The organism is Limisphaera sp. VF-2, assembly GCF_049537125.1.
Taxonomy (GTDB): Bacteria; Verrucomicrobiota; Verrucomicrobiia; order Limisphaerales; family Limisphaeraceae; genus Limisphaera.
In genome coordinates this window covers 1-57,671 of the sequence record NZ_JBMVQY010000005.1, presented here as the reverse complement: position 1 = coordinate 57,671, position 57,671 = coordinate 1, and the positions used below count along the sequence as shown (strand labels likewise).

Genomic DNA, 57,671 nt, shown 5'->3' with positions numbered 1-57,671 from the left:
TCTAGGATCGCCTCGACCGCCTCCTCCACCTTGTCGGTCACCAGGTACAAATTCAAATCCTCCCGGTCGATGAATCCCCGATCCAGCATCTGATGCCGCATCCAGTCCAGCAGCCCGCGCCAGAAGGTCTTGCCGAACAGAATCAATGGAAACCGCGGAATCCTCTGGGTCTGGACCAGGGTAGACACCTCGGCGAACTCGTCCAGAGTCCCGTATCCCCCCGGCATAAAGACGAACCCACAGCTGTATTTCACAAAACACACCTTGCGGGCAAAGAAGTAATGAAAATGCAGCGGGATGTTGGTGTAGCGGTTCCCCTTCTGTTCGTTGGGCAGCTCGATGTTCAGTCCCACCGACTTTCCCCCCGCCATCGCAGCCCCTTTGTTGGCGGCCTCCATGATCCCCGGCCCCCCGCCGGTGATCACCGCAAACCCGCGCCGGGCCAGTTCCCGCCCCAGAGTGACCGCCGAATGATAGTACGGGTCCGTGCGCTTCATGCGGGCGGAGCCAAACACTGTCACCGCCGGTCCCACCCGGGACATCACCTCGAACGAATCCACAAACTCGGCCATGATCCGGAAAATGCGCCACGGATCCTCCTTGATGAAATGCTGCGCCTGATTGTTCATGGCCGGCAGGGTAGCGACGCCGCTCCCGGACGCAACCCTCGGGCCCTGCCCCCCAGCGATTCCGACGAAGCCCTCCTCCCTCCAGAGCCCACCGAGCCTTCGAACCTGCCTTTCAACCTTCTTCCCGTCCCCCGCGCCGCAATCCCGGGACGGCAGCGGCCAGGCGATCCGCCATACGGCTCAACGGCAGTGACTGCAACCAAACCCGACCGGGTCCACGAAGCACGGCAAAAAACAACCCCTCCCCTCCGAACAGCGCCGACTTGATCCCGCCCGCGAACTGAATGTCGAACTCCACCGTTGGCTGAAACGCCGCCACACAACCGGTATCGATCCGCAAGCTTTCCCCTGCATTCAGCGACCGCTCCGCCAGGCTGCCCCCGGCGTGCAAAAACACCCAGCCGTCCCCCTGCAACCGTTGCATGATGAATCCTTCTCCTCCAAACAGACCTGCGCCGATCCGACGGTTGAACGCAATCCCGATGCTGACCCCCTTGGCGGCACACAAAAACGCGTCCCTCTGCGCCCACAGTTCACCCCCCACTTCCGCCAGGTGCACAGGAACAATGGTGCCCGGATAGGGCGCGCCGAAAGCCACCCGACGCCGCTGTCGGGCCTGGTTGTAGAACACCGTCGTAAAAAGCGATTCACCCGCCAATAGCCGTTTACCCGCGCTCATCAACGCCCCAAGGAATCCCTTGTTGCTCTCCGACCCGTCGCCGAACACGGTCTCCATGGCAATCCCATCCTCCATGTACATCATGCCACCCGGCTCGCCCACAACCGCCTCGCCGGGATCCAGCTCCACTTCCACGTACTGCATTGCCTGGCCGTGAATCTGGTAGTCGATTTCGTGCATCCGGTTCATGGATCCTTGTTCCACAGCATTTGTCCGCTGCTTTGCCAGCCCCGTGCCACACGCATTCAAGCCGCACCGGGCTGTTGCGGGTTCGTCGCGCGGGAGTCTGGATGACTTGCCCCCGGCTCACAAGCCTTCGCATCGACCTTTCCTCAGACCCCTCTGCCGTCTCGAGCTTTTCCAGCCACGGCCGGTCAGGCGGGACAGGAACGCAGCGATTGGAGCGGACTCTTTTTGCGGAAAACCCCGCCGTCGCCGTGGACAGACGCGATTGCTCCCGGCATGAATGTCCCTCGCACCCTGAGGGCCGAATCCGGGTCGAGTCCCGGAGCTTCACGGCTCACACAGGGGCAGTGAACAGGGTAACCGGCCGGAGATTCCGTCATCAGATCCCCGCTACACAATGCCTCTGGACCGGCTGCATCCTGGGTATGAATCTCCCGACGCGCCCGCTTCGGGACCCGGAGCGACGTCGATTCCGTCCCATCTCGGGAACGGCAGTGGCTTCAGACGCCAGCTGGCGGGCCACAGGTGCCCCATGCCGGGCAGCAAGCCGGCCGGCCCGGGCGTTCACGGTGACTCCAGAATCTCACGGCAATACGCGGTTGGCCCTGGCCGAATTCCGCAAAACAGGTCCGACTCTCTGCCCCACGCCGCGTGGTTTGACGCAATCCCATGAGATCCGAGGCTTCCGCGGGACGGCTGCGCCGTTGACGGCCCAGGGAACGTCCGGCAGCTTGAACCCTGTGAACCTCAACCCTTGGTCCTCTCGGCGAAAGGAACCGGTGTTGCAAGCCGCAACCTGGCTCAACCCGAAGCCGCCCCGCCAAAACGTCGTCCTTTCCTGCGCCCGGTACGCCGGGCTGTCTGGGATACTGCGGTGGAGCTTCTCGGCCATGTTTGTGTTGTTGCTGGCACTGCCCTCGCACGCTCAAGGGCCATCCGACGTGCTGATCTTCTATGAAGACGATCCAACGGGCAGTGACTATTACGACGCTTCGATTGCCTGGCAGACAAACGGGAGCACGCTGGTCCTTCGTGGCGAGCCGGCTCAGAAGCTGCCGGTGCAGAATGTTTCCAGTTACACCGGGCAATGGGCCGCATGGATCGAGTGGTACTCGGCGCCCGGAGGATTCTGGCAGATCCGGATTGCGGGTGTCGGTCGGCCGGTGCGCAGCATCGTGGGGCAGTCGAACCTGGTTCTTTACGTGAACGGGCCCTCGTCCATCCCGGCCGTCCGACTCCCCGGGGTTCGGCTGGTGGATGCGACCGGAAGACAAACCACGCTGCTGGCGCTGGGGGATTATCTGCCCGCGGGGCTGGACGACGACTCCAACACCTGGCAGCGGATTGCCATCCCGCTCCGGCAATTCGGTTCCGGAGAGGGTTTCGACCCCGGCCAGTTCCAGTGGGTGAGCCTGGAATCCGACTCCCCGGACGACCGGGCCCGGACGCTCTGGGTGGACAATGTCCGTTTCACGACCCGCGTCGAGCTGCCCGGGGCCCCGGTTCGCCTGGTCGCCTACGGTGGTGATGAGTCCGTCGTAGTTCATTGGGACCCGCCCCCGGAAAGCGGCGCATTCGCCTACCGGGTCCTCGGTGCAGACACACTCGAGGGTCCGTGGGTCCGTCTGGGTCGCGATCGCACCTTCTGGCGCGCGTTTGCCGACGTCCACGCACCGAACGGTCGGCTCCGGTACTATCGCGTGGTGGCGTTGGATCCCAGCGAACAGGAGGGTGCCCCCTCTGAGCCCGTGTCGGCCATGGCCACGCCTTTTCGAGATGACGAGGCATTCCTCGATTACCTGCAACGTGCCTCCTTCGCGTTTTTCTGGTACGAAAGCAACCCCACCAACGGCCTGGTCAAGGACCGCAGCACTCCCACCTCGCCCTGCAGCATCGCGGCCGTGGGATTCGGACTGACGGCGTGGTGCATTGGAGCCGACCGGGGCTGGATCACACGCGAGCAGGCCCGGGCTCGCGCACTGGCGGCGCTGCGCACCTTCGCAGAAGCCCCCCAGGGAACCAACCGCATCGGCACCATCGGCTATCGGGGCTGGTTTTATCACTTCCTGGATATGACCAATGCCGTCCGGTTCTCGAACAGCGAGCTTTCTTCCATTGATACAGCCCTGTTGTTGGCCGGTGTGTTGTACGCACGCGAGTACTTTGACGGAGAGGAACCGGAAGAAACAGAAATCCGCCAGCGGGCTGATGCACTGCTCGACCGCGTGGACTGGACCTGGATGCTGGCCGGACGCGATTCCCTGTCCATGGGATGGCGCCCGGAAACCGGATTCTTGACGAGCCGATGGATCGGCTACAACGAGGCAATGATCCTGTATCTCCTCGGCCTGGGCGCCCGTTCCAATGCCCTGCCCGAGGGCGTGTGGGGGCACTGGGTTTCCGGATACCGATGGCGCACCAACTACGGGTACGCATATGTAGAGTTCGCACCGCTGTTCGGCCATCAATACAGCCACTGCTGGGTGGATTTCCGTTACCGGGCTGATGCATTCATGGCCGCGCGCGGCCTCACCTACTTCGAGAATTCCCGACGTGCCACTCTGGCGCAACAGGCCTACGCCATGGCCAATCCGCGTCGTCACCCCGGCTACGGTGCCACCCTTTGGGGGTTCACCGCCTGCGATGGTCCCGGGTTCGGCTCTTTCCTGGGCTACGCCGCCCGCGGAGCTCCACCGCCGGAAAACGACGACGGGACCATTGCCCCCACGGCTCCCGGAGGCAGCCTGCCGTTCGCGCCGGAGGCCTGTCTACCCACCCTGCGGCACCTCTATGACCGCTACAGACGCGAACTGTGGACCGGGTACGGCTTTCGGGACGCCTTCAACCTCGCGGCGAATTGGTGGGGTCCCGACGTGCTCGGGATTGACCAGGGTCCCATCGTGCTGATGATCGAAAACTACCGCACCGGGAATGTGTGGCGCCGGTTCATGAAATCGGAGGTCATCCGCCGCGGCCTGGACCGCGCGGGCTTCCGCGACGTACCATCCCCTCGAACCCGCATCCAAATTGAATCGGATCGCTCCCGCGTTCTGCTCCGCTGGAATGCGCTACCCGGGTTCGCCTACCAGGTGCTCTACTCTCCGGACCTTGGGCAATGGAGGCAGGTTCCAACGGGGCCCACCCTTGCCACGGAACCGGAAGCGGCCTGGGAAGACAGCGGCCCGCCCGGCACCGAGGTACCGCCAGCGTCAGTCCCGGCGCGGTTCTATCTCGTCCGAACGCTGGGCGTTCCTTAGCGAGCTGTTGAAAGGGTGCCTTTTCGCAACCGAGCAGCCACCGGCTTCCCTTGAGGAATCGAAGTCCGTTTTCCGCCCACCGACTCTTCCCGCCGCCTGTCAGGCGCAGCAGCCGATCTTGCGGGCCGGGGGCCGTTCCATCCCGACGCACTTCTCGAGTCCGGCCCCGGAGTCTGCCAAGCCTTGCGCGCCGTTTCCAGCGGCGCGCCCTCAGCGCTTGCGCCTGGCCACGTTGGCCCCTTCGCCCACGGACCAAACGAGCTCCTGCACCTGACCGTCCGGACCCGGCCGGAATTCGATTTGTACGTCGGTGGACTTGGCAAAAAAGCGGGTTTCGGACTCTGCGTACAGTCGGAGGGTCTTGCCTCCCAGGCGGGCCGTCAAATGATCCCCCTCTCGCGCAATGGTGATTTGATCGTACGTCCCCACGTAACGGTCCAGCAAACTGGCGGGCAGCAAATACTCGGGCTTGGAAGGCGGCCCCAGTTCACGCACCCAAATGTTGCGGAAGCGTACCGGGTTCCCATGGTCCTGCAAACTGATGGGGAGTTTCTCCGGGTGAGCCCGATAGGGATCGCGGTTGATCCAGTCCGTTGGGCCGGTCAACGGCACGTGATATTGTACCAGCACGCCGTTATGGAACACCGTCAACCGCGCCGGGCTCACAAGGTTGCCCTGCTCATCGAATCGGGGCGCCAGATAAACGACATCGTAGGTTTGCCATTCGCCGGGGGGACGCGAGGCGTTGACCAGGGGAGGATACTGTCCGTAGATGGCCGCCGCCTGACCGTCCGCATAGGTCTCGTTCTCATAGGAGTCGAGGATCTGGACCTCGTAGCGGTTCAAACCGAAGAACAGGCCGCTGTTGCCGCGACCCTGACCCGACCCACTTGGTTTTGCCGGCGCAGCCCACTCGATGTGGAGTTGACAGTCCCCAAAACTCCGTCGCGTCCGGATGTACCCGCTGCCCGGCGTGCACTCCATGTACCCGTCCCGAACCACCCACCTGGAGGGCGAACCGTCCATGGCGCACCAGGCCGACAGGTCCTTGCCATCAAAAAGCACGATGGCATCCGAAGGCGGCCGTCCCGCCTCGGCTTGGGTACTGGGCGTCGGCGGAACAATCACCGGCGGACGCGGCCGGTTCCGATCGTGGGGAATCCACCGTGGATCCGGGCCGGTCGGAGCCAACTCCGTTTGGGCCGGCAGTCCGCAACAAAACACACTCCAAGCCATCGCCGCCACCGATTGCAAAAGCAGGGCTCGTTTCATAGGCGCTCGGTTGAGTCTCGTTCTTCTCCGGTGTCGCACGGAAAATGACGCGCCCACCGTACGGGGCTTCCAGGTCCCAGACAAGACTCCACTTTTTCGGGCTTCCTTTTCACCCGGGGCCGACGGACAGAGAGTCCACCCCGTCTCCCACGGCAGGTCCCCGAGCACCAGGTCCCGGAGCACGGCCCAACAGCAGCCCGATGCCGGCCCCGTGCGGACGCAGGTCACCCGAGGCTCTCTCGTCAATTCCAGCCATTAGGGCTTGCTTCGGAAAATCAAGGCGTTTTTTGGCCGCCTGATGAACAACTTTTGACTTGCGCTGCCGCGGCCCTCGCGAACAATTAGCGCAAATTGTAGGGCAAGGGTTGAAGGGATTTGGGATCGATGGGGTGGATCGGGGACAGGGTCGGGGTTGCCCTCCGAAAGTCCTCCCTGCCCACGGAACCGGACACGCCGGCTCCGTCGGACCAGGGCAGGGACGGCGGCACTTCGGTCTGCCGTCATTGCGGGACACCGTGCGGAGTGGCCGCGGTGCGGAACGGCGCGCATGTCTTCTGCTGTCACGGCTGCAAAACCGTCTTCGATCTGCTGCAGCAGCATGGCCTGGGCCGCTTTTACGATCTTTCCCCCACTCCGGGACTGCGCGTAACGCAGCCGGCCGACCCCCGGCTGTTTGCGCACCTGGACGATCCGGCCGTACGGGATCGACTGGTGGAATTCAGCGACGGCCGGTTCCATCGCGTCACCCTTTCCATTCCGACCATCCACTGCGTGGCCTGTGTGTGGTTGTTGGAGAATCTCTTTCAGCTCCGGGAGGGAATCGGACGGTCGGAGGTCAATTTTGGCCGGCGCGAGCTGCATGTGACGTACGATGCGCAACGGCTCCGGCTCAGCGAGCTCGTGGCCCTGCTGGCATCCCTGGGCTACGAGCCGGTGTTCCGGCTGGGGGATACGGCCCAGCGGTCTTCTCCCGCCCAATCTGTGCGGTTATGGCTCCAGTTGGGCGTGGCCGGGTTTGCGTTCGGCAACGTCATGATGCTCAGCTTCCCGAGCTATCTCGGGTTGGAACCCCGGGACAGTCCCGGGATCCGGTGGTTCCTCGGCCTGGTCTCTCTGGGTTTGAGTCTGCCGGTGCTTTTGTACAGTGCCGCGGACTATTGGCGGGCAGCCTGGCAGGCGTTGCGTCACCGGACAGTAACCCTGGATCTGCCGATCGCCGCCGGTTTGCTCGCCCTTTTCGGTCAAAGCCTCTGGGAAATCGGCACGCAAACCGGCGAGGGTTATCTGGATTCGCTCACCGGTCTGGTATTCTTCCTCCTCTGCGGGCGTTGGTTTCAAAACAAAAGCTACGAACGGCTTTCCTTTGACGCCGATTATCAGGCGTTTTTCCCGTTGTCCGTGACCCGATGCACGGAGCAGGGCGAGGAAGTGGTGCCGGTGGCGCGCCTGCGCGTGGGAGATCGCCTTCGACTTCGCCATGGGGAGCTGCTGCCCGCGGATGCGCGGCTGGTCGAGGGCAGGGCCGAGATGGACTACAGCTTCGTCACCGGAGAAAGCGAGCCGGTGCGGCGCCGTCCCGGGGACCTGCTCTACGCAGGGGGCCAGCAAATCGGGGGCTCCATCGTGGTGGAGGTGGTCAAGCCCGTGTCGCAGAGTTATCTGAGTTCCCTTTGGGCGCGACTGGCCAGGCCCGCCGAGGAGCACCGGAGCTTTCAGACACTGACCAATCGCCTCAGCCGGTGGTTTGTCGCAGGCGTCGCGCTCGTGGCTCTTGGCAGCGCGTGGGCATGGGGGGTGACCAGCGGTCCGTCCATGGCGCTGAAAACCTTCACCGCAGTGCTCATCGTGGCTTGTCCGTGTGCCCTGGCCCTGTCAGCACCGTTTGCGCTGGGGACCGTGCAACGCTGGCTGGCCCGGAATCAGATTTTCCTCAAAAACAGCCAGGTGCTGGAGCGGCTGGCGCGAGTGACCACGATCGTCTTCGACAAAACCGGCACGCTCACCACCGCCGGCACGGATCGACTTCGGTGGGTGGGACCCGCACTGAGCCCCTCCGAACAAACGGCCGTCCGGGTGCTTGCGGAGCAATCCACGCATCCATTGGCGCGCCAACTGGCCAACTCCCTCCACGCCCTGGCGGACGAGGCCCGTGGATCCACCGCCGCGGGCTGGCCCGGTTCCCCGGGGGCCGGGCTGGAGTGGTTTCGGGAGCACCCCGGCCGCGGGATGGAGGGCCGGGTCCAGGGCCGCGAAGTCTGGCTGGGATCGGCCTATTGGTTGCGGGCGCGTGGCGTCTCCATCCCGGAAGCGTGCATGCGCACGGCTCACGCGGTTCACGTGGCCCTCGACGGCGTGTACCGCGGAAGCTTTCAACTGCAACGCGCGTTGCGCCGGGGCGCGGAGGCCCTGACACGCAGGCTCGCCGGACGATTCGAGCTGGCCCTGCTCAGCGGAGATCAGCCGCGGGAACGGGCCCTCTTTCAGCGTCTGCTGGGCCCCGGAGCGTGGATGGCTTTCCGGCAAAGCCCGGAGGACAAGCAGGAGTTCGTGCGCCGACTTCAGCAAGGGGGCCGCGTGGTCATGATGGTGGGGGATGGCCTCAATGATGCGGGCGCCCTCCGACAGAGCGACGTGGGGGTCGCCGTGGTCGAGGACATCGGCGCGTTTTCTCCCGCCAGCGACGTGATCCTGGAAGCACGACGGGTGGCCGAGCTGCCGGAGTTGCTGGCCCTGGCTCGAAACGCCGTCGGCGTCGTGTATGTGTGTTTCGGGTTGTCCCTGCTTTACAACGCGGTGGGGTTGACGCTGGCCGTCCAGGGCCGGCTGTCCCCTTTGGTGGCGGCCATTCTGATGCCACTCAGCTCGGTGACGGTGGTATCGACCGCTTGTGCGCTGGGGCTCTGGGTGGGGAAGCGATCCGGGCTTGCGTCTGCCCACGGACCGGAGGGCTGGAAACCATGAGCGTCATCTTCCTGCTGATCGGACTGAGCCTGCTGGTGGCGGGGGGCTTCCTGGCGGCTTTCGTCTGGGCCGTGCGCTCCGGCCAGTACGAGGACACGGGAACTCCCGCCTTGCGGGTGCTGGCCGAGGAGCCGTCAGCCCCGCGGTCCCGCACCGCGCCGGCATGCCCTCCGCAGCCAAACGACCGGAATCGACCATGAACACGATCGAAACCTTCAAATACGACAATCGCATCGTTCGGGCCTTCGCCTGGGCCACGGTGTTTTGGGGTTTGGTGGGGATGAGTGTCGGCCTGCTGGCGGCCTGCCAGTTGTTCTGGCCCGCGCTCAACCTCGACCTGCCCTTCACGACCTTTGGCCGCATCCGGCCCCTCCACACCAATGCGGTGATCTTTGCCTTCGTGGGCAACGGCATGTTCAGCGGCATCTATTACTCGGTGCAGCGCCTGCTCAAAACCCGCATGTACAGCGACACGCTGAGCTGGCTGAACTTCTGGGGCTGGAACCTGATCATTGTGGCCGCGGCGGTGACACTGCCCCTCGGACTGACGACCAGCAAGGAATATGCAGAACTCGAATGGCCCGTCGACATTGCGATCGCGGTCGTCTGGATCGCGTTCACGGTGAATTTGCTGGGAACCATCCTGCGGCGCCGTGAACGTCACATGTATGTGGCCATCTGGTTCTACATCGCCACGGCGGTGACGGTGGCCCTCCTGCACGTGGTGAACTCGTTGGCACTGCCCGCCGGATGGTTCAAGAGTTACTCCGTATTTGCCGGAGTGCAGGATGCGCTGGTCCAGTGGTGGTACGGCCACAACGCGGTGGCATTCTTTCTGACCACCCCTTATCTGGGCCTGATGTACTATTTCCTGCCCAAGGCCGCCGAACGCCCCGTGTTCAGTTATCGCCTCTCCATCATTCACTTCTGGGCCCTGATCTTCATCTACATCTGGGCCGGTCCCCATCATTTGCTGTACACGGCCCTGCCCGACTGGGTTCAGTCCCTCGGCATGGTGTTCAGTATCATGCTGGTCGCGCCGAGCTGGGGCGGGATGCTGAACGGGTTGCTGACGCTGCGGGGTGCGTGGGACAAAGTGCGGCAGGACCCCGTCCTCAAGTTTCTCGTCGTGGCGGTGACCGCCTACGGGATGGCGACCCTGGAGGGCCCCACGCTGGCCATCAAGAGCGTCAATGCGCTGTCCCATTACACGGATTGGACCATCGCCCATGTGCACACCGGGGCCCTGGGTTGGAACGGTTTTCTGACCTTCGGCATGCTTTACTGGTTGTTCCCGCGGCTCTATCGCACCACCCTGTGGTCCACCCGGCTGGCCAACTACCATTTCTGGATCGGATTGCTGGGCATGATGTTTTACGTCGTGCCGATGTATGTGAGCGGCGTCACGGCGGGACTAATGTGGAAGCAGTTCACCAGTGACGGGTTTCTGCAGTACGGAAACTTTCTGGAGACCACGCTGCGGCTGCTGCCGATGTATCAATTGCGGGCCCTGGGCGGCGCACTGTACGTCACCGGCGTGATTCTCATGATCGTGAACCTGTATCGAACCGCCCGTCAGGGCCAGTTCGAACCCGAGACCGAGGCGCAAGCCCCGGCGCTGCGGCCCGCCCCGGCCCCCGCCACCGTCAAGTGGAATCATCGCTGGTTGGAGGGCGTGCCGGTGACCTTCACCGTGCTGGCCACGCTGGCCGTGCTGGTGGGCGGGCTGGTGGAAATTGTGCCGATGCTGCTGATCTCGTCCAACGTGCCCAGAATCGCCGGGGTCCAACCATACACCCCCCTGGAGCTCCTCGGTCGGGACCTCTACATCCGGGAGGGATGCGTGGGCTGCCATTCGCAGATGGTGAGGCCCTTCCGATCCGAAACGGAGCGTTACGGTGAATACTCCAAGAGCGGCGAATTCGTTTTCGATCATCCTTTCCTCTGGGGCTCGAAGCGGACGGGGCCGGACTTGCACCGGGTGGGCGGCAAATACCCGGATGCCTGGCATTACAACCACATGAACGACCCCCGGAGCACATCGCCGGGCTCGATCATGCCCCGGTATCCCTGGTTGCTGACCCAGAAACTGGATCTCACCCCGCTGCCCGCCCGCATCCGCACATTGCGCCGGCTCGGCGTCCCCTACCCGCCCGGTGCGGAGGACACGGCCATTCAGGAGGCCTGCGCACAGGCCGAGCACATCGTGGCCAATCTCAAGGCGGGCTCCGTGGAAGCCGAACCGGACCGCGAAATCATCGCGCTCATTGCCTATCTCCAGCGCCTGGGGCGCGACATCAAACAACCCGCGCCGGTCCCGGCCACCGCGGCGACCCTGTCCGGACCCGGCGCACAGCCCTGAACAGGAGGCGCGCCATGATCAAGGATGTGATCGAACACGTCGGAGGCATCCGCCTGTACGGCATCGTGTCGCTCCTCCTGTTTTTCGCCGTATTTGTAGGCGTGCTGGTCTGGGCGTTCCGGCTGGACCGGGCCCGTTTGGACAGCGCTGCTCGACTGCCGTTGGAAACCGATTCCGTGAACTCCCGAAAGGAGGACCCCCATGAATGAAACTCGCGATCCGTTGTTACTGGACCACGACTATGACGGCATTCAGGAGTTGGACAACCAGTTACCGCGCTGGTGGGTCTGGCTTTTTTATGGAACCATCCTTTTCTCTGCTCTGTACCTCACGCACTACCATGTGTTGGGAAAGGGCAAGTTGATGATCGCCGAATATGAGGAGGAGATGCGCATCGGAGAACAAATCAAACAGGCAGCCATGGCGCGGTTCGAACAGGAGATGGAAACCCTGAAACCCTCGCAGGACCCCGCCATTCTCGCTCAGGGCAGAGAACTGTTTGCTAAGCTTTGCGCGCCCTGTCATCGGGCGGACGGCGGCGGATTGGTGGGGCCCAACCTCTGCGACGATTACTGGATTCACGGAGCGGAGTTCCGGGACAACCTGCGGACCATCTATCACGGTGTGCCGGAGAAGGGGATGGTCGCCTGGAAGACCGTGCTGAAACCGCGGGAGATTCACGCGGTGGGCAGTTACATCTACACGCTGCGGGGGAGCAACCCGCCCAATCCCAAGCCCCGCGAGGATCAGGCGCCCCAGCCCACCGGGCCCAGCATTTACGAGTGAGCGGCCCCTTGAAAGCAGCCCGCTCCACAGACTCCGGTTCTGCCGGTCCCTCCGGGACCGCACGGATTCCTCCCGGGCGCGGCGCCCGGGCGGAGTCGGCCGCGGACTTCCGCAGCCATTTGGCCACGGCGGATGTGCGGGGACGACGCATCTGGCTGTATCCCCGGAAGCCCCGGGGTCGCTATACCCGCGCACGCCGTTGGGTCAGCGCAGTTCTGCTGCTCGTGCTGGCGGTGGGGCCCTTCGTCACCATTGAGGGCCATCCGCTTCTGATGCTGAATGTCGTCGAGCGGCGTTTTTCCATCCTGGGCAGGGTCTTTTGGCCGCAGGATGCGGCCGTGTTCGCCCTGGGCCTGCTGCTGTTCTTCACGGCGATCGCCGTTTTCACCATGGCGTTTGGCCGACTGTGGTGCGGGTGGACCTGCCCGCAGACGGTATTCATGGAAATGGTCTTCCGCCCGATCGAATACTGGATCGAAGGGGATGCTCCGGAGCAGCGGGCGCTGAATGCGTCCCCCTGGACGGCGCGCAAGGCCGCCAAAAAACTGACCAAGCACGCCATTTTCCTGGTGCTCTCGTTTGTCATTGGGAATCTGTTTCTCGCGTACATCCTGGGGGGCCGGGCTTGGTGGGCCCTGGTCACCGATGACCCGCGGCGACACACCACCGGCCTGGGCTTCATGCTGCTGTTCACACTGGTCTTTTACGGTGTGTTTGCGCGGTTTCGGGAGCAGGCCTGCACCTTCATATGTCCGTATGGACGGTTTCAGTCGGTCTTGCTCGACGAGCACTCCCTGGTGGTGGCCTACGACTACAAGAGGGGCGAGCGACGCGGCCGCTGGCGCCGCGACCAGACTCCGGCAGAGCGGGCGGCCGCCGGGTTGGGTGACTGCATCGACTGCCGCCGGTGCGTCGAGGTCTGCCCCACCGGAGTGGACATCCGGAACGGGACCCAAATGGAATGTGTGCATTGCACGGCGTGCATGGATGCCTGCGATGCGGTGATGGACCGAATCGGGCGCCCCCGCGGCTTGATCCGCTACGCTTCGCTGAACGGCATCGAGCGGGGCGAACGACTCCGGCTCACGCCGCGCATGCTCCTCTACAGTGCCGTGCTCCTGGCGTTGCTCTGCGCCCTGGGAGCGATTCTGGCCACCCGCTCCCCCGTGGATGTCACTCTCTTGCGCGCCCCCGGAAGCCTTTTCCAGCGAACGCCGGAGGGTCGGATCAGCAATCTTTACCAGCTGAAAATCGTCAACAAGACCTCCGCACCAATGCCGGTGGAACTGCGCCTGGAAGAACCCGCCGGACGCTTGACGGTTTTCGGAGCCCCTTTGCAGGTTCCGGCGGCCGATCTGCTGCAAACCTCGGTCTTGGTGGAACTGGAGCCGGAACAAATCGTCTCCAGCTCTTTGTCGGTGCGAATCGGCGTTTACCAGGAAGGAAAGCGGGTGAGCACGGTTCGAACCGCCTTCCTCGGTCCCTCATCCCAGGCGCATCCCTGACATGCTCCCCCAAACTCCACGCGCTGCAGGCTCACACTGGCCCTTGGGCTTGACCCTGGCGTTCGGCCTCTTTCTGGCCGGCACCCTCACGCTGATCTGGGTAAGTCGCCGGGCAAATCTGGATCTGGTACGGCCGGATTATTACGAGGCTGAGTCCGGGCTCGACGAGGAACTGGCGCGGCGGCGTCGGGCCGCCGAGCTGCCCCATCGGTTGCAGGTGAGTGTCAACCCCGCCGCTCGACTTCTGCGACTGCAGTTGCCGCCGGGGCATCTTTCCGCCCGGGGCCGGTTGCAGCTCTATCGACCCTCGGCTGCAGCGCAGGATCAGGAATACCCGTTGGAATGCGACGCTTCCGGAGGCCAGACCATCTCGTTGCAAGACTTGGCGCCGGGACTCTGGCGTCTGCGCGTAACCTGGCGGGTGGCAGAAACAGAATACGCGGAGGTCTCCGAGTTCGTCTTGCCCCCGGATCCGCGTGACACCCCGGCGGACCCGCCTGCCAACACGGAGAAACGCTGACGAGGAGCGTTGAATCCTGACCGCAGAGATCCCAGCAGCGGGGCTGATTGCTCCCCGGCTTCGGACGCACGACTTTGAAGGCCGTGCCTCGTGGCCGGGAACGGTCCGACCGTACGTGGCTCCCAACCAGCCTCGGGCGGACTCCTGCGAGTCGGCTGCGATGGGCCACCGCGGGGCGCAAACGCATGGCACATCCATCCATCCGCGGTGGTTTTGGGCGCAATGACCCTCACAAGGCGCTCGGTGGCGCGTGTGCAGCCAACCGGATGGGACAGGCAAACCGATGGCCTTCCCGGCTTTGTCTCGAACGCGATTTGCAGGTCGTGGGAGAAGCCTTGTTTTGGTGGAAACCCTTCGCTCGAAGTTTCGAGGAAACCTGCGTGCGTTTTCTCGGCACAACGACTTTCTCGACAAGTTCCGGAGAAATATGCGGGGCCAGCAGCCGCACCGCGACGGGTTGTGACCCAGATTCGAGCTCACCCCTTGGCTAGACGCGGCCGCCCCCCATGGCCTTGCGGGGATGGAGCGCGCATGCCTTCACGACCAAGATCCCTCAGACAAACGGGGCCAACTGAGTGTCTCAACGTCTGCGCGCGTTTCAGGGGAGGAACCGCGGGCCGTAACTCGGCAAAAACCAACGTTGGAACGTACACCCGCCGGGCACGAAGGCGGGGCCCTCCCCCTTCCCCGAGGCCGGTGCCGGAAAATGGGAACCGCCTGCCCGGGAATCCCGGGCCTCCAAATCCGCCCGTCGGGGCCGATTCAGCCCCGGAGGCTCTTCAGGGCCTTCAGGGCCTTGGCGGCGTCTTCGTCCGTGTCGAACGCGAGGTGGCAAACAAACTTCCGGCCGATCGCCGCGCCCGAGAAACCGCGCAGGTTCAATCCTTGATCGGCCAGGGTCTGGGTGATCCGTGCACCTTGTCCGGGTTTGTCCGCACCCTCCAAACGCAAGGCATGCAGGCTGTCGGCTTTCTTGAAGCCGGCAGCTTCCGCGGCGCGGACTCGCTTGGGGCCTTTGATGGGGGTCACGAACACCACACCTGTCCCGGGCTTGTCCGGCTGACGCCTTGCGAGGACGAACTCCAAGTTACAACCAGCAGCGGCAAGCGCCTGCAATTTTGCCGCCAGCGCACCTGGTTTGTCTTCGATCTCTGCTGCCCACACGTCTGCACGTTGAACTTTCATAGGCTGCTCACGGTTGGAACGCTGTCGGGTTGAATCGGGTTACGCAGAGTAGAATATCCTGCACGGGTGCCCGTTCTGTCAAACGCCCGGGCCTGCCATGTGGGGATTCGAAAGCCGACTTGCTCGAAAGGGCAAAAGAACGTAAGAAACGCCGCCCCCGGCAGAGCCTCTCGGGGCCCGAAAAACAGCCTCCGCGAGCCTCGAAATGACCCAAACCGGGACCGCGACGAAAGTGTTCACCTGTGCCGGGGCCACTTGGATCAGGGCGGCGTGAGTCCGGACCGGAGGAACCGGACTTCGTTACGCGGCCCGCTCCTGGCGAACCACCCCGGAGTGCTCGTGCACTTTTGTGACTTTGTAAATCTTGCCCCCACCGAAGACACGGCGAGTTTCTGAAATGTTCACGCCGCACGGACCTGTCGGACTGTGGGGTCCAAATGCCGCGCGCCTTGCGACTGGGTACTCGCCCAAGGTACCTCTGCCCAACCAGAAACCTGGCCGTGCGAATCGGTCAAAAGGCCACGTCCCAAGCCACGTCTGAATCACCGCGCCGGCACGTGCCAACCATTTCGCCCGCAAATGGTTGTGCAATTCCCCTGCGCGACTTCGTCTGCCAAAAATCAGCGAGTTGAATGACCGGGCCCTCGCGGATTCTCCGAGTTACGCGCCCGTTTGTGTCGCCCTTGTCTGCGGCCCTTGCGGGGTTCGGCCGGGCCCCTGGGGGTGCACAACCCGCGGCCGGGTCGGCATCGAACAGTTGACTGGTCCCAACGGATCTGCAGGCAAGCGAATCGGCCCCACACTTCTGCGTTCTTTTGAAAGCGAAACTGGAGGTGCGCCTTTTCATTGGTCGGCGCATTCTTGTCTGCGGACATGCCCAGAAAGCTCCGCTGGATTCATGGGGGTCGGCGAAGGAAAGCCGAGGCCAGAAGGTACTCCCTCCGTATCCTTAATCCGGGGTTCAAAAACGGAAATGCCTCCTCCGCCGTCCATGAGCTGCACGGGCGGCTTCAGGTTCTCGCGGGCCTTTTTCCTTCGCCGGCCCAAGGCAACGCTCCCGGCGCTTCCTAGTCCGGACCGGCCTCGTTCTCGAAGAGCGCAGCCCGAGCCCCCTATCGCCCGGTCCATGGGTGCTCTATGAAATTGCCGCCGACTCACAGCGGGATTGTGCAGAATCCCGTGACCAGGGCGTTGCCCCGGGCTGGCAGATTCCCGCCCCGTTGGGTCGGACCCAGGCCGCACCAAAGACGCAGAACCTTTCCGACCCTTGACGGGATGGGTAGGCATGCATTTGCGGCGAGGGTTTTGGGCGATCGTCGCCCGCACTGTTCGCAGGGGCAGGGTCCGGCGCTGCAGAGCCGTGTCCCGCGCGGTTCCGGTTTGGGACACCCCTGAAGAGCTCAGGAGCATTTCGGGTTTCTGTGGCAGGAGAAAGCCGAAGGAAAATGCCGTTTACTTGGGATTCCCGAATCCGGGACTCAAAAGCGGAAACGGGCCCTTTGCTGGGAGGCCCCCTGTTGGGGGGCTTGCTTTTCACCTTTCGCAGTGTATCCTATGCGGTCCCGCCTGGAGCAGGCGCGGGAAGGCAAGGTATCAGAAGCATCATTTATGGCTATTGCAGCGAACGATCTTCGCCGCGGGATGGCGATCGATTACAACGGTGACATTTGTGTGGTCCTGGATGTGCAGCATCGGACGCCGGGCAACCTGCGCGCCTTCGTCCAGGCCACGCTGCGCAGCATTCGGACGGGCAAATCCTCCGATGTGCGCTTCGGCTCCACGGAGCGGGTGGAAACCGTCCCGCTCATCAGCCGTCGGATGGAGTTCAGTTACAAGGACGGCGAGGACTACGTCTTCACGGACCCGGAGACGTTCGAGACCGTAACCCTTCCGCCCGAGTTGGTCGGCGAGGCCAAGTACTACTTGGTGGAAAACGGCAGCGTGACCGTGACGTTTGTGGAGGACAAGGCGGTCATGGTGGAGTTGCCGCCCTCGGTGGTTTTGACGGTCAGCGAGGCTCCGGAGGGGGTGCGCGGCGACTCGGCCAACAACGTGATGAAGCCGGCGGTGCTCGAGACGGGGTTGAGCCTCCAAGTGCCGCTGTTCATCAAGGCGGGCGAAAAAATCCGGGTCGATACCCGCACGGGCAAGTACATCGAGCGCGCCTGAGCGCGGGGTGCGGTGCTCCGTCCCGGTGCAGGCGCCCGAGGGCACGCCGACCGTGGTTCGGCCGCAAGAGGGAAGCCGGGCCGCGAGCCTCCGGATCAGGGCCGGTCGGAGCCGCTACTGCATTGAGAGGGGCCGGTACTGCGCGGGCGGCTGGCAGGCGGACCATGCAGGTGATCGGAGCGCCCGGGCTCGCCTTGGAGTGGGCACCGGGTTGCCATTTGGACGCCACCCCCGGCCAGACGACCGTCTGTCCATCGTGGCTGCCCGGTGAGGCGGGATCAGATCCGCAGCTCCCGCAGTGGTACCGGATTTGGACAGCCCCGATGGCGAGAGGGACGGCGAGGCCCGTGGCACCGGCCACGCTGTTGGAGGGATGAGAAGCAGGGCGGCGACAGGAACACGAACCCTGGCCGCGCCCAATCCCCGTGGGCGCGATGCGTGGCCCAGCGGAAGCAGCGGAAAGGATTGTCGGGTAGCGCCTTTTGCAGCTAGATTCGGGCAGGCAAGCGGGGTCGAGGAACGTGCCATCTGCAGATCCGCACCGGCGCAACGTCGGACACGGCCAGCGGGTTCGGATGCAGAGCGGACAGGTTGTCCCCCTTGTCGAGTAGGGCCATGGCTTGGTTGAAGAGGATATGGAGCCCGCCGGTTCGGCGCATCTGGTTGGTGGCGCTGGGTCTGTATTTGCTGGACCAGGCGACAAAGGCCATGGTGCTGAGCTGGCTGCACTACGCTCAGGAACGAGTGGTGATCGAAGGCTTTTTCAAGGTGGTGCATTGGGGGAACACCGGCGCGGCTTGGAGCCTCTTTCGTGGGAATAACGATCTGCTGGCCTTGGTGGCGGTGCTTGCTTTGGTGGTGCTCTGGTTGTACCGGCATCATTTCGAACTGGAGAGTACTCTGGGCCAGGTGGCGTTTGGCGCGGTGCTGGGCGGGATAGCGGGGAATTTGACGGATCGGGTGCGCATCGGGCACGTGGTGGACTTTCTGTATTTCCACGTGGTGCGGGCGGACGGCAGCGAGTGGGGATTTCCCGCCTTTAACGTGGCCGACAGTGCCATCTGCGTGGGGGTGGCGGTTGTCTTTTGGTTGAGTTGGCGTGCGGGTGCACGGGTGAAGACGGCCGTGCCGGCGGCGCCTCGGGCCGCCTCGGATCCGCAGGCCCCGGACATGAAGGGGCCTCCGGGTTCATGAGGTTGCCGCGATGGACTGCCGGGGTGAGACAATACGCCGGCAGTCCGACGGCTCTCAGCCCGCTGACTCCGGGTTGAAGGGAACATGGGCTGCTGCACATTCGAGGATCTGGACGCGCTGTTGTCCCGCGCCATGTTGGTTCCGGCCGTCCGGCACGAAGCGTGCCTTTTGTGACGGGTCCCATGCCAAACCTCGAGCGGTTTGTCATTGAGCAGTCGGCTCCCGGCGAGCGGATGGACGTGTTTTTGCGCCGTCGTTATCCGGCCATGTCGCGCATGGCCATCCAGCGCCTGATCGAGGAGGGCTTCATTCGGGTCGACGGCCGGCGCATCAAACCCACCCACACGCCGCGCGCGGGGGAGACTGTGGAGGTGGAGTGGCCGGAGGCCCGCCCCGCGGCGGTGCGGCCCGAGCCGATTCCGTTGGAGGTGTTGTACGAGGACGACCATTTGGTGGTGGTGAACAAGCCGCCGGGCCTGGTGGTGCATCCGGCGGCGGGGCACGAAAGTCAAACGCTGGTCAACGCGCTGCTCCATCATTGCGCCGGGCGCTTGAGCGGGATCGGCGGGGTCAGCCGGCCGGGGATCGTGCATCGACTCGACAAAGACACGAGCGGAGTGATGGTGGTGGCCAAGACCGATACCGCGCATCTGGGACTGGCGCGACAGTTTGCGGCGCGTCAAGTGGCCAAGGTGTATCATGCGCTGGTTTGCGGCACGGTATTGCACGATCAGGGATCCATTCGCGCGGCCATTGCACGACATCCCTCCCACCGGAAGTGCATGGCGGTTTGTGAGGAGCGGGGCCGGGAGGCACTCACGGACTATCGCGTGTTGGAGCGGCTTCCGGATGCGACGCTGGTCGAGGCGCGTCTTCACACGGGCCGAACCCATCAAGTTCGGGTTCATTTCCAATACATGGGCCACCCCTTGGTGGGAGATTTGGTGTACGGGCGCCGGGCGAACCGTCGGTTGGCGGAACGATATGGGTTCGATCCGCCCCGACAGATGCTGCACGCCACGCAGCTGACCGTGGTCCATCCGGCGACCGGGGAACCCATGACCTGGGAGGCCCCCTGGCCGCACGATTTTGACGAAACGTTGCGGCGTCTGCGGGCCGGTCCGGTGATCACCTGAGCCGTGCACCCTGCGACCGAGGATTCAACGATGTGGACGTTGCCGAATCTTCTGAGTTTGATGCGGCTGTTCCTGGTGCCGGTGTTGCTTGGGCTGGCGTGGGTGGGCAAAGGAGCCGCGTTTTTTTGGGTGCTGGTCGGGTCGCTGGGTACGGACGCGCTGGACGGGTATTTGGCCCGTCGAATGAATCAGCTCACCGAGCTGGGCGCGCGGCTGGACAGTTGGGCCGACTTGACGACATGGCTGGTGCTGCCGCTTTGTGGCTGGTGGCTGCGTCCGGCGGCACTGATGGCGGAGCTGCCCTGGCTGGCCGCAGGTCTGGGGGGCTACGTGGCTTCCGTGCTTGTGGGCTGGTGGAAGTTCCGGCGCCTTATCGCTTATCACACCTGGGGCGCCAAGGCGCTGAGCTGGCTGGCCGGCGCCGCGGTCTTGGTGTTCTTCGCAGGAGGGCCGGGCTGGGTGTTGCGGGCCTTGACGCCGTTTGTGTTGCTGTCTGCCTTGGAAGAAGTTGCCATTACCCTGGTTCTGCCCCGATGGCAGGCCAACGTACCCACGCTGTGGCATGCCTGGCTTCTGCGGCGGAACGGGGTCGAACTGACCGCCGGCTCGTCGGCTGCGCCTGCGCCCCACGCGGATCCCCCCTGAAAGGGAGACAGCCAGCCGCGGATTGAAGCTTGAGCCGCGCCCGCCGCTCTCCGGCTCAGCTGTGCTGCTTCAGGAACTGCTCGATTTCCGCCCGGGTGGGCGCGGAAGGCTGCGCCCCCCACCGTGTCACAGATATGGCCGCGGCCGCACTGGCAAATCGGACGGCCTCGAGTAGCGGCTTGCCCTCGGCCAGGGCCACCGCCAGCACACCGTTGAAGACGTCGCCGGCGGCAGTCGTGTCCACCGGCTCCACGGGAAACGCGGGCACGTGAACATGCAGTCGGGACACCTCCACGTGCGCCCCCTGTTCTCCCAGGGTCACGATCACAGTGGGAACCCCGCGCTGGCGCAGGCGCGCCGCCGCGCGGGCGGCGGATTCCGGGTTGGTGACCTCGATTCCGGTCAGGGCCGTGGCTTCGCGTGCGTTCGGGGTGAGAATGGAAACATGCCGGAGCAGCTCACCGGGCAGGGGCTGGGCCGGTGCGGGATTGAGGATGACCGGCACGTGATGGAATGCGGCCAGTTCCACCGCCCGTTGCACGGCACTCAAGGGGACCTCCAGTTGCACCAGCACCATTTGCGCGGCCCCGAATGCCTCGCTGGCCCGCTGCACGTCGGCCGCGGAGAGCCGGCTGTTGGCCCCGGGAGCAACGGCGATGGTGTTCTGCCCGGCCGGTCCAACCAAAATCAAGGCCACTCCGGATCGCTGCTGGCGGTCCGTCACCACGTAATCCACGGCAATGCCATCCTTGCGGAAGCCTTCCAGGGCCATCTGACCAAACGTGTCATCGCCGACGCGGGCCACCAAGGTGACCTCGGCGCCGGCCCGCGCAGCGCTGACCGCCTGGTTGGCGCCCTTGCCGCCCCCGGCCGAAACAAACTCGCCGCCCAACACGGTCTCGCCGGGTGCCGGAATGCGCGGCACCCGCACGATCAAATCCGTGTTGGAACTGCCCACCACCAGAATCCGGGGTCTCATGTATATACCGATCCACTCCGGCGGTTATCGCCCCCACCCTGCCCTCGCGGCCCTAGTGCCGCCTCCTGCGAACCGGATCCCGCAAGCATGCACGGGCCCGACAAGATGGGCCCAAGATATCACCGGACCGGAGGCTGCGCCATGAAATGTGGCCTGCCGCGTTCGCAACCCCGGGCGCCCGTCCCCTTCGCTTGGATGGGTCGATAACACTCTGGGCTCGCAAGATCGCATGCACGCAGAACCACAGGGATTCTGCGGTTTCCCATCCTGTGCAGGCAAGGGTACCACCCGCCGCAGCTCTTGTGAGGTGGCGCCGGGGTGCATAAGGTGGAACAGCACATGAAACACGGCGGGCCGACAAGCGCCAGTCGGCAGGAGGGGAACAGCCCCGCGCACCGGGCCAAGGGCCTCCTCTTGCTTGCGGTCGGTGCGCTCGGCGTTGCCTCGCTCCCGGCCCAAAACCCGGCTCCGGACGGCGGTTTCCTGTGGCGCAGCTGGGATGCGGACCACGGGCTCCCTTCCGCGCGGATCAATGCGCTGGCCACCACGAGCGATGGCTTTTTGTGGATCGCGACACCGGCGGGACTGGTGCGGTTCGACGGATTGGAGTTTACGGGGTTTCATGCCTCCAACACCCCGGCGCTGGGCGACAGCCGGGTATTGTCGCTGCACGTGGATGCCGGCGGGCAGCTTTGGGCCGGTACGGCCGACGGCCGGTTGCTGCGTCACGAGCCCAGCGGCTGGGTCCGGGTTGCTTTGCGCGGTGAGCGAGCCACCCAGGGGCGCAGCGTGCTGAGCCTGGGCAGTGACCGGGAAGGCCATTTGTGGCTGGGGACCGACGGCGCCGGTCTGCTGCGAGTGTCTCCGCAGGGCGATGTGGAGGGATACGGCCCTGACCACGGTCTGCCAACAACCACGGTTTCGCAGGTGCTCCTGGATGCCCAAGGCCAGTGCTGGGTGGTGTGTGCGGGTCGGCTGGGGCGATGGACAAACCGTGAGTGGACGCCCGTCCCGTTGCCCGATGATTCGAATTCCTCGGTGCGATGGGTTGCCTCCGCGCGCGCGGGGGGGCTCTGGGTGGCGGCCTCCTCGGCAGGGCCCTTGGGCATCCGCGGGACCCGCGTGTACCGGTGGCACGACGGCACGTGGTCGGAGCCGCTGACGCCCTACCCATGGCCCCAGGATTCCACCCGATCGCGCGCGCAGGTGATCTACGAGGATCGACAGGGACGGGTCTGGTGCGCCACCGCGGGCGGAGGCGTCTTCGTTCATCAGGCTGGCACGGGATGGATCGAGGCTTCGGCGGGGCTTTCGCCTGCGCAATTGCAGGTGCAATGTCTGACCGAGGACGATCAGGGGATGATCTGGGTGGGCACCCGCACCCTGGGCCTGTTTCAGGTGCGGCCGCGGCCCGTGCGCGCGCTCCATTTGCCACCCGAGTTTCGTCCGCACGTGTTCCTGAGCACCTGCACGGACGAGCATGGCCGCATCTGGGGCGGCACCGACGGGGCCGGCTTGTTCGTTTGGGAGGCCGGCCACTGGAGGCAAATCGGGCCCGCGCAGGGCCTGACCAGTCGCTATGTCCCGGTGTTGCTGCTGGACCGGCATGGGACGTTGTGGGTGGGCACGTTCAGCGGGTTGTATCGCTCGGGTGGCGACCGGTTCGAGCGGGTGCCGCATCCGCCGGCGTTGACGCAGAGCATCACCGCGCTGATGGAAGATCGTGCCGGGCGGATCTGGGCCGGCGCACAGGGAGGACTGGTCTGTCTGGACGGAGACTTGTCGCGCACCTACGGATCGGAGTCCGGGTTGCCGCTGACGCCGGCCCGGGCGCTGGCCGAGGATGGCCTTGGCCGGATCTGGGCTGCGATTCCGGGCGAGGGACTCTTCCGGCAGGAAGGGGACGTTTTTGAGCCGGCCGGTTCTCCGGATCATCCCGCGCTGCGGGCAATTCGAAGCATGACGTTCGACGAGGAGGGACGCCTGTGGTTCGTCACGCTGGGCTACGGGTTGGGCTGTGTGGAGGGAGGTGTGGTTCGGACGTGGACAACGAGTGCGGGGCTGCCCAGCGACCACCAGCTTGCGCTGCTTCGACAGGGAGCGCTGCTCTGGATCGGCAGCGAGAACGGGATTTTCGCCGTGAACCCGAGCATGCTGTTGAGCCCGGGGACAGGCCCGGAAGGGCGACTTCGTTTGCATCGGCTGACGCCGCAGCACGGCTTGGCCTACAAGGTGTGCACCGGGCTGGGCCAGCCGAGCGCGCACGTCACGTCGGATGGAATCTTGAGCTTTCCCAACGGCGCTGCCATTGCGCGCTTCCATCCCGAGGCGTCGCTGGAACGGCCGCGCGTCTGGCCTCCGGTCCTTCACGGGGTTTGGGTGGACGGCACGCCGCTGCCGATGGGTTCTGACAATCGCCTGGAGATCCGCTCGGGTGCAGTGTCCTATGAATTCCAGTACTCGTCGCCGAATCTGGTGGCGCCGGAGAGAATCCGCTATCGCTACCAGCTCGAAGGGTTGGATCGACAACCCGTGGAAGCCGGGGCGCGGCGTTCGGCCTTCTACAACCGCCTGCCGCCCGGGCAATACCGTTTCCGGCTCTGGGCCAGTGCCGGGGACACCGAATGGGTGGAGGCCCGCACCTCGCTGTTGCTCGCAATCCTGCCGCGGTGGTGGGAGCGAAGGTCCGTGCAACTGGCCGGGCTGCTCAGCATGGTGGGGCTGATTTCGCTCGGGGTCTGGCGCTGGGAACGGAACCGGTCGCGCCGGCGCATGGAGCATCTGCGGTGGCAACGGGCCATGGACCTCGAGCGGCAACGCATTGCCCGCGACATCCACGACGACCTGGGCAGCGGGTTGACGGAGATCATCCTGTTGAGCGACACGTTGCGGGAAGAAAGCAGCAGTCAACCCGCCGCGCGAAGACTGGCCGAGGAGATCGCCGCGTGCGCACGCCGGCTCACCCGTGCCATGGACGAAGTGGTTTGGGCCATCAATCCGCGCCACGACAGCCTCGAAAGTCTGTTGACCTACCTGAACCGCTTCGCGCAAGACCACCTGAATCGCGCAGGAATCCGTTGCCGTTGGGACGTACCCCTGGAGGTGCCGGCACTGCCGCTGTCGGCCGAGACGCGGCATCATCTCTACCTGGCGTGCAAGGAGGCACTGCACAATGTGGTAAAACACGCCGGGGCCTCCGAGGTGTGGGTCCGATTCCAGATGAACGGGGCCTGTTTCGAACTTTCCATCGAGGACAACGGGCGCGGGTTTTCCCCGGAATCGGCCGCGAAAGGCAACGGCCTGCGCCACATGGACCAGCGTTTGTCGGAGATCAGGGGCAGTTGCCGCATCGAGAGCCAACCGGGCCGGGGCACCCGCGTGGTTTTCCGCGTGGTGAGTCCGCCGCGCCCGCGCGTGGGGACCTCACCGGAGGCATGAGTCGTGGGAGATTCCCGCAGCGCCGTGCCCCGGCCAAGGGCCCACCCCGCCGGCGGAGATGGCCCGTTTTGGCGACTGGCCCTCCCTCCCCTGCCCTGCCATGCTGGGCTTCGCACAGGATATGGACACGACCATTCCAGTGGCGATTGTGGAGGACGACGACGGGGTTCGAGCCAAGCTCGTTCAGGCCATCAACCGGTTCAAAGCGTGCCGGTGTGTGGGCGATTACGCCACCGCCGAACAGGCGCTGGAGCAGTTGCCGGCCGCGCGGCCCCGGGTGGTGCTGGTGGACATTCACCTCCCGGGCCTGAGCGGCATTGAATGCGTCCGGCGGTTGAAAGCGGCCCATCCGGACATCGAGTTTATCATGCTGACCGTTTACGAGGACACGGACACGGTCCTGAGCGCGCTGACCGCCGGTGCAAGCGGGTACCTCCTCAAGCAAGCCACACGGGAGGAACTTTTGGAAGCCATTCAACAGGTCCACGCCGGGGGGTCGCCCATGACCAGTCACATCGCCCGCAAGGTCGTCCAATCCTTTCGGCAACCAGCGCCACCCGGAACCGATTTGCCGAACTTGACCCCGCGCGAACAGCAGGTGCTCGAGTTGTTGGCCAAGGGCTACATTTACAAGGAAATTGCCAGCAGCTTGAACATCAGTTACGCCACGGTGCACAACCACATCCGAAAGATTTACGAAAAGCTGCGCGTGCGCTCCCGTACCGAGGCCGTGGCCAAGTATCTCACACGGGAAAGCCCCGGCGCGCGCCCCGGCCCTCGGGAAGCAATGTAAGGACAAGGAGCGCGAGGGCATCACGGACCCCACGCGGGCTCGCCGCGCGTCCACATTTCTGGAAGCACCTGCGCACCGAGGGTTGATAGCCTTACTTCGCCGCCACGGGCTGAGCCTTTTGCGCTTCCGCGACGGCCGCCTCCAGCACCCGCCCGGCCGTGGGCAGCACTGCACTCCAAGCGGCCAGCGTTTCGTGCAGCACCAGGAGCACCTGCCGGGTGCCCACACGTGCCAGGCGCTGATACCACTGTAGGAAGGCGCGGCTCACCGCCACCTCCTCCACTTGAGCCTGCCACGGGTCGGCTTTTTCCTGCGAAACCAGCGTGCAAATCAATCGTGCGGCAATGGCCTCTGGTTGCGGGGATTCTTGTTCAACGGCCTGCCACAGGTCGAGCGCTGCGCCCGCCTCTCCACTCAACAACAGCGCGCTGGCTCGCTGGACGCGCACCGCCAAATCTGCTCCCTGATAGCGCATGGCCTCGCCCGTCCAATCCCGTGCGAACTCGAGGAACTCGGGCTGACTCAGTGCAATCTGCCCACCCAGCCGCCATGCCTCCACCAGGTCCGGCTGCTGGGTCACGCACTCGGTCAACGTGCGCAACGCGTCCACAGGCCGCTGCTGTTCCACCAGGAACCGGGCATAATCCAGCCGCACACGACCCAGGGGCTCCGGGCCCTGCAGTGCCGCCGCAAACGCCTCTGCGGCCCCTGCCCTGTCCCCTGAACGCCACAAGGCCAGGGCAAGGCAGTGGTGCGGAGCGGCCGTGCGAATCTCGGGCAACACGGGTGCCATGGCGGGCCGGTCCCGCTTCGCCAGGCACTGGCGCATCTGGTCGGCAGCCTCACGGAACTGCCCCCGTTCCAGATACGCCAGGCCCAGCGAAAAATGCAAAGAGGCCGTCAGCCCGCCGTGATTCTTCGCCAGGGGCGAGGTGAGCACGTCGATGACCTCCCCGTACTGACGGGCGGCGAACAGACGCGAAGCCAGTTGTGTTAAAAGCGTTTCCCGCAATTCCGGCACCACCTCGCCAGCGGGCTTGCGTGCCAACGCCTCGAAGGCCTCCCGGTATCGCTGCAGGGCTTCTGTTTCCCGACCCGACCGGGCCAGTTCCAGTCCAAGGTTCATCAACAAATGCGGTTCCCCCGGCAATTCCCGGACCGCCTGCTCCAGCAGCCGCAGGTTGCGCTGGATCTTGTTCCGATCCCGCACCACGTCGGGGCGATAACCGTGATGGCGCAACCGCACATCGCCCGGCCGGTTTTCCAGGCCCCATTCCGCCCGCCGCACCTCGAGGCTGCTGAAGACCTGTTCGTGGACCCGGCCCACGTAAAACAGGCCCGGTGCGTTTCGGAACAGGCGCGGCACATACGACGGTCCTTCGGCCTCGCGGCCCACGTCCACCAACGGCAACCGCCACGCGATCACCTCCCGACAGCGCAGGGCCTCGGGAAGTCGAGCGCGCCCCTCCTCGGTCAACTCCTCATCGGCATCCAGCATCAGAACCCAGTCTCCGCGCGCGTGTTCGAGAGCGGCATTACGCGCGGCACTGAAATCATCGCACCAGGAGAAATGATACACCTCGGCGCCATGGGCACGTGCGATCTCCACCGTGCGATCCTTCGATCCCGTATCCACCACCACGATTTGATGGGCGAGGCCGCGCACCGACTCGAGGCACTGCCCCAGGAACTGTTCCTCGTCCCGCGTGATGAGGCAGACGGTCAACCTCGGCTCCGCCCTGACAGGATCCGCGCGCAGGGGCTCGGGCAGCTCCATCCATTCGGGTTTATGGTCCCCCGAGAAGGACTGCCCGGCAAACTTCCGGGCCGGTTTGTAGCCGGGAGCGATTCGGCGAGCATGCTCGGCACATCGCCGCGCGACCTTCCCGGCGCCGACCCCGCGCGCGATTTCCGCCAGCAGCAGGTACGCTTCCGGGTGGAAAGGCCGCTCCTCCAGTGCCTGAAGCGTGGCCTGCCAGGCCCCGCGTGCGTCGCGTCGCAACCAAAGTTCGCGGGCCCGACGCAAGTTCCCCAACAACGCGCACGGCGGCAGCACAAGGGACGGCTGGCTGACCGGCGCAGTCTTCACCGTAGTTTCCTGCTTCAGAGGTGTCCCGCACCCACCGACCGGGCCCTGTTCACCCAGGGCCTGCAGCCGCGCGGCGGCAACCTCCGCGGCTGCCACCCAGGAAAAATGCGTGCGCGCGAAGGCAGCGGCTTCCCGGCCCCGCGCCCGCGCGTCGTCGGCATCGCCCGCAGCTTGCTGCATGGCTTGAATCAACGCCTCCAGGTCGGGCTCCAGCACCCAGCCGTCGCGCACCAGGGTGAGGCTGCCGACCTTGCTTCCGATCGAACGCCGTTGCGCCGAAATGCGCCAGCCGAAGGTGTCACGGACGAAATCGTCCGTGGCCCCGCCCGCGGTGACGATCACGGGCAAGCCACAAGCCATGGCCTCGAGCACGGGCAGCCCGAACCCCTCGCCCCGGTATGGCAGCACCAGGCAGTGGCAGGCCGTATACAGCCCGGGCAGCTCCTCCGGTGGCCATTCTTCGTCCAGGTAAACGATCTCAGGGGCTCCGGGCCGCGCCTGGAACGCCTTGATTCGCTCGCCGAAGGTCTGACCGGCATACACGCTGCGTCCCCCAAAGTCCTTGATGACCAGGCAGACGTCATCGGCCGCGGTGAACGCACGGCCGTAAGCCTCCAGCAAGAGGTCCGGACCCTTGCGGAAGATGGTCCCTCCCACGAACAGAAACCGAAACTTCTTCGAGGTGGGCAGGGCACGAGGGGCGACGTCCGGGCGAAATCGCGCGGGATCCACGCCGTTCGGGACCACGACCACCTTCTCGGCAGGGACTCCGGAATCCACGTAAACCTGGCGGACGTAATTCGAGGGTACCCAGAACTCGTCCACGTTGGCAGCGGCCCGGATCCACTCCACAGGCAGAGTGCCAAACTCCCAGGGCTGAATCACCACCAGGCGACCCCGGCCGGGTCGGGTCCAGTCCGGCGGCCACGCATGTCGCACCGTCACTGCAGCATGGGGGTTGGGCTGGCGATCCAGTTGTCGGGCCAGTGCGGCAAATGTCTCATCCGAGGCACGATCGATGGCCACGCAGCGGAGCGCCAAATCGGTCCTTTGACTCAAAACCCGCGTAAACTCCCGGTTCACGTGAGAGAGGCTCCCGTGGTCGAGGAACGTTCCGATCCAGTCCACTGCCACGCGCCGGCCGTGCTCCGTCCCGGGCATGCTCTGCATTGGAACTTTCGACGGCTTCTGCGCCCCGCCCCGGTCCGAAACATCGGCTTTTTCGCAGGCCTGGGTCTCGAGGCCGGGCTGGGTCTCCAGCAGTGCGTTTAATGAGGTCCGGGATTCTCGCTGCCACTCTTCCAGCTCCCGGGCGGTCAAGGCAGCGTCGCGCGCTGGGTCGGCTTGCAAGCGCACACCATCCAGCCGCGCCACTTTCCAACCTGTCGCCACCAATCCACGCAGCAGCTCCGCATACGCCAACGGCACGGGCAATTCTTTGCTCAACCCGCCGCCATCGAGGAACGCCTGTCGACGCACCATCAGGCAGCGGGCCAACTGCTTTGCCCTGTTTACGTCTTCACTCATGGCGCCCTCGGGCCAATGTGGCACCACCGCACCCGTCCCTTCAGCTGCGAGCTCACGCGCCATCCGATCGCCGAATTGAGCCGGCAGCTCGACATCCGAGCGAAGAAACAACAACACCGGCGCCTGAGCCCGAAGAGCAATCTGATGCAAATGAACGCTCATCGGAGTTCGCTCCTCGCGCTCATGGACTTGGAGTCGAATTCGCGCACGATCCACACCCGGCAGCGCCAGGAGTTGGGGGGCCAGCTTCGGCTCCGCCAAAACCATCACGTCCAGCCGTCCCTCGTCGGCAAAGACCCGCGTCAGTTGACCGAGACAGCGGGATGCCTCGCCGGCGTCGCGCGGTGGCGCGATGATTACGGCAACTGCGGCTGGTTCGGGTTCCCTGCCCTTCCCTGGCACCGGTCCGAGCATGGCGCTGCCGTATCCGAAGAACTCGTCGGCCGCCCTTGGGTTCTCGACATGATGGACAGCCTGAGGCCAGAGCACGCCTTGCTCGGACAACAGAGCCAAATAGCCCTTGGCGCGCCACAACTTTCGCTCACTCTCACCCCACAGCGCTTTCACACCACCGGCAAAATAGTAGTCGTCAAGCACCAGCGCGCCGAAACGCCGGACTTCTTCGCGCAACGGGAAAGCAGCCGCACGAGCCAGAATCGCCGGCATCGCCGCATCGAGCTCATTGAGCAACTGCTGCGAAAATACACTTCGGCCATCCAGCAAGCCCGGCTTCAGGCCCCGCACCCACAGCCACAATCTTTGGAACCACAGCACCCCATCTTGGAATGCTTTTTGACGCTCCAAAAGCCCCGGAGGGAATCGGAGTTGGTCCAGCCGCGGTCGCACCCGGCCGTCAGCCCCGCGGTCGTAGCCCAAAGTCGTTCCGCAAGGTGCGGCCATCAATTGCTCCACGAATGCAGGAGATCGCAAGAAGGCCCAAAATAGAGCCGTGGGATGACCAAAATTGCCCAGGTAATGCCGCACATCCAGGCCATTCAACGCCCGAAGTGCAGCGTTTTCGGTGGTCACGACATAGCAGCCCACGATGCGGCTTGGCAGGCCCTCCAAGCGCAGAATCTCGTGCAGTTGCCACTGCGCGGACGCGTTGTAGCCGATGTCGCAGACGCCCCACGGCTCGTCCCCGTGCAGCCACGGCTGCAGATATGCCACCACCTTGCGTCGCTCTTCTGCGCTGCGCTCTTCGATCTTCCTGGCTATCTCCGGCCGAAACAGGAACCGCGCCAGTTCGATGACGCGCTCCGGACTTGCGAGGCGTTCGCCGGGGGAGATTTTCAAGCCGTGGCAAAGTTGGGGGCCGAGCCCCAGATCGGCCATGATCTCCCGAACCGTCAGCGTTTGGCGACGGTTTAACCAGTCCACCAGCTTTTGTGCAGTAAGCCGGCCGAGGGCGGCCAGCTCGGTGGCTTTCCGGTTGGCATACAGCGGCTCCACCCCCAAAGCGAGCCCGCGGGCGCGAGCCTCGGCCTCGAGCAACCGACCCAGCAGAGCCCCTTCTCGCATGAAGGCCCCGACACGGCGCACACCTGCGGTCGCAAATTGATCGCAGGCCCAGCCGGCAAACCGAGTGAGCACGGGCCCGATGATCGCAGCCCCAAAACGGCCGAAGAAGTCGATGTCCCGGTCGCCCGTAAACGCACGCGCCGCCAACACTCGAAGCGACTCCAACGCAAAGGTGGGACTACAAGCCCCGAGCAGGAACCGCTCGCGCTCGAACACCACGGGCAATCGACAATCCGGCGCCTCATAGACCAACGCACGCACGCCGGCACGGTGAGCCCCGGCCACATCCGCTTCGACATTGTCACCCAGATGCAGCAGTTGCTCGGGCTTCAAACCTTGATCGGCCAGGACCTTGCGAAACAGATTGCCCGTGCCTTTGCACCTCTGCGCATCGCCGGAAGTGTAAATCGCATCGAAGATTGCCGGATCCAGCCCGTTGGCTCGCACGATCCCCCGCAGGTGATCGCCGGAAAGGTATACATCAGAGATGATGAACAGCCGCAGTCCACGGTCCTTCAGCCGGACGGCGAACTGAACCATGGCCGGGTTGAGACAGCAGAGGTCTTCTTCCGCTGCCAGTTCCAGAACCCCAGCAGCATCGGATTCGGGGACGATGGTCTGCAGTTCCTGTAGAATCTGCTGGAGCGTAATGTCCTCGGATTCGGGGGCTTCGACCAGCCGCCGCTCACGCGCCCGCACCTCTGCCATCCGACGATACACGCGATAGTCCGCCGGAGATACATGCCGCGGAAGTCTGCCCGACTCCTGGAGCCGTCGGCCGACCTCGCTGAATACGCCCGTAGGTTCGGCGGTCCAGCGCCACACGAGGGTGTCGAAAAAGTCGAAGGACACAGCGCGAATCTGCGGATGCAAGCGCTGCAGCAGCGCTTCGGCATGCCGCAGTACGGCGTCCCGTTGCCACAGATCCTCCGGCAAACCGCTCAAGCAGGCGAGGCTCATAGACATCCACCGTTGGGCCGGGCGCGATGCGCCTCCAGCCAGTTGCGGGTTTCTTTCCAACGACAGGCGGCCGGGGGCAGGCCGCGGCTGTCCATCGCCACGCGGGCAATGTACGCCGCAAAATCGCGCAAGTGTCGGCGCGTGGGCACGTCGGGTGCAGCACCAATCAGGAATCGATCCATGATCCAGCAAAGGAACGCCTGAGCCCGCGCACGGATTTCCGGCCAGCCACGCCGGGTCAGGGCTTCGTCGAGCCGGCTGGCCAGGCTTTCCGGAGCGTCCACCTCGTACGTCGCACCGCGTCCCCACCAGGCGCTGCGGGCCAACAGCAGCACGGGCTTGTCGTAGAGCACCGCCTCGAACTGCAGCGTGGTGTACTGGGCGGCGATCACGTCGGCGGCTTCGATCAACGTGTGGACATTGACGTCGCGCACCACCGGAATGCCCTCGATCTTTGCCACCGCATAGGGATCTGCATCCAGGGGATGAGGTTTGAACACAAAAACAGTGTCGGGTCGTTGCCGGACGACCTGCCACAACGCCATCAAGGCTTCCTGGGTGCTGGGAAGGCCGGTAAAGAAGTTGCGATCATAGTTTGGCGAGTAACGCCCGTGCCCGTTGGCTTCGTAACCCCCGCCCAGGAACACGACCAACCGTTTGTCATCTGCGCCCAGTTGTCGTCGCAACTCCTTAGCACCACCGGGAGTTTCGGGCTGCGGATATTTCTGAGGTCTTCGAGTCCGATAATAGGATTGGATGGCCGCAAACCGTTCAGCGGGGGCCGGTGGCATCTCCTGGGCGAGCCAGTGCATTCGGAGGTCCGACCAGGCCTGGATCCCACGAGACTCCACCATCAGGGTATCGGGCAACAGGCCGCGCTCGTAGATCAACCCGGGCAGATGAGAATCCCAAGCCAGGCGTTGGGCCAATGCGGTTTGGGCAAGCGTATTGTCTGCCAGCAGCAAGAAGGCTGGTTGCAACCGTTCGAGCATCCCGCGGTAGTAGGTGCGGAACGCGGCCAGGCCTGCCAGGGCCTGATCGAGTCCATACCCGTGAGCCGCCCGACTCGTGTCCGCGCGGAGCCAGTGCATCTCACCGGGGGAGGCGCTCAGACCTTCCGCCCCCGTCCAGCCGGGGAACATGGAGGCAAAATCGCGAAGCAAATAGGGGTGGAGGCTCACGGGAAACGGCAGCGGCGGGTCGGGCAAGGTGGTGCTCAGCAGCACCAGCTGGCAATGCTGCCGGGCCAGTTCCTCGCCCAGCGTTTCCCACATCCATCGCGTGGCCGGCGTCCAGAGCAGGTAATTCGTGGCCAGGACCACGGTGGTGGAGGTTTTCAACAGGGTCGGAGCCGCCACTTCAGGGGACGGCTGTGGCGAAGAGCTCGGGCTGTCGCTGCACCGGGCAGCATTTTTGCGCTTTTCAGCCACACAGATCCACCACTCGGCATCCCGTTGGTCTTCGGGAGTGGGCGACAATTCTGGGATCGGGACGAGCCGCCGTGGTTGCGGGCGTTTCCACCCGCCGCCCGCATTTTGCCGGTAAAGCGCTCGCCAGTCGAACCATCGCGCCACTTGATCGTGGAATTGGGCAAACTCGTACACATGGAGGTGGTACGGCACAGGGTTCCGTCCCTGTTCATCCACCCACAGATTCGGTACGGAGCCGATGAAGAAGCCGCCCGGTTTCAGAACCCGCGCAAACTCGCGCAACGCCAACTCGGGATTGGGCAGATGTTCCAGCGTCTCGAAGCTCACGACAAGATCCACGGACGCATCTTCCAGAAAATCCAACCGGGTCACGTCTCCCCGGTGAAACTCCAGTCGCGGATCGCCGGAGGCGTAGTGCAGGCGCGCGTACTCGATGGCCCACGCACTGCAGTCCAGTCCCACGATTCGGCCCGCCCCGGTACCGGCCGCCAGAACCGCCGAGCCGTATCCCAGGCCGCAGGCTGCGTCCAGGACCACGGCCCCGGGCCGGACATGCTGGCGCGCCAGCGCATATCGCGCCAGGTGCGCGTCGGAGCGCACGCCGGGCTCGCGAAGCATGTCCATGTGGAGGTTTCGCTCGGCTTCCAGGGCCGACAGCGGGTGCTCGGCCATCGCGGCATCCGGGATCTTTTCAAAAACCAGCACCTGCACCGGCGCGTGATCCGCTGATTCATCAAAGGGAACCAGGACCGGCGTAAGCGGGTGTTTGCGAAAGCCCGCAGCCAGAAAGCGTCGTTCCCACCAGACACGGCTCCGTTCACCGCTGGCCTCCAACGTAATCCAGAGGTTTCGCCCCACGAGCCGCCGCAGCTCTGGCAACCACGCATCCAGGGCATCCTCGGGCAGGCGACCCACGGTGCCGACACAAAAAACCGTTTCCGCCGGGGCTTCGGGCAGCGGAGTGAGAACACCCACTCCTGCCGACAACCGGATTTCGAGCGGGGCGAGGCTGCGCCGCGATTCGGGTGAATGCCATTGCCACCGGATCGTATCTGCATTCAGCCACTCCAGCTCGGCAACCGAGCAGGCGCCGAAGAAATCGATCAATCCGCGAACGAAACCACCGAGACCCTCGGAGCGACCGGCGTCCGCTTGGCGCGCCTGCCGCGAGTTCTCCAACGTCTGCTGCTCCGCAATTGCCATCTGCTCGGGCATGGATCGTTCAGGCTGTTGGAAGGGAAGGAGAAGGTTTTCCCGGTCCTTGCGGAGCGGCGGTCCGGACTGCGGGGCACGTCATGCGTTGCGGGATGCGAGCCGTTGCAGGCGTTCCCAAACCAGCCGCGCCGCAGTGTCGTCGGGAGCCAACTGGCATGCGTGTTCCGCCAGCACAAGCGCCTGAGTCGTCTGCCCGAGCCGTTCGTGCACCAGCGCCAGATACACAAACGTGCGGGCGTCCCCGGGACGGAGGCGGCCGGCGCGGACGAACGCCATGCCGGCCCGCGGATACTCACCCAACAGATACTGCACGCAACCAAGGGTCTGCCACACCTCGGGATCGCGGGGATCCAGGGCCGCCGCATGGAGCAAAAAGTCGCGCGCGGCACCGAGTTGCCCGTCCGCAAACCATTCGTCCGCGCGTGCTAGGCACCAGTCCTTTAATGCCGCACGTCGCCTGGGAGAAAGTGTCCGGGGCATGGCCACCCCTGCCGGACGCGTTTTGCCGCTTCGACTCCCTTGATGCAGAACGGCTTCCAGGGTCTGAGGGCTCATAAGCTCGTTGCGTGATTCGGGTGCATCCGTTGGTGTCGGACCGCGGTCCTGCCTGTATGGGCCGGAGCCGAGCCGGCATCGGATCATGGACTTTTCCAACTCGCGTTGTGTGGATCGCCACCTTCACGAACCGGGCGGATCTGGAATCGGACCCGATCCGCCCGGGGGAAGGAGCCAGCGGTTCGTCCAGTTTTGGCGACCTGACGAAGTCGCTGGACACTTGCAAGGTGCCGTTTACTGCAGCAGCGGCAGCGTCCTGTCGGGCTGCACATGGCCCTGGGCCCGCAGGGCCTCGCTGCTCTGCACCAAAAACCGTGCGCTCAGCTGACGAACAACCAGCTCGGCCTGACCTGCATCGCGGAGCCGAACCGTCGCAGCCGCCAAATTCTCCTGCTCGATTTCCAAGGTCTCGCCCGCACGGAGCAGCGCCTCGTGGCCAGTCTTGAGCCGGGCGCGATCCTCGGCGAGGGCGGACGTCGCGGCCTCCAGCAGCTTGACGGCCTCAGCGGCCAGCTCTGGAGTATCCACGCGTGCAGTGCGCAATTCCTCATACACCGGCCGATCAAAGGCCGGTGCGGACAGCGAAACGGTCCTGCCGGTCGTGTCCAAAGGCACCTCTCGCACAGAGCCGTCGAACAGCGGTTCGCCATTGAGCCGTCGTGCGCTCAGATCCTCGACCCTCTGTGCAAGGCGCCCAAATTCATCCCGTACCCTCTCACGATCCGGCCCCGGCAGGGTCGGATCGGCAGCCTGCCGCCCCAATCCGGTCATTCGCGACAAGGTGGCATCGAGCTCGTCCAGGTATGCCAACTGGGTTTGCGCACGCGTGACCGCGGCTCCCAGGCCGTCCTGCACCAACTGCAACTGACGAATCCGCACCGTCGGTCCGGCCGAAGCCTCGGCTGCCCCAGCAACTTCTCCTGTTTTGCCGATGATGGGAACGTCCTGTCCGGGTCGGGGCTCAACCCGGGTCCGCCGAACCGGGGTGCTGATCCCGCGCAGCCCCGCGCCATCTTCCGTGATGTGATGCTGAATGATCATGGCCGGTTCTCTTGCACAGCAGATCTGGTGCCACGCCGTGGGTTGGGTGGACGAACGACGATCTGCGGACGCACAGAGCCGTTGGCCTGGGATTCGGTGGCGGCCGCGGGTCGGGCCAGAGGGACCCGGGGCAAGGGCGGCTTCTGTGTCACTGCCGCGCCGCGGTTGTTGCCCTGGATTTCCAAGTACACCTCCATGCGATGCACCGGCACCTCGGGGGGCGCTTCGATCCCGACCTTGACGATGTCGCCCTCCACTCGGACGACCTTCACGTGGATCCGCCCGTCGATCATGATGCTTTCGCCGGGTTTGCGGGAGAGAATGAGCATGGCAGAGCGAACGGGCGCAGGATTCAATCGGCCGACTGGGTCACCGGCAGCGGATGCTGCACCGAATACTCGATGGCATTGGCAATGACGACCTGTTTGGCCATCCAGGTGTGCCGGTTGATGACGATGGGCCCCTTGAGGTTGACCGTGGCGCGCTGAGGACTGTGGATCGTAACGATGTTGAGCAACAGGGCGTCTTCGGGTCCCTTGAGCCCCAGCAGTGCGACATCCGGCGGCGGAATGTCCGGGCGATAGTCCGGCAAAACCAGGAAAGGATCCACCACCACGAAGGCCAGGCCCGAGGGGTCCTGAGCCTGCAACCATCCGAAGGGCGCTTCGTCCGGATGGAAAACCAGCAGATACTCACGGATCGACTCGAACCCGAGCAGCCCGGTGGGCATCCGCACCGGTTGCACCGTCGGGCGCGGTTCCGCCGCTTCCTGCTCGCCGACAGTCACGCAATTCGTCATGCCACGGGCCGCAGAGCAACGGCCATGCCAGCAGGTGTCTCTGCGCGAACGATCCCTTGATTTCGAGGGAGTTTTGGCAGTTTCGCATCAGGCCGCAGTGGCGGATAACGCAGAGCGATTCTCGCGGTCAGGCGTCAGACCCGGCAAAAAGGTACCGTGCCGGGTGAAAATTGCCTCTGCAACCGTGAGGGCAAAACGGGGGAAGATGGAACGCCGCCTGGATGGCCCGGCCGCGGTCGGACCTGCCGTCCGGGCTCCTGCGCTCGTGAGCGTCCTGACAAGCGTCGTCCCTTCGGCCCCGCAATCCGCTGGCGCCGCTGTTCCCTCAGGGCTTCACCGACCGCAAAACCGGGCGTTGACGGTACTTTTCGTACAAGCGCGTGTGGCGGCTTTCGAGGCTCACCTCCTGCCCCTGAATCCACATGCGCCGCACGTTGGAGCGGATATCAAACAGGTCCCCGTCCACGGCAAAGAGTGTCGCCTCTTTCCCCGGCTCGATCGATCCCAACCGGTCGGCCAGACCCAGCCACTGGGCGGGCGCCAAAGTCAAAGCGCGCAGGGCGGCTTCTGGTGGCAGGCCGTGCGCAACCGCCTGCGCGGCATGGTAGGGCAGATTCTTCACCAACGACGCGTCATCCGTGCCGGTGCTGAATCCAAGCGGCACACCTGCCTCATGGAGCCGCGCAGGGGCGCGGAAATGCACGTCGTACGGATCCGTGTCCCGCACGGGCCGCGTAAAGACATGCTCGAAGACGACGGGGATTTGCAGCTCCGCCAACCGCGCAGCCTCGCGCCAGGCATCCCGACCCCCGGCCAATATGATGCGGAATCGATTCGTAACCGCCCACGCAATCGCGGCTCGAATCTGGCGGATCTCGTCTGCATGAACCACGATGGGGTGCTGGCCGCGAATAAAGGGCAACATGGCTTCCCACACCGGCACCATGCCCGGTTGATGGTAACGCGGAGGCCGGTCCGGATCCTGGGCCCGGGCATAGGCTTGGGCCTGACGGAAGAAGTCCTCCAGTGCTTTGAGCCGTGCGGCTCGCTCGCGCGCTTGCTCCTCGAGGGACTTCCACCGCCCCGGCTCGGGCGCCTGCTCCCTGGGCGTGTAGTCCAGCTCCAGAGACGGCCAGTACACATGAAGAGCCCAGGGACCCTGGACCAGCATGTCCCGCACGGTCCAACCCGAGAGGCGCAGCAGGCCGGACTGACCCGCCACCACACCGCCAGTGGGCACCGGCTCGAAAAAGGCGATCCCATTGGCGCGCGCCACCGGAAGAAGTTCTGAATCAGGATTGACCGCCAGCCAGGAGGCCACCTCCGGAGTAAACTCCCCGACCTCTCGTTGATCCAACGTAGCGCGAATTGCGTCGATCTCCTTCAACCCGAGACCGGTGTTCAGCGCGATCAGGCCGGGATAGAGGTGCAGGCCGGTAAGGTCCACGCGCCGCGCCTGCGGTGCATCCAGTTTCGAGCCCACCGCCACAATCCGGTCTCCTTCGATCAACACTTCACCGGACAACAACGTCGGGCCGTTCACCGTGTGGACCACGGCTCCCGTGAGCAACAACGGCTCCGCGGCCACCAAACGGCTGATGCCGGCGAGCACCACGAGAAGGCGCCATGCATGGCGCAGGCCAACCGGGGGTCCAGCCCGTCGAACAGTTCGCTTCATGGCTCGATATCCTCGCAGTGCGCGTTGTGGCCCCGTTGTTCCCACGAAACCCGGAAAAAGCCTTCGCCGGACAAGTCCCGCTCCGGTGCGGCTTCACGCCCGGATCGCGTCAACCGACGGGCCTTTTCGAGCAGCCGCGCCCGTTCCTCTTCCCTCGCCCGCGCCCGTCGCCGGGCGGCTTCCCGCTCGAAGTACTGGCGGCCGTCGATCCACGTCTGCAGACAAACCGTCCGCGCATCCAGCGGGGGATGGGACCAGACGGCGAAGTCCGCGTCCTTGCCCGGTTCCAAGCTGCCGACGCGTTGGTCGATCCCCAACAAGCGCGCAGGATGCAACGTGACCAGCCGCAGGGCCTCTTCCTCCGTCAATCCGCCATACTTCACCGCTTTCGCCGCCTCGGTATTGAGGCGACGGGCCAGATCGGAGGAGTCAGACTTGAAGGCCACCACCACCCCGCGCCGGTGCATCAGGGCTCCGGCGTAGGGGATGGCGTCGTAAACCTCGAACTTGTACGCCCACCAATCGGCAAAGGTCGCCACACCGGCGCCGTGGGCTGCGATTTCATCGGCCACTTTGTACCCTTCCAGTCCATGTTCCAACGACGCCACGCGCACGCCGAAATCCTCCATGACCTGGAGGAAAGCCAGGATCTCGTCCTGCCGGTAGGCATGGCAATGCACCTGGCGTCGGCCCTCCAGCACTTCGGCCAATGCCTCCAGCTCCAGGTCCGGGCGCGGCGGCAGTTCCCCTCGTTGCTGCGCCTGCTGTTGCGCCAGTCGATACTCGCGCGCGGCGGCCAGTCGGTTGGCGATGAAGGCCGGTACCCCCATCCGCGTCTGCGGGAAGCGCGTGGTGGCGCGATCGCCCCAGTTGGACTGTTTGACGTTTTCGCCCAGCGCCATTTTGATCCCCGGCGGGGCGCCCCGTACCAGCATTTCTTCAGGAGCCGATCCCACGCGCAGCTTGATCACCGCGCTCTGACCCCCGATGGGATTGGCCGAGCCATGGAGCAACTGGCACGTGGTCAGCCCGCCGGCCAGTTGTTCCCAAAGCGTCGGGGACTCGGAGTTGATCACGTCCTCGATGCGAACCATGGCCGTAGAGGGCAGCGTGGCCTCGTTGACCGCGCCGAGGATGGCGGTGTGACTGTGGGCATCGATCAAGCCCGGTGTGACATGGGCACCCTGCAGATCCAGCACTTCGGCGCCGGGATGGTCCGGGACGGATGTGCCCACGGCGGTGATTCGGCCGTCGACCACGAGCATCTGGCCGTTGGGGATGACCCCCGCGGGTCCGCAGGTCCAGAGGGTGGCATCTACCACCTTCAGGGCGGCGGGCGACCGAAGAGGTCCTGTTTCCTCGCGCGGCGAGCGTGCCACGCGCCGCGCCCGGTCGGCTCGCTGTTCCTCACGCTTCCTGCGCGCCTCTGGAGATTCCGGCCCGTTTTCACCGTCCCGCGGTCGATCCTCCGTCAAATCCGCCGGCTGACGAAACACACGGCCTTCCACCCAAACCTGGCGGACCTTGGCTTCGGGATCGAAGTAACTTGCTCCTTCAACCACGGTGAAATTGGCGAGCTTTCCCGGTTCGATGGAGCCCAGCCAGGATTCGACCCCGCACAGCCGCGCCGGGACCACGGTCAACGCAGCCAGCGCGTCCTCCTCGCTCAGGCCGCGGTCAAGGGCCAGGCGCAGCTTCTGCCGAAACTGCTTGCGGTCGCGGAGTCCATGAGTGGTGAGGGCGACGGTGCACCCCTGCTGCCGGAGCAGGGCCGGATTCTCCGGCGCCCAATCCCACGCACGCAGCCGGTCCAGATCAACCTGTTCCCAGTCGTCGTCCGAGGGTAACCGCGGAAGCTCCGGAAACGCCACGGGCACAATCCACGGCGCCCGGATTCCCGACCACAGATCGGGACGACGCCACTCTTCCCCACAGGCAACCAGGACGGGCTCCAGCCCGAACTGCGCCGCCAGTCGGAGGGCACGGTGCGCCATCAAAACGCTGCCCGGCTCGATCACCAGTCGCTGCCGGCCCTCCCACAAAGGGCCCAACGCTTCGAGCGCGGGATTGAACTCCGGACGTCGCGTCTTCTCAGGGCTTCGGGCAAAGCGCTGCCAGGCCTCGCGGTAATGCTGCGCGTCCAACATGGTTTGGCGCCAAACGGCCAACACCCCCATGAGCGAGGCGGGAAATTCGCGACGGTCTCCGCGACGGCCCGGCTCGAACGCCAGGTGTTGGAAAACATCCGCCCGTAGAATGAGACGATTCGGATCGCCGTCGCCCAACAACACCAGGGCACTTTGCCCCCGCAGGATGCCTTCGGCCGGCGCCATCACGGCGGCGGTGAAGCCCAGTTCCCGCAGCGTCGCCCAGACCTTTTCATCGGGGGAAACACTCTCCACCGCCCGTCGCTGGGGAGTGACCCGGGCCACCGGGTGACCGGGGCCGCGCGTGCCGGGATCGGGCTGTTGCCCGGGCGCGCCCCAAAACTGGTACCCAGCCGCCGTGAGACTCTCCAGTCCCACCGGTTCCACCATCCGTGTGTCCACCGGCGGATTGGTCGCCGCCGGCACATAAAGAGGCTCGATAAACCCGGCATAAATGGTCCGGCCGTGCATGCTCCAAACCTCCGCCTCTGGGGGTACGGTCACGTTGGTCCCGACGGCTTCGACCCGACCCTCCCGCACCAGAATCGTCGCCGCGTCAAGCACCTCTCCCGGCCGCACCACGACCCGGCCCCCCACCAACGCGCGAACCTCGGGGGGCGGGGCTCGTAATCCCGGGGGGAGAATCTCCGACGCTCCCTGCGTCCCAGTGGCCAGGCCCAGCCAAACCCCCAGCCAGAGGGGAGATGCATGTGTGAGGACCCGATTCATGGTGGCGGCACCATAAGATGCCGACCCGGGAGCAGGCAAGGCTTGAGCCCCCACAGGTGCACCGTCCACGCAAGGATCATGGCCTGCCGAGCGGTCAGCAAAGCCCGTGCTCGTCCCCCTCTGCCAAAGGGCCGACCCACTCGTTGGGCCCCGAAGGCGGCTCCGAGTCCTGAAAGCCCACGCCCCACCTTCGGGACCGGGAGCTTCTCGTCCCCTCCAAAAGGGGGTCGCGCGCACAGCGACCCGGGCCTTTCAGCCGTTTCGATGGGCCTCTTGCAATCGGCTCGCCGCCTCCTAGATTGACCCGGGTGAACACGATGGGCGCCAAGAGTCACTTCAGCCTGATGAGCCTGTGCCTGGCACTCCTCCTTTGCGGCTGTGCCACCAGCAAAATCAATTGGGCGGAGCGCGTGGGCCGTTACACGTTTGACCAAGCCGTGGTGGAACTGGGCCCGCCCGACAAACAGGCCCGCCTCCAGGACGGCACGGTCGTGGCCGAGTGGCTGACCCGGCCCAGCCGCAACCGCCTGTACACCTCCGCAGGCTGGTACCCCTATTGGCACGGCTGGGGTTTCCCCACCTACGTGGAAACCTACTCGCCCGAGGGCTGGCTCCGGTTGGTCTTTGGACCGGACGGTCAGTTGAAGGAATGGAAGACGTACCTGCGCTGACGGCGCGTAGCTGAGGGGAGCTCGGCAGCGGCTCGAGGCTTCTCGACCGCCCGATCGCCGTTGTGGCGCCCGATTTCACAGAGCTCTCCGGCCGACTCCCAGAGGCCCCTGGCTGCCCTTTGCACCGCAGCCCGCCTCTCGGCTTGTCAGGCCGCCCTCCGGCAGGCATGTTGACGGCCGCTCATGGCTTCCGAACCGCTGCAATCTGTAAGTGACCCCGAACTGGTCCAACGGGCCAAACAGGGCGATTTGGACGCTTTCGAGGAACTGGCCAACCGTTACGAACGTAAGATCTACACCCTGGCCCGCCGCATCACCCAAAACGAACACGACGCCGAAGACGTCACGCAGCAAACCTTCCTCAGCGCGTTGGAGCACCTGAAGGATTTCCGGGAAGAGGCGAGTTTCGCCACTTGGCTGGATCGCATCGCCACGCACGCCGCACTCAAAATCCTGCGCAAGCGCAAGGGACTGGAGACCGTTTCGCTCGACCAGGCCACCGATCCCTCGCCCGACACCGGAGAAATCCCGCACCCCGAGTACATCGCGGACTGGCGTGAAGGTCCGGAGCGTCTGGTCCACCGCAACGAAATCCGCGCCCTTTTGGAAGAAGCTCTGGCCGAGCTCGACGAAAAGTATCGGGTCGTTTTCCTGCTGCGCGACGTCGAGGGTCTGTCCGTACGCGAGACGGCCGAACTGCTTGGACTCTCTGAGACCAACGTCAAGGTCCGGCTCCTGCGCGCCCGCCTGCAACTTCGGGAGAAACTTACCCGTGCCCTGGGCGACCCGGCCCGCCGCCTGCCCCCCGCTCCGCACCATCATCTCTGACGCCTTGGTCTCTGGCCAACCAATCGAGCCCCCAGCCCCTTGGCACTGGAGAACCGGCCCCTCCCTCAACCCTCAGTCTCATCGGAGGATCAAGAACCGCCGCCGTACCCTGATCGCGCCCCTCCGGCGACGATTTGCCTTCCTCCTCCTGCAGGCCCGATGGGATACCCCCAGCCCATCGATGCCCTCTGGTCCGTCGACCCGGCGCGCCTATCAGATTCAAGCTCCGCCAACCCGCCTGCCGAATAACCTGTGAGGCCCTGATCCCCGCGGCCTCTACGGGCCGCAAACCCGTGCTTCGGACATTTCCATCATACCGGAGCGACGTAGCCGGCGCCCGGGGAAGGACATTGTTCTGAAGCGAGAAATGGTAGCCGCGGCCATAAGGCCGCGGACCAAAAACGTAGCCGCCGCCGTAAGGCGGCGGACACGCGATCCCAGCGGTTACATCTTGCCGCCGACGAGCGACAGACCCGGAATCCAGGGAAGTGCTCCCACTCGGCCAACCAGCCACCACGATGCCCCATTTGTCGTAGCCGCGACCGTAAGGCCGCGGACCAAAAACGTAGCCGCCGCCGTAAGGCGGCGGACCTTAGCCTGAATCGAGAGATGGCAGCCGCCGCCAAGCGGCCGACACGGAATCCCAGCGGGTATTCTTGCCGGCGACCAGCGACAGACCCGGAATCCAGGGAAGTGCTCCCACTCGACCGACCAGCCACCACCATGTCCTATTTGTCGTAGCCGCGACCGTAAGGCCGCGGACCAAAAACGTAGCCGCCGCCGTAAGGCGGCGGACTCTGATCATAAGGAGGAATGACAACCCCGCAGCCAGCCGGCCGACACGCGGCCACTACTGGCAAATCCAGCTCCCGTCAGGCGGCGAACCACATTCGTGGAAACGACCCCCGCGCCTCGGCTGGTTGCCACCGCAGGAACGCGGTGGATCGTGAGCCAATCCGCACCAAGACTTGATTCCCGATAGCCGCCGCGGAAACCCGCCGGAAGCTCCTCAGGCACACTTTCCGCCGAGTCCCGCCACCGGCTGCGCAGTCAAAAGTTCGCCAGCCACCACTGATAAGGCACCGGACCAAGGGATCCGAACAGGAGCTCTCTCCCTTAACCGCAGCCACAGGGGGTGACACGATGGACACTTCGGCCCCTGAGTCGATCCACCGCCGCAGGCCAATACTGGGTAGCCGCCCACGCGAGTCGGCGGATGCCCCGAAATACCCGCCCAGGTGACCACCGACGGCGATCGGTGGATGATTCTTCGAAATCCGCTGCTCTCCCGGAGCAGCCACCTCTCGCTGCCATCCCGGGCCCCCTGAGGCCCCTGGCACGGATGGGCCGCAAAAAAGAGGGACCGCCTGACCGCCGTCCCTCGGACCTTCCAGGCCCTTTGCACTCTTTCCGGTCCTTTTCTTCGTATTCTGCGTGCCCCGTGGGCCGATCCGTGGCCACCGACCCAGGTCGGCGGGACCGCACCCAGGCACGCTTCGTGCCCGCATTGTCGATTCTTCTGTCAATCCCCTTCTGCGTGCTGTGCGTGTTCTGTGGGCTCTCAAACTCTGTAGCCGCCGACGTAAGTCGGCGGATCCAAGCCGGGCAGGCACCGACGCAAGTCGGTCAATCCCCTTTCATCTGCGTTTTCCGCGTGCTCTGTGGGCACTCCACTCCGTAGCCGCCGGCAGCAGCCGGCGGACCCTTCCATGATCCGCCGCGTCCCGACCGACGCAATGCCCGGTGAGTTCCGCGTATTCTGCGTGTTCTGCACGCTCTTCCCTCTGCCGGTCTTTGGATGGCGCGGGGATCCAGCCTGCCGGATCGCAGACCTCTGGTCCGCGACGCACCGGAGTTGCATGAGGGCCGAAAGATCAGGAGCGCATTGGAGGTTGCCCGGGCTGTCTTTGGGTCTGGATCCGGGACTTCGCAAGTCACCTTGACAATTCGCCACGCATGCCGGCTGGAAAGCGGCTGTCCGCCAGGTCGCAGACCTGCGCAAAGAAATCGCCCCGCCGTGCCTGCAGCCAGCTACCAGACTCGCATTCGGTAGCCGCCAAGGGAATTCGGCGAACCAACTCATCCTGCGCCGCGCTCCCGCGGCGGCTAGCCGGTTAGCCCTGCGCGTTCTGTCGGCTCTCGCCGTCGTAGCCACCGACGCGAGTCGGCGGATGCCACCGAATCGCCACCAAATAGCTACCGACGGGAATCGCTCGCTGACTTGCGAACTCCGCCGTCTTCCCGCGGGCGGCCACCTTCGGTTGCCACGCCCGGGCCCGATGGCCCCCGCACAGCCGGACCACCAAAGAGCGACCCCCTGCCCGCCGTCCCTCGAAGGTTTCAAGCCCTTCCCGCTCGTTCCGATCACGATCCTATTCTGCGTATTCTGCATGCTCTGTGGGCCGATCCGTGGCCACCGACCCAGGTCGGCGGGACCGCACCCAGGCACGCTTCGTCCCCGCATTGTCGATTCTTCTGTCAATCCCCTCTGTGTGCTCTGCGTGTTCTGTGGGCTCTCAAACTCCGTAGCCGCCGACGTAAGTCGGCGGATCCAAGCCGGGCAGGCACCGACGCAAGTCGGTCAATCACCTTCCATCTGCGTTTTCCGCGTGCTCTGTGGGCACTCCACTCCGTAGCCGCCCGCGGCAGCCGGCGGACCCTTCCATGATCCGCCGCGTCCCCACCGACGCAATGCCCGGTGAGTTCCGCGTATTCTGCGTGCTCGGTGGGCTCTCTCCTCTGCGGAACCCTGTGGGCTTTTGGGGCAGCGCAGCGTTCCCAGCCTCTCGCGCCGTTGACTTCCAGTCCGTCTGCACTCTGGGGGCTCTGCGGCGTGGCGCCAAGAGGATCCACGTGAATTGCGCCGTGTGAGCTTCTTCTCAAGGATTCGCCAAAATGCCGACCACGTCCGGCCCCTCTGGGCATCTGTCGTCTAAAAGACCACGATGTGGCAGACGGATACCTGCCCTCCGAAAGCATAGTCCTGCTTGGCCCCCGCCGACGGCATGGGATCTCCGCACGGCGACTCGATTCCCCTCGACCAGCTCCAGGCTTTCCGCACGAGCTGTGAGCAATCAACCCATGCCACGGCTGCCTGCTTCAAAAGCTTTGCTCGGAGTTTGAGCCTTGTACCGTCGAGCTTGGTCCCCGCACGGCGACAAGTATCGCACCCGGAGGGGCCGGCGGCCACCACGGCGTTTGTGGTTCAGTACGACCAGCCATCCAGTCCGGGGCGCGGACCCTCCAGACGCAGCTCGTGCACACCGTTCCCATCAGCTCACATAAACTTTGGACGCAAGGTCCTCAATCAGAGGCCAACTGTGCTACCCCACCGAAACTCACTATCCGAAGGAACCATGGAATGAACCACCAAAGTCCCACGGGAATCCATAAAGCCCGTCGCAGCTGGGCATCGTTTCCAGTTCCAAGATGCATCCGATGCACTCGGCTCCCACGGCCTCTGAGGCCATCTACCCCCGGCCGGAGATCCGGGCATGCCCGCGCCCCACTCACCTTCAATTTCGAGCGGCCTCCCCTCGGTCAGACATTCTTCAAACCATTCTTCACCCTGGCCTGCACGGTTACTCTGCCCCCGGCCCCCGGCGCTCCATGTCGCTAACGCCAGGGGGATCGAGGAGGCTGGTGCTCCGAATCGCTTCGATGCTACGCAAGGCCAGGCGCCTCACCCGAGCCGACGGGTCATTGCTGGCAATCCTCTCGAGCACACCTGCGGCAGCTACAGCCTTGCTTCCAAAGTTCGTCATACCTCGCACCGCGTTCCATCGCACGCGTTCATCGGCGTCCTTCTCTGCTGCCTCCGATAACGCTTGCAGCACCACTTCGCTCCTCACACTCACCTTGGCCAACACGCTGGCACTGACTCTCCGTAGCAGCAGTTCTGGGTCCCGGAGCTGCTTTAGGAGCGCCGGAAGGGCGGCCGCGGCATTCGTCCCATGTCGTTCCATCGCCTTCATAGCCGCCACCCTGACCATAACGTCCTCATCTCGTTGCAGCATCTCTATTAGGACCGCCAGGCTCTCGTCGCGTGCATCGGCAAGGTCGGCCACGACGTTGACTGCAGCGATCCGCACCACTGGGTTCGTGTGCTGCAGAAGCTCTAAAAGCCATGGCCTTGCCGCCCCGGCCACCGCGTCATAACGCGGAAAGTCACTGTATCCGAACAAAAACAGCGATTTAACTCGCGTGTCGCCATCCTGGTGCAACACGGCATTGAGGAACGCCAGTCCTGCCTCCTCGCCCCCAATGCCCGTCAACGCAACAAGACAGGGAATGGCGTTCGTCTTTTGCTGCATCAGCGCCAGCACCTCCGGAAGAAATGCCTTTGCGTCTTCTCCCAGGACCCGCAATGCGGCCCTGACTCGATCCATGCCCACGACCGTCTCGGGATGATGGGGATCTGCATCGCATAGGCGTCTCAGCTCCGTGGTTAGGTGTGGAAGTGCGTTGGTCCCCAGCCCGCGCAGCGCCTGCACGGCCAGGTCTCGTCTCCGGATGCGTGCCCGAACTTCTTCCAAGGTTGCTGCATCGCTGAGGCTTGGCGGCATATCGACGATGAGGCTTTGCAGGATGTCACGGAAATCATCCCTTGGGGTCACCTCGGGCCCAGGGCGCGCCTTGCCGCTGGGAACCCAAAGGATCGGGTATGTCGCTACGATGCAGACACCCACCAACGCGGCCAGTCCTACTGCCCACAGCCGCAATTTCCGCTTTTGCACCGGACCCTCATCTGTGGCACGGGGACTTTCCATCGCTCCATTCACCTCCCCACGATGTCGTCGGCCGGCGCGCGACCATGGCCGTCACCGTTGCCTCCACGCTGGCAAGCTCGCCCTCGTCGGCCAGTGTCGGAACCGGCCCCATGACTTCACGAAAGAGACCCGCGAGGAGCTCTCCAAGCATTCGCCATAGGTTCTGATAGGGATTCGGGATCTGCTCCGGCGGCGATGTCGGAGCATAGGACCAACCAGTCTCCCGTCTCCATATCGCGGTACACCCGCTGTCCGCGCCGAGCCTCACAACCGCCAGCGCACACGCAGAGCACCGCAACACTTGCCCCCACTCGATGTGAATCTCATGAAACATCCGGGCTTGCGCACTACCCGAATAGCCGGAAAACCTGACCACACCTTTCCAGCCTCCCGCAGGCCGCGGGGCATCGAAAACAATCCGGGGCCTTCCGTCCTTTCCGATTGCCTCCCGACAGGGCCTGCTTGCCAAGCCGAGAACGTCGTAAAACCCCAAGGGCGCATTGACAGCATAGGTGTACAGCGGAATGTCCTCGGCCTCTCCGGCTGGATCCCGGCTCAACCATCTCCCAATGGCCGGACTGCAGGCACGATACTCATAAAAGGACCAAACCGATGGCCGGGTCGGTGCGTTTGGTGCTGAAGCGGAAGGGGTTGAGAGGAGCCGCGGGGCCGGTGGTGCGGAGGGCTTCGCCGAACGGGCCGTATTCCTAGCGGGCAGGTTCAGTGCCGGTGGAAGCAGAAACCAACTGCCAGACGTTCCCGTTGCCGTCGTAGGAGACAAAATGCGCACCCGAGGCCGGACCACCGGCCAGCCGCAGCCACAGCAATCCGCCCACGCCGCAGGCCCCGCCGATGCTGCCGCTCACATCCAAGCCCCAGACGCACGGCCGAACAAGCGCGTTATTGGCCCCATGCAGCTCCAGGATGTGACCGCCAAAGAGCATCAGATCTCTCACGAATGTCAGGTCCTCTATTATCAGCCACCCGTTATTTGTCCAGAGGCCAAGCAGCTGCCGTATCCACCAGCCCAACTGCCCGGTGGCCGACCTACTTTGCCGCGGCCATATTGGATTCTCTTACACGGTTTGTGTAGACGAGCCACTTGCTTCGCCAGACGCGAACGCTCAGTCGGGCACAACTTCGGCGGAATAAAGTTGCCCGCCTCGAAAGCGAAGCAGGAGTACCCAAAGTTCCAGATTCTGCAAAACCCCAGGAAACAGGACCGAACGCGCCGGATAATCCTTTTGCGAGGCGAGACTGTAAGAAAGTTCAAGTTCACCATCACCGCGAATCGCCTCTACGTCTGGCTTTCCAAGCAGACCCTCGACTTCTTCACGAGTCAGTCCTGAATGCAAATGCTTCCTCAACAGATCGTCAACCATTTCGTAGCGTTCGCCCCAAGACGACGGCTCCTTTTGCTTCCACTTCTGGGAATCACATTGCCGCTTTCCTTTTGGACGGAAGGCCGATTCAAGCTTCCTAATACCTACAATTTCGGGAGTCAAAAACCAATTTGCTCCGTAGAGCAACGTAAGCGTAATGACAACAGCCCAAATCCATCGGTAATTGAAAACACCCGCCTTCATCATTCAGCCGAGCTTGGGACAATCTGGTCGTTGCGAATTTCGTAGCGCAGACCGCGCCGCAGAGCCTCCAAACAGGCATCCGTGCAGTTCTGTCCCGATTCAAGCCCGTAGCCAATGCCAATGCCGACCTCGTTGTTCATGCGGTCAAGCCGCGTTCCCATGTCGTCACCGGTTTCCTTGGCTTGAAGTTGGTGCAGTGCGTCGTCAGGCCCAAAGCACGGATACCGATGATGACCAACGTTACACGCCGCAATACAGTGCGTGAGGGCATCAGCATCACCTCCCTGAACTGCATTCGCCCCGCGGTGCGTTGAGCCATCTGGAGCAACACGGTCTGCCTCCCTCTCACCATCCAGGAGAGCCGCTGCCACTCGCGCCCGACAACCTACTATGTCAATGCAATAGCCTAGCAAAACGGCAACGCCGACGATGATTCCCCCACCAATCCACCCAATACGCCCATCCTTCTCCACTCCGCCGACTGGATTGTTGTGAACGAACCCGTAAAGGTTAGCAAGATCAGGCCAAATCCGACTGCTTACCGTTGCCAGCAAAGCCCGGTGGCCCGGTTCCTTGATTGGGTCTCTGTTCGGCCAACCGCCCAAGCTCGGACGATACGCACGATATTCATGTAGCACCAAATCGGTTCTATTACACGTACGCTTGATGGAGAAGCGGAACGGGTTTTCTTTGGACATCGGTCCAGTGACACGAATTGGCTCGTCCCGCAACTGCGGGAGACCGTATTCGTAGCGGGCGGTCTCAGTGCCAGTATTGACACTGACTAATGCCACAACGTTTCCATTTCCATCATACGCACAGAAATAAGCACCTGCAGATGAACCAGTGTGTTGATTGACCCAGAGTAAACCGCCTACGCCGCCAGCGCCATCCATTGTGCCGCTCAAATCTAGTCCCCAAACATAGGAGCGAACCAGTGAGTTATTCGTCGCATTCAGCTCCGCTATGTGCCGGCCACATAACATCGCATCGCTCACGAACTTCAAATCCTCTATAACCTGCCACGTGTTATTTGTCCAGACACTTGTCCTCTGTCGTACCCTTCGTCCCAGGCCATCATATGCACACTCCACCCTCCGCCACGATCCTTGCGGCGTATCTGACCGACTCTCCACCTTCACCAACCGATTCTCTCCATCCCAATAGTAGTTCCAACGCCCGTCAGATGCTAGATTGCCATCTAAATCATACGTGAACACTTCAGGTGTCTTGGGCACAAATACATATCCGCTCTGGGACTCTCCACCACTTGCACTCACAGTCACCTGTTCCCACAACGCACCGTGCCCGGTACCACTCGAATATGCAAGCTCCTTCCGGAAAAATTCACCTCGCCGATATACAGCTTGGCCATTGTTCAATGCATTCGGACTGGTGACTGTAACAGTGGCCGTTGCAAGTGCTACACCCATGATGTCAGCATACCGCGGCACATCACGACTGGTGTACTGGTTCAGCAGGTTCGCATAATAACTTGCCTGACGCAGGTTCTGCCCGAACTGATCGCCACCTGTCCTGGTCTCTATCCCATTCCCTATGCCATCGAACCGATACTCGAACTGTTGCCCGGCCACAGGCGCGTTGTGAGACCAATGCACGTTCTCGCAAAAATACAGACAAGCGTTAGATTAAATCCATCAACGGTTTTGCCACCTAATACCAACGAACGGCATGCCAAAGCCCGACCACACCTCCATCCTCTTACCTCCCCATGTGATGGCCTCTAATTTGCCGGCGTCGGCGCTGCAGGGGTTATTTCCAATCCAGGCTGTTGCCGCAAAACGACCAGTAATTCTCGTTCTAAACCTTCACATAAGCGGCGCTCTCTCTTTCCCCCAAATGCCCATACTTTCAAAACTAATTCCCCTTGCGCATTTCGCATAAGCTCGATCCAAACACCGTTTTTATGCCAACGCCCTGGTCTGCTTGGCCGTTCCTCAAATCCTTTGGAGTCCAGCGTCTCTCTGATTACCTGCCTTAGCTTCTCCTCGTCTCCTACCACAACATGTGTCGCCGTGTCACAGCTCCGTTGGCTCTGTAACGAGAGTTTATACATCCCAAGCCGGCCAGCGTCGCAACCAATCGTAAGACCCAATAGAAGCACCTGGAAAATGCTGGTTGGCATTTGGGTGACGTTCATGACTGTTTAAAACACACGCTTTCTAGTTGTTTAGACAGCAGTCCGTGACTTTGTCAACCACGCCTCGCTCATATGGTGTCCCGCCTAATATGTGGGTCATCTCATGCGCAAGCACGCACTTCAGCGGCAACGGGCATTCAATGGGATTATAGAACTGCCTGTCGCAAACTACAATCACGCCACTGCCAATTCCAAGTGATTGCCAGGCGTGGGCACACGCCCAAGGACAAAGACCCTGGTCGTTCCTCCTGCACTTGAACTTCACATTGCCCCACGAACACCGGCGCTCAAACATTTGAAGCAGTCGCGACCGCCCAACACAACAGCGAAACTTGGAGTCCTTCGGCAAAGCGCACATCTCGTTCCACGCCTGCTTTAGTTGCGCGATTTGATCATCTAAACACTGATCGAACTTCACAAGACCTAGGAAGTCAACGTTGTCTGGCGGAGAATTGCGAACGAAACCATACGGGTTAGCTTCCCTGATCCGTGGCAATATTTGGGGAGCGGTAAGTTCATCCTCAGAATCAGCTTCTCTGTTTGGTTGCTTCCCACTGTATACCAGCGCAAAATCAACTTCCTCAATTGGATCCCTACTCAGCCACCGGCCTAGGCTCGGACTGTAAGCACGATATTCGTAAAGAACCAGGAGGGTCGTATTACACGTCCGCTTGGTGGAGAAACGGAAAGGATTCTCTTTGGACATTGGGCCAGTTATGCGGATTGGCTCCCCGAACGGACCATACTCGTACCGAGCAGTTTCAGTACATGTGTTGGCACTGACTAACGCAACAACGTTTCCATTCCCATCATACGCACAGAAATGGGCGCCTGCAGAAGAGCCAGTGTGTTGATTGACCCACAGCAAGCCGTCTACACCACCGGCACCGTCCATTGTCCCACTCAAGTCAAGGCCCCAAACGTAGGTGCGAACAAGAGCGTTGTTCGTCGCGTTCAGCTCCACAATGTGCCGGCCGAACCACACCGGATCGCTCACGAATTTCAGGTCCTCCGTCACCACCCAAACCCCGTTGCTCAGCACGTAGCTCGTCTGCCGGATCCGCCGGCCCAGCGCATCGTACGCCCAGTCCACCCGACGCCAACCGGCCCGATCGCTGGCCCCATAGCTCATCACCCGCACCAGCCGGTTCTCCGCGTCCCAACTGTACATCCACCGCCCGTCCCGTACAAGGTTGCCATCCCCGTCATGGATCAGCGCCTCCGCACTCTGTGCCACAATGTCCGACCGCACCTCCGACTGTACCCGATCCGGATTGCCCCGCACCACCCCAGGTTCGTCGCTACCCCCCACACCCCGCCGGTCCGGTTGTTCACCTGCGCCTCCCCATACCAGTACCGCCCCTGCCGCACTACCGGCGCACACTCGTTGGTGCCCCACCAGAGCGTCACCGTCGCATTCGTGGCCGCCTCGCCCGAGACCGCCACATACGGCGGCACCGTCCGACTGGTGTACTGATTGAGTCGGTTGACCGTGTTGGTGCTCCAGTGCAGGCTCTGGCCCCGTTCATCCCCGCCCCAGGCCCCGGCCGTCCGGTTCCCAATCGCATCGTGCCGATACTCGAACTGTTGCCCCGCCACCAGCGTGCCATCGGCCCAGTACCGTCGCCCCGACTGCAACTGCCCGTAGGCGTCGTAGCTGTACACCCACCGGCTCCCGTCGGCCCAGTCGGCCCGCACCCGCTGGCCCCGTTCGTCGTAGGTCCAGCGCAGCCCACTGACCAGCCCCGTGGCCGCCACCGACTGGATATTGGTCAACCGGTTCCACGCATCGAACCCCCGCGTGGTGGTCAGCCGCACCGTGCCCGACTGCCGGAGGCTCACCTGCCGCACCATCGGCGCCAGCGGTTCCCAGTCGTAGTCCGCCCGATGGCCCAGCTCGTCCGACACGCTCAACAGTCGGTCGCCGCCGCCCCAGGTGTAATCCACCCGGCTGAGACGTTGCGGGCCCCGCCAGACCTCCTGGGCCGTCCGGCGGCCCAGAGCGTCCACCAAGTTCGTCACCCGCACCCCGTCCAGTTCCCCGCCGGTCCAGCTCTCGCTGATCAGTTCCCCGGCCGCACTGTACCACCGCCGCAGCGTGGCCGGGCCCTGCACCACCTCGATCAGCCGACCCCGCCGCTGTATTGAACCGATTCCAGATCGCCGGCCGCGTTGTAGCCGTAGGTCGTCACCAGCCCGCGTGTCCATTGCCGACTGCGCAACCGACCGCCGGCCGTCCACGTGTAGCGCACCGCCCGACTCTCCGTCGGCACCCCGGTGGTCGGGTCGGCGTACCACTTGGCCACCAGCCAGCCCCGTTGCGCGTCATACCGCCAGGCCGTCCGGGCCTGACCGCCGGTGCCCTGCCCGCTGCCCAGGTCGAATTGCTGCCAGGTCACCAAGTTGGTCAGTCGCCCGGCATGATCGTAGCCGTACTCCACCGGCCAGGCACTGGTGCCCCAACTGCGCCACACCTGCCCCTGCGGCGTGTAAAGCGTCCGCTGCCAGCAGCCTGAGCCCGAGTTCACACTTGTCTCCGTATCCCAGCGATAGCCATCGCAACGACAAGCCGCATTATTATCCAATCTGCCGACTCTGATCAGTGGCTCTCGCCGGCCGCATGCCGATCACATGCCCACAGAACTGGTCGACGCGCGTGTCAGTCAAGCAGCGGTCCGTACACAAACAATACGAGCACGCCTAACAGCAAAACCTCAAGGACAAGCAATGGTACCGCCATGAGCGCAAACAGAAGCCGCCTTCCCCAACTGCACTGCATGGTGAGGCTTGTGCACCAACACACCGTCAGGCTCGCCAGGATCCCCGTGTATAGCAGACTCCCCGGTAGCTTCCAATCGTAGCCCATGCGACCCACAAACATGTCAAACCCCGTGATGAACGTGGGCAGAAGAAGAGCCAGCCAGTAAATCACCAGTCGCAACCTATGGGACGTCATGCCAGTACACTGTGCCCGCCACGCACCCCCTATGCCAAAAAGGACGCCAACCGCACTGCATCGCGTTCTCTGCCGCCCAGATAAGGATCGTATAGACTTCCCCTTCCCTCGATCGATGGGTTGCCCACCACTGGGGATCGAAATCGTACTTGTCCTCCAAGCACACCTGCCACCATGGATTGTGACACGAACATGCAGTCTCAAGCCGAAATGTCACGGTGCCCAGAGCATACACCCAGGGCGGCCCCACCGCCTCGGTGATCACCCCCCTCCTTCGCACCTCCGGCGAGCTCGGGTCGGCACATTCCCGAGCTTGCCGTTGCAACTCCGCTTGGAGGTTCGCCGATTGACTGACAATCGACTCCATCTCGTCGGCCGTTAACTCAATATCCTGACCCGTCCCCGCAACGTAACGATTCCAGGCCCGAATCTCTTGCGGCGTGCTGAGGAAACCTCGGATGAGCCCTTCCGCGGCACGGCACATCCGCTGATGCACACGGGGCAACGGGTTCCATAAACGGCTGGTGTGGGAGGCGCCGCAGGTGGTGGAAGCCCGGACCTGAAGCCCTAAAGCATCGAATCCGCCGACAGCCCTGTTACCACCGACAACATAAAGGTCTCTTGCTCCCAACTCCGCGACCAACTCCCGGCTAAGCCACCTCCCCAAGCTCGGGCTGTAGGCGCGGTATTCGTAGAGCACCCGCCGCGTGGTCGGATCCGCCCGTTTGGTGCTGAAGCGGAAGGGGTTGGAGGGAGCGCCGGGGCCGGTGGCGCGGAGGGGCTCCCCGAAAGGACCGTATTCATACCGGGCCGTTTCCGTGCCGGTGCTGGCGTAAACCAATTGCCACACGTTCCCGTTGCCGTCGTAGGTGACGAAATGAGTGCCTGCGGCGGGACCACCGGCCAGCCGCACCCAGAGTAGGCCACCTACGCCGCCGGCGCTGTCCAGCGTCTGGCTCAGGTCCAGGCCCCACACGTAGCTGCGCACCATGGCATGGTTCGTGGAATCCAACTCTGCAATGTGCCGGCCGAACAGCATCGGATCGCTCACGAATTTCAGGTCCTCCATAACTCGCCACGCTCCATCTCTCCACAGGTTTCTCCTCTGCCAAATCCCCCAGCCCAACCAGTCATATTCCCACTCGGCCAGCCGCCACGATGTCGACGCCGTGTCAGATCGGCTCTCGACTATCAAGTGCCAATCCTCACCAACCCACGTGGAATTCCCACGCCCATCGCGCATGAGATTGCCGTCCGCATCATACCGGAAGGTCTCAGGCGTCTTCGGCACGCACACCTCGCCCATGATGCTCCTGACCACGCACCGGCTTGAGCTCATCGGCAACACGACCAAGTTCCTGACGCCCAGCCACAGCGGGCCGGTCGAATGTTCCATGGCCAGTTCCGCCCGCAAATAAGCGTCGTTGCGATGGGCCGGGCTCCTATTCACGCCCACGCTGGCCGTGTTCGTCGCCTCGCCCATGACATCCTCGTTTCCCGGAGCCCCGCGGCCGCCAAGTTCCCTGACCAATCCCGTCAAACGCTTCAAACAATTCACATCAGAAGCTAGTCCAATCAATGTCTGCCGCACTCCGCAGCGACCGACGAACGCAGGGGCAGTGGCACAGGCGTGGGTGGCAGACCATCTTCACCTCGGCCTCCGCGGTCCACAATTCCCTCTCACCCTTTGTGCTGCATAGCCGCTGCCCGGCGTCTGGCCGCACTACGTGCTCGCATCCAACACACGCCAAAGCCAGCTAACAGTCCACAACCAAAGCCAGCTGCGACCAATCCGGCCCAGAAAGAGGCAGGACCTTTCCAGATCGCGCCCACGAACCCGCCGAATGCAAAAGCCAAATATGCTGCCCCCATTGCGATCCATAGCCGAAAGGGCACAAATCGAACTGGCCCGATTATGGCTGACTGCCCATGCACAATCCGCGCCGCACCCTTCGCCAGGCACCGCATGAGGAACTCCATGAAGCACATGACCGGTGCGGCAAGAAACGCACCGATAAAAAGGATGGCAGCGATTTGCCGACACTCCTGTGGGTCCACGCCATCCACTCTCATCGAGAGTCCAGCGAAGAAAAGGGCGACGCATACCAGTATTGCAATCCACATTATCACATTCATGGGATCATGACGTTCACGGTTACGGGAAGCTCAGAATGCGACCAAGGCGCTGCTCTTGAAAGCCCACAGGCCCGCCAAGGAGAGACCAGTTGAACTCACCAAGGTCGAGCCAGTCAGGTGAAGTCCACGGACCGATATCCCACGCTAACGTGAAGGCCGCACTAAGTGTGAAATCAAAAGTCGCTGAGCCGATGGCGTATACATCCACTTTTGCGGCGGTGGGCACAATTTCCAGTCCAGCCTTGGCGTTGGCTGCAATGCTTGTGCTGACCTTCGCTGAGACGTTGAGTTTGACGTAGTGGCCGATTTGCCCACCGCCAAAGGCTGAAAGCCCAACATTTGGACCAAGATCCAGGTCGATCAGATAAAACGTTCCCCCACCCGACATCTCACCTGGACACCATGTGACAGTCGTCTTTGCGTGCGTTCGCTGTTGGGCGAGGGAGAATACCGCATCAATTCCAAAATAGACGCCGACCGGTCCAAGCTTTGGTATATTGACAGTCGCGCTCCTTTGTCTACGGAACCTTGCTCCGATGCCTACTTCAAGACCGAGCTCAATGTTTGCGATGTAGCAGCAACCACACTTCTCAAGATCGCCTGAAGCATCCCATCCAGCGTAGATTCCGGTAGCGATATTTGCAGAGAACCCCCAACTGATTTTCCCCAGCTTGCGACAAGGTTGTAATCCGAGAACATCAACATGATTTCTCGCATCATTCGCTACGAATGCGTACAGATTGATCCCTCCTCCGTTCTCCCCGATGGGATCTCTGCTCAACCACCTTCCCAAGCCCGGGCTGTGAGCGCGGTATTCGTAGAGGACTACTCCCGTGGCCGGGTCGCTGCGTTTGGCACTGAAGCGGAAGGGGTTAGAAGCGCCGGCAAGACCGGTGGTGCGGAGGGGTTCGCCGAAGGGAGCGTATTCGTACCGGGCCGTTTCCGTGCCGGTGCTGCCGGAAACCAACTGCCAGACGTTGCCGTTACCGTCGTAGGTGACAAATTGCGTCCCCGAGGCCGGAGCGCTGGCCAGCCGCACCCACAGCAATTCGCCCACGCCACCGGCACCGTCCAGCGTCTCGCTCAGGTCCAGGCCCCAGACATAGCTGCTCACCAGCGTCTGGTTCGTGGCGTTCAGCTCGACCACGTGCCGGCCGAACCACACCGGATCGCTCAC

Annotated in this window: 40 protein-coding genes (1 of these 40 running past the window's edge); 16 read left to right on the top strand and 24 right to left on the bottom strand. The window is 63.7% G+C overall.

All coding sequences use genetic code 11. From position 1 onward, the window contains the following. Together ACPDIT_RS14015 and ACPDIT_RS14010 are read right to left on the bottom strand one after the other, a co-directional pair. On the bottom strand, positions 1 to 629 hold the 5' portion of the coding sequence (locus ACPDIT_RS14015; RefSeq protein ID WP_423444492.1) for a TIGR00730 family Rossman fold protein. 52 nt of this gene lie to the left of the window's left edge; only the first 629 of its 681 coding nucleotides appear in the window; it begins with the start codon at positions 627 to 629; the stop codon falls past the left edge of the window. A gap of 112 nt (positions 630 to 741) precedes the next feature. Next, complete coding sequence (locus ACPDIT_RS14010; RefSeq protein ID WP_423444491.1) at positions 742 to 1,497, bottom strand: TIGR00266 family protein; 756 nt, start codon at positions 1,495 to 1,497, stop codon at positions 742 to 744. An 887-nt stretch (positions 1,498 to 2,384) separates the two neighbouring features. Here ACPDIT_RS14010 and ACPDIT_RS14005 point away from each other — a divergent pair. Beyond that, complete coding sequence (locus ACPDIT_RS14005) at positions 2,385 to 4,751, top strand: glucoamylase family protein (RefSeq protein ID WP_423444490.1); 2,367 nt, start codon at positions 2,385 to 2,387, stop codon at positions 4,749 to 4,751. 210 nt (positions 4,752 to 4,961) lie between these two features. Here the strand turns inward: ACPDIT_RS14005 and ACPDIT_RS14000 are convergent, their stop codons facing one another. After that, entirely contained in the window at positions 4,962 to 6,023 is a 1,062-nt protein-coding gene (locus tag ACPDIT_RS14000; protein WP_423444489.1) for a family 16 glycoside hydrolase, read from the bottom strand. Between the two features lie 384 nt (positions 6,024 to 6,407). Here ACPDIT_RS14000 and ACPDIT_RS13995 point away from each other — a divergent pair, with 384 nt between their 5' ends. From ACPDIT_RS13995 to ACPDIT_RS13965, 7 genes are read left to right on the top strand one after another with little or no spacing between them, the layout of a single operon-like run. Next, entirely contained in the window at positions 6,408 to 8,984 is a 2,577-nt protein-coding gene (locus ACPDIT_RS13995) for a heavy metal translocating P-type ATPase (protein ID WP_423444488.1), read from the top strand. Beyond that, complete coding sequence (ccoS, locus tag ACPDIT_RS13990) at positions 8,981 to 9,184, top strand: cbb3-type cytochrome oxidase assembly protein CcoS (protein ID WP_423444487.1); 204 nt, start codon at positions 8,981 to 8,983, stop codon at positions 9,182 to 9,184. The genes ACPDIT_RS13995 and ccoS overlap by 4 nt, the downstream gene beginning before the upstream one ends. Then, entirely contained in the window at positions 9,181 to 11,346 is a 2,166-nt protein-coding gene (gene ccoN / locus ACPDIT_RS13985) for a cytochrome-c oxidase, cbb3-type subunit I (RefSeq protein WP_423444485.1), read from the top strand. Before ccoS ends, ccoN begins: the two co-directional genes overlap by 4 nt. 14 nt (positions 11,347 to 11,360) lie before the next feature. Next, on the top strand, positions 11,361 to 11,555 hold the full coding sequence (locus tag ACPDIT_RS13980) for a cbb3-type cytochrome oxidase subunit 3 (protein ID WP_423444484.1): 195 nt from the start codon (positions 11,361 to 11,363) through the stop codon (positions 11,553 to 11,555). Then, entirely contained in the window at positions 11,548 to 12,132 is a 585-nt protein-coding gene (locus ACPDIT_RS13975) for a cbb3-type cytochrome c oxidase N-terminal domain-containing protein (RefSeq protein WP_423444482.1), read from the top strand. The genes ACPDIT_RS13980 and ACPDIT_RS13975 overlap by 8 nt, the downstream gene beginning before the upstream one ends. A gap of 8 nt (positions 12,133 to 12,140) precedes the next feature. Continuing rightward, positions 12,141 to 13,637, top strand: coding sequence for a cytochrome c oxidase accessory protein CcoG (gene ccoG, locus ACPDIT_RS13970; RefSeq protein ID WP_423444480.1), 1,497 nt, complete (start codon positions 12,141 to 12,143; stop codon positions 13,635 to 13,637). A gap of 1 nt (position 13,638) precedes the next feature. Next, the gene (locus ACPDIT_RS13965; RefSeq protein ID WP_423444479.1) at positions 13,639 to 14,157 is read left to right on the top strand and encodes a FixH family protein; all 519 of its coding nucleotides are present in this window, start codon (positions 13,639 to 13,641) and stop codon (positions 14,155 to 14,157) included. Between the two features lie 762 nt (positions 14,158 to 14,919). Here ACPDIT_RS13965 and ACPDIT_RS13960 read toward each other — a convergent pair. After that, complete coding sequence (locus tag ACPDIT_RS13960; RefSeq protein WP_423444477.1) at positions 14,920 to 15,342, bottom strand: amino acid-binding protein; 423 nt, start codon at positions 15,340 to 15,342, stop codon at positions 14,920 to 14,922. Positions 15,343 to 16,950: 1,608 nt separating this feature from the next. Between ACPDIT_RS13960 and efp the strand changes: the two genes are divergently transcribed. From efp to ACPDIT_RS13940, 4 genes are all read left to right on the top strand, one after another. Then, positions 16,951 to 17,511, top strand: a complete 561-nt coding sequence (gene efp / locus ACPDIT_RS13955) for an elongation factor P (protein WP_423444475.1) — start codon at positions 16,951 to 16,953, stop codon at positions 17,509 to 17,511. 615 nt (positions 17,512 to 18,126) lie between these two features. Continuing rightward, positions 18,127 to 18,705 (top strand): signal peptidase II, encoded by a 579-nt coding sequence (lspA, locus tag ACPDIT_RS13950; RefSeq protein ID WP_423444473.1) that lies wholly within the window; start codon positions 18,127 to 18,129, stop codon positions 18,703 to 18,705. A gap of 182 nt (positions 18,706 to 18,887) precedes the next feature. Beyond that, entirely contained in the window at positions 18,888 to 19,841 is a 954-nt protein-coding gene (locus tag ACPDIT_RS13945; RefSeq protein WP_423444472.1) for an RluA family pseudouridine synthase, read from the top strand. A 30-nt stretch (positions 19,842 to 19,871) separates the two neighbouring features. Then, a complete protein-coding gene (locus ACPDIT_RS13940; RefSeq protein WP_423444470.1) occupies positions 19,872 to 20,486 on the top strand; it encodes a CDP-alcohol phosphatidyltransferase family protein in 615 nt (204 codons plus the stop codon). A gap of 55 nt (positions 20,487 to 20,541) precedes the next feature. On the opposite strand, the gene rbsK is transcribed toward ACPDIT_RS13940, so the two are convergent. Beyond that, the gene (rbsK, locus tag ACPDIT_RS13935; protein ID WP_423444468.1) at positions 20,542 to 21,465 is read right to left on the bottom strand and encodes a ribokinase; all 924 of its coding nucleotides are present in this window, start codon (positions 21,463 to 21,465) and stop codon (positions 20,542 to 20,544) included. Positions 21,466 to 21,804: 339 nt separating this feature from the next. Between rbsK and ACPDIT_RS13930 the strand changes: the two genes are divergently transcribed. Beyond that, the gene (locus ACPDIT_RS13930) at positions 21,805 to 24,903 is read left to right on the top strand and encodes a sensor histidine kinase (protein WP_423444466.1); all 3,099 of its coding nucleotides are present in this window, start codon (positions 21,805 to 21,807) and stop codon (positions 24,901 to 24,903) included. A gap of 100 nt (positions 24,904 to 25,003) precedes the next feature. After that, positions 25,004 to 25,696 carry a response regulator gene (locus ACPDIT_RS13925; protein WP_423444465.1) on the top strand — a complete coding sequence of 231 codons (693 nt, stop codon included), beginning with the start codon at positions 25,004 to 25,006 and terminating at the stop codon, positions 25,694 to 25,696. Positions 25,697 to 25,787: 91 nt separating this feature from the next. Here the strand turns inward: ACPDIT_RS13925 and ACPDIT_RS13920 are convergent, their stop codons facing one another. The 8 genes from ACPDIT_RS13920 to ACPDIT_RS13885 all read right to left on the bottom strand — a co-directional run bounded on the left by ACPDIT_RS13920 (position 25,788) and on the right by ACPDIT_RS13885 (position 41,387). Beyond that, the gene (locus ACPDIT_RS13920) at positions 25,788 to 31,793 is read right to left on the bottom strand and encodes a glycosyltransferase (protein WP_423444463.1); all 6,006 of its coding nucleotides are present in this window, start codon (positions 31,791 to 31,793) and stop codon (positions 25,788 to 25,790) included. Further along, positions 31,790 to 34,426, bottom strand: coding sequence for a methyltransferase domain-containing protein (locus tag ACPDIT_RS13915; RefSeq protein WP_423444462.1), 2,637 nt, complete (start codon positions 34,424 to 34,426; stop codon positions 31,790 to 31,792). Before ACPDIT_RS13915 ends, ACPDIT_RS13920 begins: the two co-directional genes overlap by 4 nt. A gap of 90 nt (positions 34,427 to 34,516) precedes the next feature. Further along, positions 34,517 to 34,993: a hypothetical protein gene (locus ACPDIT_RS13910; RefSeq protein WP_423444461.1), complete on the bottom strand. Its 477-nt coding sequence runs from the start codon at positions 34,991 to 34,993 to the stop codon at positions 34,517 to 34,519. Between the two features lie 234 nt (positions 34,994 to 35,227). After that, entirely contained in the window at positions 35,228 to 36,034 is an 807-nt protein-coding gene (locus ACPDIT_RS13905) for a flagellin (RefSeq protein WP_423444459.1), read from the bottom strand. Further along, positions 36,031 to 36,363 (bottom strand): carbon storage regulator CsrA, encoded by a 333-nt coding sequence (csrA, locus tag ACPDIT_RS13900; RefSeq protein WP_423444457.1) that lies wholly within the window; start codon positions 36,361 to 36,363, stop codon positions 36,031 to 36,033. The genes ACPDIT_RS13905 and csrA overlap by 4 nt, the downstream gene beginning before the upstream one ends. A gap of 23 nt (positions 36,364 to 36,386) precedes the next feature. Continuing rightward, complete coding sequence (fliW, locus tag ACPDIT_RS13895; RefSeq protein ID WP_423444455.1) at positions 36,387 to 36,833, bottom strand: flagellar assembly protein FliW; 447 nt, start codon at positions 36,831 to 36,833, stop codon at positions 36,387 to 36,389. A gap of 325 nt (positions 36,834 to 37,158) precedes the next feature. Next, positions 37,159 to 38,511 (bottom strand): amidohydrolase family protein, encoded by a 1,353-nt coding sequence (locus tag ACPDIT_RS13890; protein ID WP_423444453.1) that lies wholly within the window; start codon positions 38,509 to 38,511, stop codon positions 37,159 to 37,161. Next, a complete protein-coding gene (locus ACPDIT_RS13885) occupies positions 38,508 to 41,387 on the bottom strand; it encodes an amidohydrolase family protein (RefSeq protein WP_423444451.1) in 2,880 nt (959 codons plus the stop codon). The genes ACPDIT_RS13890 and ACPDIT_RS13885 overlap by 4 nt, the downstream gene beginning before the upstream one ends. Positions 41,388 to 41,695: 308 nt before the next feature. On the opposite strand from ACPDIT_RS13885, the gene ACPDIT_RS13880 reads away from it, so the two are divergent. Both ACPDIT_RS13880 and ACPDIT_RS13875 read left to right on the top strand, forming a co-directional pair. After that, a complete protein-coding gene (locus ACPDIT_RS13880; RefSeq protein WP_423444449.1) occupies positions 41,696 to 42,058 on the top strand; it encodes a hypothetical protein in 363 nt (120 codons plus the stop codon). Between the two features lie 183 nt (positions 42,059 to 42,241). Beyond that, positions 42,242 to 42,886 carry a sigma-70 family RNA polymerase sigma factor gene (locus tag ACPDIT_RS13875; protein ID WP_423444447.1) on the top strand — a complete coding sequence of 215 codons (645 nt, stop codon included), beginning with the start codon at positions 42,242 to 42,244 and terminating at the stop codon, positions 42,884 to 42,886. A gap of 3,581 nt (positions 42,887 to 46,467) precedes the next feature. On the opposite strand, the gene ACPDIT_RS13870 is transcribed toward ACPDIT_RS13875, so the two are convergent. The 11 genes from ACPDIT_RS13870 to ACPDIT_RS13820 form a co-directional block, all read right to left on the bottom strand. Then, complete coding sequence (locus ACPDIT_RS13870) at positions 46,468 to 47,622, bottom strand: HEAT repeat domain-containing protein (RefSeq protein ID WP_423444445.1); 1,155 nt, start codon at positions 47,620 to 47,622, stop codon at positions 46,468 to 46,470. Between the two features lie 7 nt (positions 47,623 to 47,629). Then, entirely contained in the window at positions 47,630 to 48,445 is an 816-nt protein-coding gene (locus ACPDIT_RS13865; RefSeq protein WP_423444443.1) for an RHS repeat-associated core domain-containing protein, read from the bottom strand. Then, the gene (locus ACPDIT_RS13860) at positions 48,363 to 48,611 is read right to left on the bottom strand and encodes a hypothetical protein (RefSeq protein ID WP_423444441.1); all 249 of its coding nucleotides are present in this window, start codon (positions 48,609 to 48,611) and stop codon (positions 48,363 to 48,365) included. The genes ACPDIT_RS13865 and ACPDIT_RS13860 overlap by 83 nt, the downstream gene beginning before the upstream one ends. Positions 48,612 to 48,779: 168 nt before the next feature. Next, positions 48,780 to 49,244 carry a hypothetical protein gene (locus tag ACPDIT_RS13855; protein WP_423444439.1) on the bottom strand — a complete coding sequence of 155 codons (465 nt, stop codon included), beginning with the start codon at positions 49,242 to 49,244 and terminating at the stop codon, positions 48,780 to 48,782. Then, on the bottom strand, positions 49,241 to 50,860 hold the full coding sequence (locus ACPDIT_RS13850) for an RHS repeat-associated core domain-containing protein (protein ID WP_423444437.1): 1,620 nt from the start codon (positions 50,858 to 50,860) through the stop codon (positions 49,241 to 49,243). The genes ACPDIT_RS13855 and ACPDIT_RS13850 overlap by 4 nt, the downstream gene beginning before the upstream one ends. 564 nt (positions 50,861 to 51,424) lie before the next feature. Beyond that, entirely contained in the window at positions 51,425 to 52,297 is an 873-nt protein-coding gene (locus ACPDIT_RS13845; protein WP_423444615.1) for an RHS repeat domain-containing protein, read from the bottom strand. 317 nt (positions 52,298 to 52,614) lie between these two features. Further along, positions 52,615 to 53,520, bottom strand: a complete 906-nt coding sequence (locus ACPDIT_RS13840) for a hypothetical protein (protein WP_423444436.1) — start codon at positions 53,518 to 53,520, stop codon at positions 52,615 to 52,617. A 5-nt stretch (positions 53,521 to 53,525) separates the two neighbouring features. Beyond that, positions 53,526 to 53,930 (bottom strand): hypothetical protein, encoded by a 405-nt coding sequence (locus ACPDIT_RS13835; protein WP_423444435.1) that lies wholly within the window; start codon positions 53,928 to 53,930, stop codon positions 53,526 to 53,528. A gap of 131 nt (positions 53,931 to 54,061) precedes the next feature. Continuing rightward, positions 54,062 to 54,358 carry a hypothetical protein gene (locus ACPDIT_RS13830; RefSeq protein WP_423444434.1) on the bottom strand — a complete coding sequence of 99 codons (297 nt, stop codon included), beginning with the start codon at positions 54,356 to 54,358 and terminating at the stop codon, positions 54,062 to 54,064. Next, complete coding sequence (locus tag ACPDIT_RS13825) at positions 54,345 to 55,841, bottom strand: RHS repeat domain-containing protein (RefSeq protein WP_423444432.1); 1,497 nt, start codon at positions 55,839 to 55,841, stop codon at positions 54,345 to 54,347. Before ACPDIT_RS13825 ends, ACPDIT_RS13830 begins: the two co-directional genes overlap by 14 nt. Positions 55,842 to 56,513: 672 nt before the next feature. Beyond that, the coding region (locus ACPDIT_RS13820; RefSeq protein WP_423444430.1) for an RHS repeat-associated core domain-containing protein at positions 56,514 to 57,671 on the bottom strand (1,158 nt) is incomplete at its 5' end.

Coding starts and splice junctions, on each gene's coding strand:
- ACPDIT_RS13885 (WP_423444451.1), bottom strand. CDS start 41,387: ATGAATCGGGTCCTCACACATGCATCTCCCCTCTGGCTGGGGGTTTGG.
- ACPDIT_RS14005 (WP_423444490.1), top strand. CDS start 2,385: ATGTTTGTGTTGTTGCTGGCACTGCCCTCGCACGCTCAAGGGCCATCC.
- ACPDIT_RS13930 (WP_423444466.1), top strand. CDS start 21,805: ATGAAACACGGCGGGCCGACAAGCGCCAGTCGGCAGGAGGGGAACAGC.
- ACPDIT_RS13890 (WP_423444453.1), bottom strand. CDS start 38,511: ATGAAGCGAACTGTTCGACGGGCTGGACCCCCGGTTGGCCTGCGCCAT.
- ACPDIT_RS13980 (WP_423444484.1), top strand. CDS start 11,361: ATGATCAAGGATGTGATCGAACACGTCGGAGGCATCCGCCTGTACGGC.
- ccoS (WP_423444487.1), top strand. CDS start 8,981: ATGAGCGTCATCTTCCTGCTGATCGGACTGAGCCTGCTGGTGGCGGGG.
- ACPDIT_RS13915 (WP_423444462.1), bottom strand. CDS start 34,426: ATGGCAATTGCGGAGCAGCAGACGTTGGAGAACTCGCGGCAGGCGCGC.
- ACPDIT_RS13830 (WP_423444434.1), bottom strand. CDS start 54,358: ATGACGTCCCATAGGTTGCGACTGGTGATTTACTGGCTGGCTCTTCTT.
- lspA (WP_423444473.1), top strand. CDS start 18,127: ATGGCTTGGTTGAAGAGGATATGGAGCCCGCCGGTTCGGCGCATCTGG.
- ACPDIT_RS13855 (WP_423444439.1), bottom strand. CDS start 49,244: ATGATGAAGGCGGGTGTTTTCAATTACCGATGGATTTGGGCTGTTGTC.
- ACPDIT_RS13875 (WP_423444447.1), top strand. CDS start 42,242: ATGGCTTCCGAACCGCTGCAATCTGTAAGTGACCCCGAACTGGTCCAA.
- csrA (WP_423444457.1), bottom strand. CDS start 36,363: ATGCTCATTCTCTCCCGCAAACCCGGCGAAAGCATCATGATCGACGGG.
- ccoN (WP_423444485.1), top strand. CDS start 9,181: ATGAACACGATCGAAACCTTCAAATACGACAATCGCATCGTTCGGGCC.
- fliW (WP_423444455.1), bottom strand. CDS start 36,833: ATGACGAATTGCGTGACTGTCGGCGAGCAGGAAGCGGCGGAACCGCGC.
- rbsK (WP_423444468.1), bottom strand. CDS start 21,465: ATGAGACCCCGGATTCTGGTGGTGGGCAGTTCCAACACGGATTTGATC.
- ACPDIT_RS14000 (WP_423444489.1), bottom strand. CDS start 6,023: ATGAAACGAGCCCTGCTTTTGCAATCGGTGGCGGCGATGGCTTGGAGT.
- efp (WP_423444475.1), top strand. CDS start 16,951: ATGGCTATTGCAGCGAACGATCTTCGCCGCGGGATGGCGATCGATTAC.
- ACPDIT_RS13960 (WP_423444477.1), bottom strand. CDS start 15,342: ATGAAAGTTCAACGTGCAGACGTGTGGGCAGCAGAGATCGAAGACAAA.
- ACPDIT_RS13940 (WP_423444470.1), top strand. CDS start 19,872: ATGTGGACGTTGCCGAATCTTCTGAGTTTGATGCGGCTGTTCCTGGTG.
- ACPDIT_RS13910 (WP_423444461.1), bottom strand. CDS start 34,993: ATGAGCCCTCAGACCCTGGAAGCCGTTCTGCATCAAGGGAGTCGAAGC.
- ACPDIT_RS13925 (WP_423444465.1), top strand. CDS start 25,004: ATGCTGGGCTTCGCACAGGATATGGACACGACCATTCCAGTGGCGATT.
- ACPDIT_RS13845 (WP_423444615.1), bottom strand. CDS start 52,297: ATGGACGGTGCCGGTGGTGTAGACGGCTTGCTGTGGGTCAATCAACAC.
- ACPDIT_RS13920 (WP_423444463.1), bottom strand. CDS start 31,793: ATGAGCCTCGCCTGCTTGAGCGGTTTGCCGGAGGATCTGTGGCAACGG.
- ACPDIT_RS13825 (WP_423444432.1), bottom strand. CDS start 55,841: ATGGGCGAGGCGACGAACACGGCCAGCGTGGGCGTGAATAGGAGCCCG.
- ACPDIT_RS13945 (WP_423444472.1), top strand. CDS start 18,888: ATGCCAAACCTCGAGCGGTTTGTCATTGAGCAGTCGGCTCCCGGCGAG.
- ACPDIT_RS13965 (WP_423444479.1), top strand. CDS start 13,639: ATGCTCCCCCAAACTCCACGCGCTGCAGGCTCACACTGGCCCTTGGGC.
- ACPDIT_RS14010 (WP_423444491.1), bottom strand. CDS start 1,497: ATGAACCGGATGCACGAAATCGACTACCAGATTCACGGCCAGGCAATG.
- ACPDIT_RS13975 (WP_423444482.1), top strand. CDS start 11,548: ATGAATGAAACTCGCGATCCGTTGTTACTGGACCACGACTATGACGGC.
- ACPDIT_RS13995 (WP_423444488.1), top strand. CDS start 6,408: ATGGGGTGGATCGGGGACAGGGTCGGGGTTGCCCTCCGAAAGTCCTCC.
- ACPDIT_RS13905 (WP_423444459.1), bottom strand. CDS start 36,034: ATGATCATTCAGCATCACATCACGGAAGATGGCGCGGGGCTGCGCGGG.